This is a genomic window from Glaciimonas sp. GG7 (genome assembly GCF_052976905.1).
The window spans coordinates 1-57,671 of sequence record NZ_JBRIIQ010000012.1 but is presented as its reverse complement, the minus strand read 5'-3'; the positions used below and the strand labels follow the sequence as shown (position 1 = coordinate 57,671).

Here is a 57,671-nt window from a genome sequence, read left to right as displayed (position 1 = left end):
GCTACGCAATATTATTGAGCATGCCACATTAGAAAAAGTAGCCTGTGTGGCGACTCCCAAGCAATTGGCAGCATTGCGCAAACTGGTCGATGAGGAGCGTGTTGCCCATACCAGCGGCGACCGCCCGCGCTGGATACGGTTATCTGCCCAATTCCATCTTGAGTTGGCCGCACTGACTGATAACGTTTTATTGGTAGAGACGCTACGCAAACTGGTCTCACGCACGACCTTGCTGATCGCAAAGATAGACGCACCTGGTCAAAACGCCTGTTCTTTCGATGAGCATGAAAGCGTCTTGCTGGCGCTGGAAAATGGCGACGCAGCGTTGGCGCAATCTCAAATGGCACGTCATTTACATAATTGTGAAGAGCGGGTGCAGCCGGAACCGGCTGCACATTTCGATTTGCGGGCGGCATTGGGAAAGCCGGTTTAATGCCGCCTTGGATCTTTAATTAACCGTAAAGTTAATCGAAGCACTGGCTTGTCGACCCATGTAGCTGTCCAAGTACACCGTAGCGATATAAAAGCCAGGTTTGGTCGGAGAAAATGCCCAGTTTTGATTCTTGGTTTCCTCACCCGAATAGACGATATGGCCTATGCTGTCAAAAATAGTCCACGTAAATGTCGAGCGAGTTTCATCGACCCAAGGCATGTTTGTCTTTGCTTTTAACCAGACTTTTTCCCCCGCTACAGGGTTCTTGGTGATGAGCTCTGGCCGCATATCGGGTTCGCGTAATGTGACCTTGACGGATGCGGTACCTGGTCTCTTGAAATGCCCACTTTTATCTGTGACGCGCAACTCAAACGTGAACCTATCATTGATCAGGCCTGCCGGAATATTGACGCGGGTAGTGAGGCTGTCGGGAGCTGATAGTTTGAGTTGCGGAGAGCCGCTGGTTTGCCGCCATTGATAGGAGAAATCGCCGTCGCCTTCAACCTTGCCGCTAAGGCCGATTGAAAAATTGATGTTAGTGCCGCTCAGCGGATAGACATCCTGACCGGCATCTACTTTCGGTGCTTGCTGTTCCCCATCTTCGTCAGATAAAGAAACCTGGTGCAAACGCATGTCTGATCCGACCGCTAATAACTGATTGTTTGTTACTACGGGCATCATACTGATTGGCAGAATGTGATCTGAAGTTTGTCCAGAGCGGTATTTTTCCAGACCTGTTTTCGCATCCAGTATGAATATCTGACTTTCATAAGCGTTGCTTAAACCGTGGTTCGGACCTATCCAGTCGTAGCGGTGGTCAACTACCGTGCGTGACAGCATCAGATCACCACTTTTTAGCAATATAGGGGCAAAGTTATTCTTAAATCTGCGCTCGGCAGAACCTTTGTAATGCCCATTTTTAATTTCATTAATAGATAACGCCGTATATTTCCAAAGTAGCTTTCGCGACTGTAGATCGTAGGCGAAAAAGGCATTATGGTAGGCGTCGGTATGCATCAAATTGGGCACTTTTTTGTTGGTGTCGTACGCCCAAAAATACACAACATTATCGATTAATGTCATCTGCGAGAGTATTGGCATCACGTTGTGCCCCATCATAGAATGAAAATCAGACCATTCATCGACCAAACCATTCGAGTCTGAATATACCTTTGGTTTTTGCCACGGGTTGGTCGGACTGAGCCGATAAAACCTGATATCAACCCGATCTTTGCCGTGTGGGTTGAATGGCGCAATAGAGATGAATTTGTTGTCGTCGGTACGCACCAGGTCGGCTGGTCTGAGGGTCAGTTCGACATCCCACAGCGGTTTAATTTTTCCAGATTCGGCGTCTTTGACTGCATCTTTCCCCATAGGAAATGCATACAGAATGCCGTCTCGATCCCACGCATTATTGGGCAATCTTTTCCAAAACATGGCGTAGAGAATTTTATGTTTGGCGTCAACGATGACTTTTTGCGGATAGAGGTCGTCCGGTAGTTCTGTGCTGAGTTTTTCAGTGGTATCCCCGACCTGGCGGATGATAGAAAACCGCTTCGCCTGGCCAATGGATTCTTGCTCGAACACATGCAGCATCCCGTCAAGCGCACGCGGAAAAGCCATACGGTAAAGGGATGGCGCATCGGGATTGTGATACTCCCACTTAGCATGCGGATGCATTAATGTCGTCTTTGAATCGATCGCAAAGACATCGTGTGCTGATGAAATAAAAAAGACGGTGTCATCCGCATCTTCGGCTAAGACTGCCGGAAATAAAGGCTGATTGCCAAACACGCCCTGCGCCGGGCCGCCTTCTTTAAAGGTCCATTTTGGCTTTAGCGATGCATGATCTTTGTCGGCAATCTCGAAAGCTGTCAAGGCACCTTCGCGATCGCGATAAAAAAGCATGCCATCACGAACAGGGGATGACTGATCGCGTCGATCAAAATATGCATAACCGCTTTTGACATCTTCCAGAACGACGGAATGTAACGGGCCAATTGACGACAACGGGGTGGGGGAGGATGTGCCGGCAAAACCTGATACGGTCAAGCACATCAGGCTAGCGGCAAGGATGAGCCTTTTGGGAGAAAACATGGTGATATTCAAGCAATGTCCAATCAATTTAAAAATGTGTATTTGTTCTTACAGAGTGAGAAAAATATCGCTCCGAGCGACGTATATTCCCGTTTATTTGGTAAACGAAAATAAGGCCGGAGCGTAATGTAATGGAAATGACTATTTTTAACTTCCAAGAAATATCCAATTCCGGGTCATGTTTTTTAGTGAGGATTGACGCAAAATCATCCGAACGAAGTTGCGCCCTCTAGCCGCGCCAGACGTTGATCAGGGTATGCGCCGTGAGCTATTGAAAAATGAAACAACGGGAGTATTCGAAATGCGGTCGCATTGCTTGCGCAGGCAAGCGTTTATGCGCTCTTTGAAGACGTATAAACAGCGTAAATGGAGGATGGAAGATTTCTTAAGATGACGCGATTTCAGCCTACTATTGCGTGACAAGAGCGGCACGCTTGGTATCAGGCGTACCGCTCTTGTCGCGTTCAGAACAGTTATTTCGCTCTGATTAATCCAGACCAACTAGCTTGACGGCCCATATAGCTACGCAACACTACGTTGACTATGTATGAACCGGGAGTGGATGGAAAAAAATCCCACGATTGATCATTGGTTTTCTCACCGGAATCAACAACGTTGCCGGACATATCGGTTATTTCCCATACAAATGTCGAACGGTTTTCATTTTTCCAGGGCATGTTCGTCATTGCTTTGAGAGATATTTTTTCCCCTGCAGTAGCTTGCTCTGTCACTAACCAGACATTCGGTGCGCGCAGCGTGACGGTGACATTCGCAGCTCCTGGTTTCTTGAAATATCCACTTTTATCCGTGGCGTGCAATTCAAACGTAAAGTTATCTTCGATCAGGCCTGCCGGAATATTGACGCGGGTATTGAGACTATCGGGAGCGGTCAGTTTGAGTTTTTGATTGCCGCTGATTTGTCGCCATTCATAGGAGAAGTCGCCGGATTCTTTTATCTTGCCGCTGAGTCCGATTGAAAAATTGATGTTAGTGCCGCTCAACGGATGCACGTCATGACCGGCATTAACTGTCGGTGCTTCGCCATTGGCACCGATTAAAGTAGCCTGGCGCAGACGCATGTCGCTGCCGACCGCTAACAACTGATCATTGGACACCGTCGGCATCATACTGATCGGTAGTTCGTCGTCCGAAGTCTGGCTAAGTCGGTTTTTTTCCTGACCGGTTTTTGCGTCCAGTATGAATACCTGGCTTTCATAAGCGTTGGTCAAATCGGCAGACACCGGATTGAAATCTTTACGGGGATCAACCACCGTACGTGCCAGCATCAAATCACCATTTTTTAGAATTACCGGGGCAAAGTTGTTTGTGGATATCCGCTCTGATGCGCCCTTGTAATTTCCCTCCATAATTGTATTAATTGACGACGCAGAATATTTCCAGCGGACCTCACGTGTATTGAGATCGTAGGCGTAAAACGCGTTATGGTAATGATTCGTGCTAAATCCAGCTGGCACCTTCTTCTTGGAGTCGGACGCCCAAAAATATGCAATGTTATTGATTAGGGTCATTTGGGAGAAGTCTGCCGATACGCGGATATCTTGCAGGCCAGGATTCACACTTTGCCACTGGCACTTTAAAAAATTTCCGGATAATACGACCGGTTTTTGCGCCGGGTTGGTCGGGCTTAACGGGCAAAACTGTGTAAATAGACGATCCTGAGAGGCGTCTTTAAAAGATGACATAAAAGTGAACGCGTTGTTATCGCTACGAACCATGTCGGTTGCGTTCCCGGAGAGAGAAACAACCCACAACGGTTTGATTTTTCCATCGACGGCGGCTTTGACTGCACTGTCTCCCATCGGAAACGCAAACAGACGCGCATGTGGATTCCACTCTAATTCTGATTCTCTTTTCCATAACAAGGCGTAAAGAATTTTATTCCTGGCATCAACGATGACTTTTTGTGGATAGTGCTTCTCCGGTATGTCTGCGCCCAGTTTTTCGGTGGTGTCGCCGACCTTGCGGATGATGGCAAAACGATTGACGCGGCTAATATCTTCTTGCTCAAAGATATGCAGCATGCCGTCGAGTGCACGCGGATAAGACATGCGATATAGCGTTGCAGCATCTGGATTGTGGTATTCCCACTTGGCTTCCGGATGCATTAAGGTGGTCTTTGGATCAAGCGCAAAAACGTCATGCGTTGTTCCAATAAAAAATACCGTGTCATCGGTATCGGTATCTTCAGCGAACACTGCCGGAAACAAAGGCTGCGTTCTGGGATTGCCCTGGTCTCCCTCGCCTTTTTTGAATGTCCATTTGGGACGTAACGATTCCTGATTTGCACCATCTTTATCCGTCACATCATAGGCCGTCAGGCCGCCTTCAACATCGCGGTAAAAAAGCATGCCATTACGTATGAAGGATGACTGATCGTTGCGATCAAAATAGGGATAGCCACTTTTGACATCTTCCAATACCACTGAATGTAGTTGGTTGAGTGGCGCCGAGTTTGGTGTTTGTGTACTGGCAAAACCTGATGCCGATAAACACATCAGGCTGGTGGTAAGAACAACTTTTTTAGAGGAAAACATTGCGATGTCTATTCCATTTTAATTTGAGGTCTGCGCAATTTCTGAGCAGACGAAAAAAACCTTATTTCACACATGGAAATAAGAACGGACGGCAATGTAATGCAGATAAAATCTGCAGGCCTTAAGGATGCGCTCAAATTCTGAGCACTCAACTTAACGTAAAGAACGGTGTGCAGTGCTAAAAAAAGGCCCGCGTTTGGGGCCTGAGCACGCATTAACTATCGCATTTCACCTACTGTAGTGAGTTCCAAAACCAGTTCCCGCATCAGATCAGCGACATCAATTCCCTCCCTACGCGCTCGGCTCATTGCCGCCGCCTGGCCCGCCCACAAAGAGAGAAATTCCGGGCGACCAGCCTTTTTCGCCGCTAGCCTGATTTCTGCCGTCAACGCGTTCTGCACCGGATACAGCGGTATTTGATCTTCATACGGTGCCATGCGCTGCATAAATGCGTTGACGATGCCGCGTGCGGCGCGACCGGAGAACGCCTTGGTCGTTCTGGTCGATGTATCGGATGCCTGACGTATTTTTGTTTTCCAAGTAGGGTCAATAATCGACTCCGCGCAAGGCAGGAAGGCTGTGCCCATTTGTACGGCCTGAGCGCCCAGCATGAGTGCGGCCGCAATGCCGCGCCCGTCCATGATCCCGCCGGCGGCAATCACTGGCAGCTTAACGTTGTCGACAATCTGCGGCACTAAGGCCATGGTGCCGATCATGCTGCTGTCGAAGCTGCCGATGAAGGTTCCGCGATGTCCGCCCGCCTCGGCTCCTTGAGCGCAAATAATATCGGCACCGTTGTTTTCCCATGCCTGCGCTTCAGCGACATTCGTCGCCGTTCCGATGACCAGACTTCCGGCGCGGTGTAAGCGCTCGATTGCGCTGGCATCGAGCAAGCCAAAGGTAAAACTGACAACTGGCACCTTCAGTTGGATCAGCATCGCTAACTGTGCTTCAAGGTCTTCACAATATTTGTCAAGCGGCGCAGCAGGCGCAAGCCCCAACTCTGCCCGAAACGGATTGAGCAAGACAAAAGCACGTTCGAGCTCTTGCTCAGTAGGATGAGGAGTGTCGAGCACAAACAGATTGACGTTGAATGGCCCGGCTGTCTGCGAGCGGATTGACGCCACCGCAGCTTCAATCCCCAGCGGCCCCAGAGATGACGCCGCCAGAGAGCCTAATCCGCCAGCATTCGTGACCGCCGCAGCCATCTCCGGCGTTCCTGCGCCAAGCATAGGTCCCAAGATGATCGGTTGAGCGATACCTAGCTTACACATCAAGTGCGTCGGCAATATTTTCGGCATGCATGTTCCTTATAAAGTTTGAATAGATGAATGACTGCACGCTTATCGACGTGGTACCCCATGACGCCATTCGCCCCAGTGCAACACGATGTCCTGCACCAGCGGATTACCTGCGCGGTATAGATTCTCTGTCGCTGGCGCAAAGCCGCCCTGATCCGCATAGTTGAGCAGATTGTCGGCACTGGTCTGGCCCTGATACGGCCGATCAAAGTCCGACCCGGTGCGCAACGCCGCCACGCGGTTCAAATCCACCCGCTTTGCGCCAGAGGCACGCTTCAATGCCTCGAAGGTAGCGTTGTCTTCTTGCGCCGTCATGCAATAGACGCCCTTGTCATCGGTCAGTATCTTGGTCCATTGACGCATGCGCTCACCAAGCAGCGTACCCGACCACCATGTATTGCCGGACGCAATATCGCACTGGACGACCGACGGCGGCTGGTTCGCTGGCGCATAGGTAAACTTCGCCCGCGCGCTCTGCGCTTGTGTGCTATCGGCCAGCGCAACGTGACGCGATAGTGCAAACGCGGTATCGGCCAGTGTCGCATTGAGCGCAAAGACTTCGTTGCGATAGTCGAGCGGTGGCTTCTCAGTCGGACTCTTGGTATTGATGCCGAGATAGCCGGTTTTCCATTCGGCTGGCATTTCACGCGCATCGAGCTCCCACTGAAGCCCGGAATCGACCAGATACTTTGCCCACGCCGCCGAACCGACAGTACCGCGAATAGGATCGACGCCTGCAATCCCCGCAATCAAAAAATACGTATGACGCAGATCGAAACGCGATGAGAACGTCAACGCCATGATCGACGCTGACGCATTTGCGTAGCCCATACCGGTGGTGATGACGCAGACATCCTGTTTGTTGCAGTGGACATCGGAATAGTCGGGCGACAGACCCGGCACCGCAATAGCTTGCCACGGACCGAGGCGGTCTAGCCAAGGCTTTGCTTCCGGCCCGAACATTGAAACAATCATTACTTTGACCGGGCGAGCCTGTGTATCGGTTAGTGCAAGTGTGTCGCTGCCGTGCGCGATGGACTGGGTAGTCGTGACGGCAGCAAGCGAGAACAGAACTGCGGGAAAGATAGAGCGTGTCAGCATGAGTCTTCCTTATGGAGGGTGCGGTTGATGAGAACTGGTCAGCGATGATCAGACACGGTTTCAGCCGGGGTGGGAAGTGTCGTTACGGTTACGGTAACAACTAGCGCGCTTTGCGCAAAGCTCTTTTTAGCTGAACGTAGTTTGTGATGGTTGGAGGACATCGATTGTTACCTCTTTCAAACCGCATCAGAGACCGTTTCGCAGCGATAATCAACGCTGTTATCACCCTTTATTAAGATGGCCTATGTCCTCGACCCGCGTGACGTTATTGACTCTGTTAGCCATGCTGGCGTTTGCCGGCAATTCAGTATTGTGTCGCCTTGCTTTGCGGCAGACATCCATCGACGCCGCCAGCTTCACGGCGATACGCTTATTGTCGGGTGCGCTGATGTTGGTCTTGCTGGTGTATTTTGGCCGTCGCGCCGCAGCCCGGAGTGTGACCAGACGCGCTGATCCTTTCGTCCTTGGCGGTAACTGGCTATCAGCGTGTGCGTTGTTTATCTACGCCGCCGGATTTTCGTTTGCTTACGTGACTTTGCCCGCAGGAACCGGGGCCTTGCTACTGTTTGGTGCGGTACAGGCAACCATGCTGCTGGCGGGATTCTGGTCCGGGGAGCGGCTCAGTGTGCGTCAGGGGAGCGGTCTGTTACTGGCGCTTGGCGGACTCGTCGCCATCATGTTGCCCGGCGTATCAGCGCCGCCGCTGCAAGGCGCATTGCTGATGCTGGCCGCCGGTATGGCCTGGGGCCTGTATTCATTGCGCGGGCGCGGTGTTGCCGATGCAACCAACGCTACCAATGCCACGGCAGGCAATTTTTTGCGGGCTGCACCCTTGGCGGTGGTACTCAGCGTTGTTCTGCTAGCGCACCAAAAACTGGACGGCATGGGCGTACTTTACGCAGTGCTATCGGGGGCGATCACGTCCGGAATCGGTTACGCGATTTGGTACACCGCCCTGCGTGGATTGACCGCAACCCGCGCCGCTTCGGTGCAATTAAGCGTGCCCGTGATCGCTGCACTGGCTGGTGTGGTGTTCTTGCATGAGGCCATTACGTTGCGGCTGCTGGTGGCTTCGGTGGCGATTCTGGGCGGGATTGCATTAGTGGTGCTGGACCGACGGCTTGGTTAGTCTCCTAAATCAATTGTCATGATGCAGCTCACGTTGGTTGGCGCGACGTAGTCGGCCATGATCAATGCGCGTGCGCGATCTTGCGCCGCGTCTGCCAACCGTTGTGTCACAAACCGAATCGAAGCGTGGTCAAGCGCCGCAAAGGGCTCGTCAAGCAGCGTCACCTTGGCACCCGAGGCAAAAGCCGCCGCCATCCAGACTTTGCGTTTCGATCCGGTCGAGAGCATATAAATAAACTTATCCAGATGCGGTCCCAGCGCTAAGCCGTTTATCAGCTCGGCTAATACCTTGTCATCCCATTGCGGATAGCGCAGATGCAGCGATTTGAAGTAATCAACCACGCTGATCTGATCCAAGACTTCCGAGCGCGGATCGGTCCAGAATATCTGCTGCCGGTAAGCGATTGGATCATCGTCTAAACGGACATCGCCTATCTGTAGTTGTCCTTGCGCCGCTGATAATTCTCCCGCCAGCAAACGCAGCAGGGTGGTCTTGCCGCTGCCGTCGCCGCCGCCGATGAATGTGACTCCGGGTGGGATGCTTGCGGACCAGTTGTTAAATAGTATGCGTTGCGGGTGACTGAAATAGAGAGCGTCGACTTGAAGCAGCGTTGGCGTGGGGGTGACAAGACGTTCGATGGGAGGACTCACTTTTATGTTGGAAATAGAGGTTCAAGTGCCACAAGTATAGGGGGGGGCAAAACTACATGCCTATATTCGTCTGATTTGCATGAAACCTCATTGGAACGTGGATGATGGCAACGTTCTTTTAGGGGGATGGTTTTCTTGCCGAAAGTGCCACTTTTCCACGATACGACAATTCAATTCCACATTATGATATGCGCGCGTCGTAAAAATCAGAAAATTCTTATCTATTTTTGAGAGAACTACTCCACAAAGCAAAAATAAATATGTAAGTCATTGAAAATAAACAGATTAATTTATGTCCTATGTCTTATATAAGACATAGGACATATGCAAAAAAGCGGCTATTATTCTTACATGCAGTTTTGCTTCTGCTCCAGCGCCTCTTCATTGCCAGGGGGAAAGCAGCACACCCGATACCGAATCATTGTTCTTCATTTTGCTTTTAATCTTGCTTTATTACCGAGGATATACTCATGTCACAATATCAAGACGATATCAACGCCATTGCCGGTCTGAAAGACAAACAAGGTAGTGCCTGGAACGCCATCAATCCTGAATCCGCTGCACGCATGCGCGCCCAGAATAAATTCAAAACAGGTCTCGATATCGCCAAATACACCGCCAAAATCATGCGCGATGACATGGCGAACTACGACGCTGACTCGTCCAAGTACACCCAGTCTTTGGGTTGCTGGCACGGTTTTATCGGTCAACAGAAGATGATTTCGATCAAGAAACACTTCAACAGCACCGACCGTCGTTACCTCTACCTCTCCGGCTGGATGGTCGCCGCCTTGCGCTCAGAGTTCGGCCCGTTGCCAGACCAGTCTATGCACGAGAAGACAGCTGTTGCCGACCTGATCAAAGAACTTTATACATTTTTACGTCAAGCCGATGCACGTGAGCTGGGCGGTTTATTCCGCCAGTTAGACGCCGCAAAAGACGCTGACAAGCCAGCGATCCAGGACAAAATTGACAACCACATCACCCACGTAGTACCCATCATTGCCGATATCGATGCCGGTTTCGGTAACGCGGAAGCGACTTACCTGATGGCCAAGCAAATGATTGAAGCCGGTGCATGCTGCATCCAGATCGAAAATCAGGTTTCCGATGAAAAGCAGTGCGGCCATCAAGACGGTAAAGTCACCGTCCCGCACGAAGATTTCTTAGCCAAAATCCGCGCAGTACGTTACGCCTTCCTGGAACTCGGCATCGACGACGGCGTCATCGTCTCGCGCACAGACTCATTAGGCGCAGGCCTGACCAAGCAAATCGCAGTCACCCGTGAGCCGGGCGATTTGGGCGATCAATACAATTCCTTCCTCGATGTTGAAGAAGTCTCGACCGAATCGATGAGCAACGGTGACGTTGTCATCAAACGCGACGGCAAGCTGCTGCGTCCTAAGCGTTTGCCGAGCAACTTGTTCCAGTTCCGCGCCGATACTGGCGAAGAACGTTGCGTATTGGATTGCATTACCTCCCTACAAAACGGTGCCGATTTACTCTGGATCGAAACAGAGAAACCACATATCGCCCAGATCGGCGGCATGGTCAGCGCGATTCGTAAAGTCATTCCAAATGCCAAGCTGGTCTACAACAACAGCCCGTCATTCAACTGGACCCTGAACTTCCGCCAGCAAATTTTCGACATCATGAAAGGCGAAGGCAAAGACGTTTCTGCTTACGACCGCGCAGCCCTCATGAGTGTTGAGTACGACGCAACGGAACTGGCAATTGCCGCCGACGAAAAAATCCGCACTTTCCAGGCGGATTCTGCCCGCGAAGCCGGTATTTTCCATCACCTCATCACGCTGCCGACGTATCACACTGCCGCGTTGTCGACTGACAATCTGGCGAAAGACTACTTCGGTGACCAAGGGATGTTGGGTTATGTTGCCGGCGTTCAGCGCAAGGAAATCCGTCAGGGTGTCGCTTGTGTGAAGCATCAGAACATGGCTGGGTCGGATATTGGTGATGATCACAAAGATTACTTCAGTGGCGATGCTGCGCTGAAGGCGTCTGGTAAAGACAATACGATGAACCAGTTCTGATTGTTGGTTTGTTGTGTGGAAAAAGCTCGCTTCGGCGGGCTTTTTTTGTGTGCGGGGTGGGTGTGCGGTTGAGTGGGGCGGAATAAAACGTTAGAGTCAGCCCAAGAAAAATGTTTGAGCTGAGCAGTGCTACTTGTTGCGGTGGCACGCTACGAGGGCAAGACTATCTGGCTGACACAAAAGTTGATGGCTGAATTGTTTGTCGTGGATATCCGCACCGTCAGGGAGCATACGAAGAATATTTTTATCAGTGGAGAGTTAAGCGAAGAATCAGTTATCCGGAAATTCCGGAGTACTGTTGCCGACGGCAAAAAATACCTGACCCAGTTCTACAGTCTCGACGCCATCATTTCGGTAGGTTATCGGGTAAATTCTGTCCGTGCCACCGAGTTCCGCCAATTACAACGAATCAGTTCACTGATTTATTGTGTGAAACAGATCGCAGACGGCCTCGATAGCCTGTTGGCTTCAAACATCGGCGGCAGTTATTCGGAAAAGCCGAACAACTGCCGCTTCGACCAGTTCCCTATCCGCAAACATGTTTTTGATATGCTCGCTGATTGTCGCTTTTGTCTCATCAAACAGCTCTGTCAACTGCTTTTGGCCCAGTTATAGTAAGAGGACGCTTCGATTTTTATATTTATCAGAGTTCCTGTTGGTTTTCTATTAGCGCCCGCTCGCGTTGAATTTCGCGTTGAAGCGTTTCTTCGCTGGGCAGGGTGAATTGATATTTGGCTGCAAACAGTTGCTGGCTGTCGCTCAGGACAGAGTAACGTGCAACAGCGGCATTTTTTTCGGAGCAGAGGATCAGCCCGATGGTGGGATTGTCACCCTCCACCTTGTTATGCGCTTCGTACATGCGCACATAGCCATCCATCTGGCCAATGTCTTGATGCGTAAGTTCGCCGATTTTCAGGTCGATTAGTACAAAGCACTTGAGCAGGTAATTATAGAAAACAAGATCGACGTAAAAGTCCTTGTCATCAAAACGCAAACGCTTTTGTCGTGCAACAAAAGAAAATCCACGCCCCAATTCCAATAAAAAGTGTTGCAACTTGTCGATGATGGCTTGTTCGAGCTGGTTTTCGTATAGTTGCGGCATCTGTGGCAAATCAAGAAACTCCAATACATAGGGGTCTTTGAGCATGTCTAGCGGGGTAATTTCAGGCGTGATTTTACGACCGCCTGCGAGCAAGGCGGCTTTGTCGGTGCTTGCCAAAAGGCGCTCGTAAAATAAGCTGCCAATTTGTCGCTCCAGCTCGCGCCGCGACCAGTTTGACTGTGCCGCTTCAGTTTCGTAAAACTGGCGGGCGGTACGATTCTCTACCCGCATCAGAGCGCGATAATGCGACCAACTCAGATTGGGATGAAAATCTGGCAGCAATTCGCTACCCGCCGGGTAGCTTTTTTCATTTGTAGCAACGGAGGCCACCGATTGGCTACCCGATGGGTCGCCAATCGCGCCAATCTGGTCGGTGTACGTCAGATAGAACTGACGGAAATTTTTCAGATTGGCAGCGGAAAATCCTGGACCATATTGTTCAGTGAGACGTATCGCCAAATCGGTAATGACAGTATTGCCGTATTGCGCCCGCGCTTCGCCTCCTTGTAACATCTGCACGATTTCACGCCCTATCAACCAGTACGTGGTGACCGTTTCATGGTTGACGACGCGTAAGACTCGCTCGCGTGCCGACTCCAGAATGTGAGCGACGCGGTCAAACAGCGAGTTTATTTCGCGGCTCTCTGCAGGTAATAGTGGTGATGATTTTTTCATAAACGTTGCCTTGAGGCAGTTAATTTAGCTTTCGCACGTGCCAGTTTCAGATTTAAATCATGATTTTGGTCACTAAATAATATAAAGATTACATCTTTTTTTAACTGCTATATCCTTAGTGCCATACAAATAACCGGTCAAATCGGCATCAAAATGGAAAAAATGTATTCGGGAAAGGCAGTGGCAAGGGCTGGGGAAAAATTAGTTGATGAAGAATTAATTAAAAGAACGGAGGAATATTCTGCGGCTATGGATGTTTTGTCATATTGGCGTTTCAGTCATGAGAAGCCACTTGATGTTGCATTCAATATGCTTCAGAAGATTACGAATGGAATAGATAAGTCTGCGATTTTTGCTAAACGGCTAAAGCGTTATGTATCTATCGTGTCGAAGCTTCGTCGTTTCGATCAGATGAAGTTAAAAAACATGCAAGATATTGGTGGTTGTCGGGCTATTGTTAAAAATGAAAAAAAACTTCGGCAAATCGTCAAGGAGCTGAGGAAGCAATCTTCATTCAAGAATTCAGAGGGAAAAATTAGAGCTAAAGACTATATCAAGTATCCGAAAGAAGACGGTTATCGTGGATACCATTTAATCGGACAATTTTCCGATGGCTACAGTGATAAGAGGAGCATTGAATTTCAGGTTAGAACTGTTCTTCAACATGATTGGGCGACGACTCTTGAAATTGTGGATTTATTTACAGGACAAGCGCTTAAGTCAAATCGAGGTGAAGCCGATTGGAAAAATTTTTTCCGCCATGTCAGTAAGCAATTTTCTATCATGGAAGGGATTCATCTCTTTGATGCGTTAGATGATCATAAAAAATTTGTAACTTATCAAGAACTCGTTTTTCAGAGACCGGATTTAATTGAGTCTTGCAGGGATGCTCAAAAATTTTGCAAGAATCTTGGTGTCGTTAATACCCTTCAAGCCTATGCTCAGTCGTTAAAAGTGATAGACGATAGGCTAAATGAGATGCCAATTAATGGCTATGCATTGATCGAAGTTGATACACCAAAAAAACAGGTGAGCTCTACATTGTTCAGCGATGATATGAATGCGGAAGCAGAGGAACGCTATACCAAAGCAGAGAAAGCAGCAGCCACATCTAAGGGTTTAGTTATCGCGCTTGTCTCAACTACAGCGGTTGGTGGATTAAAAGAGGCATATCCCAACTATTTTGCAGATTCAACAGAGTTTGTTAAATACTTACTTTTTATAACCAACGTAGTTCTTCCGAAGTCAACGGCCGAGTCGTGGCTAAATTTTTGGAAATTATTTGACCATCCTAAATAATAAAAGTTATGTCGCTTTTATTTGAAACTGACTCAATGATGAGGGTTGGCCAGCAGTATCCAAATACTGGCACCAACGACCTTCAAGCATCATCACCGGACTCGGTTTGCATGATCGCCAATACGTTTTTCTTTCCTCCTCACTCCACCGTCACCGACTTAGCCAAATTCCTCGGCTTATCCACATCCGTCCCCCTTACCAACGCCGTGTGATACGCCAGCAATTGCAGCGGAACCACATGCAGAATCGGTGACAGCAAACCATAGTTTTCCGGCAACCTAATCACATGCACCCCTTCGCTGGAGTTAATGCGTGAGTCGGCGTCGGCGAAGACGTATAACTCGCCGCCGCGGGCGCGGACTTCTTGCATGTTGGATTTGAGTTTTTCGATCAGGGTGTCGTTGGGGGCGACTGTGACGACTGGCATTTCTTCGGTGACGAGGGCTAGCGGGCCGTGTTTTAGTTCTCCGGCGGCGTAGGCTTCGGCGTGGATGTAGGTGATTTCTTTGAGTTTTAGTGCGCCTTCGAGGGCGATCGGGTAGTGGATGCCGCGGCCCAGGAAGAGGGCGTTTTCTTTGCGGGCGAAGGCTTCTGCCCATGCGACGATGTGGGGTTCTAGCGCCAGTACGCTTTGGAGGGATGCGGGGAGGTGGCGCAGCGCTTTGAGGTGGGTTTGTTCTTGTTCTTCGCTGAGGCGGCCTTTGGCTTGGGCGAGCGCTAGCGTGAGCAGGAACAGGCCGACCAATTGGGTGGTGAAGGCTTTGGTGGAGGCGACGCCGACTTCGACCCCGGCGCGGGTGATGTAGGCCAGCGCGCATTCGCGCACCATGGCGCTGCTGGCGACGTTGCAGATGGTGAGGGTGTGCAGCATGCCGAGGGCGCGGGCGTGCTTGAGGGCGGCTAGCGTGTCGGCGGTTTCGCCGCTTTGGGTGATGGTGACGACTAAGGTGTTGGGGTTGGCGACACTGTCGCGGTAGCGGTATTCGCTGGCGATTTCGACGTTGACCGGGATTTTGGCGACTGATTCGATCCAGTATTTGGCGGTGAGACCCGCGTAGTAGCTGGTGCCGCAGGCGAGGATCAGGACGGAGTCGACTTGTTTGAAAATGCCGAAGGCGTTGTCGCCGAATAGCTCGGGCATGATGGCGGTGACGCCTTCTAGCGTGTCGGAGATGGCGCGCGGTTGCTCAAAAATTTCTTTTTGCATGTAGTGCTGGTAGGGGCCGAGTTCGACCGCGCTGCTGAACGCGTGGACGGTTTTGACTTCGCGCTCGACCGGTTTGCCGTCAACATCGACGATCCAGACACGTTGGAGTTGTAGATCAACGACGTCGCCTTCTTCCAAATAAATAATCTGATCGGTGGTGCCGGCGATCGCCATGGCGTCGGAGGCGACGAAGTTTTGGCCTTCTCCCACACCGACGATTAATGGTGAGCCTTGGCGGGCGGCGACGACGCGGTGCGGTTCGTTGACGCAGAAGACGGCGATGGCGTAAGCGCCAGTGAGGCGTTTGACGGCTTGCTGGACCGTTTCGAATAAGTCGCCGGTGTACATTTTATCGACCAGATGGGCGATGACTTCGGTGTCGGTCTGGCTTTCGAAGACGTAACCGGCGGCTTGCAATTCTGCGCGCAGCTCGTCGTGATTTTCGATGATGCCGTTGTGGACTAGCGCGATGCGGTCCCGGGAAAAATGCGGGTGGGCGTTGTGCGTGGCCGGTGCGCCGTGGGTGGCCCAGCGAGTGTGGGCGATGCCGGTGTAGCCTGCTAATGCTGATTTTTCGATTTGGCTTTCGAGGTCGGCTACGCGCGAGGTGCTGCGTGAGCGTTGTAATTTGCCATCAACGTGGAGCGCGACGCCGCAGGAGTCATAGCCGCGGTATTCGAGGCGCTTGAGGCCTTCTAGCAAGATGGGGGTGACATTATGTTGGGCAACAGCGCCGACGATTCCGCACATGAGAGGCCTTTTATAGAAGTGAGTAGATTGGATAAGTGCTTATCTTATGCTGAAGATGATGAAATAAATGATCTAAATTATTTAAAATTTGACGTATTATTTCTTAGTAATTTATTGATGAAATATTTATTTAAATATTTCTATAATTTGTTTATTTATTTCACTACGATGATGAATATTATTCTTGATGGACTGGATCGACGGATTTTGAACGCGTTGCAAACCGATGCTGCACGGACTAATCAAGAGTTGGCGGCGCACGTCCATGCGTCTGCGCCGACATGTTTGCGGCGAGTCAAGCGCCTGACCGATCTGGGCGTGATTGTGCGGCAGGTGGCGATTGTGGCCCCGGAAAAGGTGGGGGTCGGATTGACGGCGGTTGTTGAAGTGACGCTGGACTTGCAGGGCGATGAGCATCAACTGGCGTTTGAGGCGTTGGTGGCGAAGGTGGTCGGGGTGTTGCAATGCTATCGGGTCTCGCCGGGGCCAGATTTTGTGTTGGTGGTGCAGGTGGTGGATATGTCGGCGTATCACGCATTGGCGCACCAGTTGTTTGCAGCGCAGAAGAATGTGCGCAACGTGAAGGCGTATTTTTCGATACTGCGGAGCAAGTTTGAAACCAGTATTGCTGTGTGATTTCAACGCTTGTCCGCCTTGCTCATAATTTATTTTTTTATCTTTACCGGGCGCTGCCAGCCTTCTATCGTCATTTGTTTGCTGCGCGAGACGGTGAGTTGTCCGGCGGGGGCATTTCTGACCAATGTAGTGCCTGCGCCGATAGTCGCGCCTTTGCCGACGGTGACCGGGGCGATGAGTTGCGTGTCGCTGCCGATAAAGGCGTCGTCTTCAATCACGGTGCGCGATTTGTTGACGCCGTCGTAGTTGCAGGTAATCGTGCCTGCGCCGATGTTGACGCGCGCGCCTATGGTGGCGTCGCCGATGTAGGCTAAATGGTTGGCTTTACTGCCTGCGGCAATCTGGGTGTTTTTGACTTCGACGAAGTTGCCGATATGGACGTTTTCGTTGAGTGTGGTGCCGGGGCGCAGCCTGGCGTAGGGGCCGATTTGCGAGGCGGTGCCGACGGTGGCTTGTTCGATGTGGCAGAACGGTTTGATGGTGGCGCGGTTACCGATGTGGGCGTTGATGATGACGCAGTGGGCGCTGATGGTGACGCCATCGTCCAGTGTGACGTTGCCTTCGAATACGCAGCCGACATCGATGGTGACATCGCGTCCACAAGTCAGCGTGCCGCGTACATCTAGCCGTGCCGGGTCGAGTAGCGTCACGCCTTGCTCTAGCAGGCGATTGGCGATGCTGCGTTGATGCACGCGTTCTAGTTCGGCTAGTTGGACTTTGCTGTTGACGCCTAAGGTTTCCCAGATGGCGTCGGGCTGGGCTGAGACGACGGGCGTGCCGGCGGCGACGGCGCTGGCGACGATGTCGGTCAAATAATATTCGCCTTGGGCATTGTCGTTGGATAAATTCGCCAGCCATAGTTTTAGCTGGGCGGTGGGCGCGACCATGATGCCGGTGTTGCATTCGGTGATGGCGCGTTCGGCCGGGGTGGCGTCTTTTTGTTCGACGATGCGGACAATATTGCCATCTTCTCGAACAATGCGGCCATAACCAGTGGGGTCGTCCAGTTGCACGGTCAGGATAGCGAGTTTGTCTTTACCGGCGGCGCTGACGAGGCGTTGCAGCGATGTGCTGGAAGTGAGCGGGACATCGCCGTATAACACCAGCGTCGGGACGGCGTCATTAAGTTGTGGGATGGCTTGCGTGACGGCGTGGCCGGTGCCGAGTTGTGGTTCTTGTTTGGCGAAGACGACGTCACTGGCACTGAATTGATTGAGGACTGCGTCGCCGCCGTGGCCGTAAATGATGCATAAGCGGGTCGGTGACAAGCTGCGGGCTGTGTCGATGACGTGGCCGAGTAGCGGTTTTCCGGCGAGTGGGTGGAGGACTTTGGGCAGTGCAGATTGCATGCGTTTGCCCATTCCGGCGGCGAGGATAACGACATTCATAGAGGAGCTTTGCTTAACAAGAGGTGAAAAATTTTAGCATGCGGGTTGTCTGCGGATAGACGCTGTGACGCGCTGTTACCAAATAGATACAGCGGTTTTTGGCGATCTTGGCGACTGGGCTATCTCCGAGGATTTTGTCCTGTTTAAACGAAAACTTCCCATCGAAAGCATGTCGCTGTCAGATTTGGCTGTGAGGTTTCCGTTTCAAGTTTCCGCTTCAGGTTTCATTAATAACGGTACTCGTCGGACCATTTTTTTTGACAGCGGAGATCGCAATGTCGCGTGCACCAGTGGTGGTGTACATCAGACTGTGACCGATAACCTGGTGGTTTGCTGCGATCAAATTGAAGTAAAACTTGCCGTTGGCGGCTTGATTGCGGCTGTAATGGCTATCTTGCACGCTGTTGGTCTGGACCGAGGCGATGGCATTTTTAGCCGATGCCTTTGCTGCGTAAGTTTCACTGGTTAATACCGTGTCGCCGTTGGCAGCGGTCAAAACAAAATAAAACTGTCCGTCGCTGTCCTTTTTGAGGGTATAGGAAGCGGGCATATATTTCTTCTCCGATGGTCATGAGAGAGGAATGACGGAAATTATCTCTATATGCTGAGACTAAGACAATTGACCGTAAACCCTCAAGGCAAATAAGCGAGACCAACACCTGTAGGGCGAGTGCAACAATCGCTGAAACGGGAAAAATGTTAGTAGACAGACTCTGATTATATCGCTGGCTGGAACATTTGATTGAAAATTTGCAAGGGTTTTGTATACCGTAATTAACCGTTTAAGAGCAATTAAAACGGTTAATTACGACGTGCAGCTTTCATGGTATTCAGCGCTTGCAGATTTAGTCCACAGATTGCAAAGGAATAATCCCCGATATGGTGTCAGTCGGCACGGCGCAAGGTTCGTCGTCAAAGGCGATGTCGCCGTTGGGGTCGGCGATGCCGGTGGCTTTGAGGCCGACGAAGTCGAACAGGTTGCGATCCATCAAATGCGATGGCGCTGCCGTTGCGAGTGAGGCGAAGATGTTGTCGACCCGGCCCGGATGTTTTTTCTCCCAGTCGCGCAGCATGCCTTTGATTTGTTTGCGTTGCAGGTTTTCCTGACTGCCGCATAAATCGCAAGGGATGATGGGGAACTGTTTGACTTCGGCGTAACGGCTGAGGTCGGCTTCTTTGACGTAGGCTAAAGGACGAATGACGATTTGCTTGCCATCGTCCGATTGCAATTTGGCGGGCATGCTTTTTAACTTGCCGCCGAAGAACATGTTGAGGAAGAAAGTTTCCATGATGTCATCGCGATGATGACCCAGGGCAACTTTGGTCGCGCCCAGTTCTGTGGCGACCCGATACAGAATGCCGCGGCGCAGGCGTGAGCAGAGCGAGCAGGTGGTTTTGCCTTCGGGGATGACGCGCTTGACGATGCTATAGGTGTCCTGATTTTCGATATGGAAAGCTACGCCGAGTTTGGTCAGGTATTCCGGCAGGATATGCGCTGGGAAATTCGGCTGCTTTTGGTCGAGATTGACGGCGATGATGTCGAAATTGATCGGCGCGCGCTGGCGCAGCGTGATCAAAATATCCAGTAACGCGTAGCTGTCTTTGCCGCCTGATACACAGACCATGATTTTGTCGCCGTCTTCAATCATGTTGAAGTCGCCGATGGCCTGGCCGACTTGACGGCACAAACGCTTGTGGAGTTTGTTGTTTTCGTGGGCGATTTTTTCGACTTGTTTCGGGCTTGGCGCTGCGGCGTCCGGGCTAGCCGGGTTTGCTGGCAGCGTCAGATCAAGCAAGTCAGGGTCGAAAAACGATTTTAGTACGGATGTCATGCTGGCTCCGGCGGTGTTGATGTTGGTGTGTTGCTAAAAGGTTTGATGCGGAATACTTCAACCCCCACTGAGTCGCAATCGTTATAGGCATCCGGTTTTTCGGTAATCACGCGCACGGCGCGGACTTTGGGGTGGGCCAGTAAGGCGCTGGCGAGGTCGTCGCAGAGGGTTTCTTGCAGATGAATATGGCCTTGCTCCATGCGTCTGGCAACCGTGTTGCGCATGAAATCGTAGTCAACCACTTCCTCTAATTGATCGTGACTTGGGGTGGAGAGTGCCAGCGGGATGAACAAGTCAACGCTGATCAAGGCCCGTTGTTCGCCCTTTTTCTCAAATTCAAAGACGCCGATATTAATCTGGACTTCGTAGTTGCGCAGAAACAGGCGGCGGCAGTCGCTAAGGTCGGGATGAATGAGTGCAGATGTCATGGTGTCGGTCAGTCAGAGTAAGGGGATGGCAGCGAAGGTGCTTAAAGGGATTTCCAGGAGCGGGCGCGCAGATGTTGGCCGTTATCCATCAATAAAGTGGTGCCTGTCATCGCCGATGAGTTGGCAATAAAACAGACGCTGGCGGCAAGGTCATCGGCGCTGGTGGCAGCGCTTAGTGCCGGAGACGTACAGTCTGGTGCGGCCTGTGTCAGATCAAAGGCGGGGGCTATGCCGACCACGCGCAGGCGCGGGGCAAACGCCAAGGCCAGCAATTGCGTGGCGCTGTGCAGCGCGGCTTTCGATAATGTGTAGGATAAAAAATCCGGCTCCGGACTGAATAACTTTTGATCCAGCAGATTGATCACCACCGCTTGTTTGCCAACCGGCGTGGCGGCGTGCAAAGCTTGTGTGAGCAGCATCGGGGCCGTGAGGTTGCGGCGCATGTGCAGCTCGATCTGCATGGCTGAAAAATCAGCGGCGCTGTCTTCTGCAACGAATGCGGCGTTATTGACTATGCAGGACAAGCCGCCGAGGGCTGCGATGACGCGTGACACCAAGGCTTTGGTTTCGGTTTCATCGTCGAGATTGGCGCAGATGGCGAGAGCGCGGCGGCCGGTAGCTTCACATTCGTTGACTAAGGCCTGCGCGGCGATGGATATGTCGGCACCTTGATAATGCAGCGCGAGATCCCAGCCTTCTGCGGCCAAGGCGCGTGCAATGATGCAACCGAGGGGGCTGGCGGCGTCGGTGACTAATGCGATCAATGCGACTTTGGCTGCTGTGCTTGTTTTAGCAGCAGATGAGGGATGAATAGGGGATGAACTCATAAACTTGGCATTCGTTGTGGTACGATTTTTTTGTTGCGATTGTCAGGATGACTAACTATATCGGCGCATTCTTTGAAAAATAACGTCGAAGTGACGATGACGTTGTTATCGCAGCGCCGATATCTCCTACAATATCGGCCATGCAACTGCAACTACCTACCGCTTCTGTCGAAGCGCAGCACGCCTCGGGCCTGCTGCACCAACTCATCGCCGCCGAGATTGGCCAGCATCATGGCTGGATTTCGTTCGCGCATTATATGGATTTGGTGCTGTACGCGCCGAATCTCGGTTATTACAGCGGCGGCGCGGCAAAATTGGGTAAAGACGGTGATTTTACAACCGCGCCTGAGATTACGCCGCTTTTTGGCGCAACTCTCGCCCAATTGGCAACAGAGTTGATTGCTGCGCCAGATGCGCCATTGGCGGCGCAAATATTGGAGTTTGGTGCCGGAACCGGGCAATTGGCCTTTGACATCCTGACCGAATTGCAGGCCAGCGGGCATGCTGTGGATGCCTATTACATCGTCGAACTGTCGGCGGAATTGCGCGCCCGGCAGGAACAAAAGCTGCGTGGGTTTGCGCAAGTGCAATGGTTGGATCGTTTGCCGACGGCTTTTTCGGGCGTGGTGTTCGGCAATGAAGTGCTCGATGCGATGCCGGTTGAGTTGGTGGTGCGGGGCGAGTCTGGCTGGTTACAGCGCGGTGTAGGGTTAGGCGCTGAATCACAGTTTGTCTATATTGATCGACCGGCAGACCCGACGCTGGTGATGCAAATTCCCGACGCGGAGGCACTGAGCGTGGGTTATCTGACCGAGGTGCACCCGGTGGCGATTGGATTCATGCATTCGTTGGCGGCAATGCTGACGGCGGGTTCGGGCGGTGTTGCGGTGCTGGTGGACTATGGTTTTCCGGCCTCGGAATATTATTTAGGTCAGCGCGATCAGGGAACATTGATGTGCCACTATCGTCATCATGCCCATCCCGATCCATTTTATTGGCCGGGTTTGCAGGATGTGACGGCGCATGTGGATTTTACGGCGATGGCGATGGCGGCGGTGAATGGCGGGCTCGATGTACTGGGATACACCTGTCAGGCGGCCTTTTTGCTGGATGCGGGGATTGCCGAGTTGCTGCTGCGGACCTCGCCAGAAAACGCATTGGCATATTTGCCGCAAGCTAATGCCATGCAGAAACTCATATCCCCGGCGGAGATGGGGGAGTTGTTCAAGGTGTTGGTGGTCGGAAAAGAGGCGACGTTGCCGACCCGTTTTGCCCGTAATGATCGTTGTCATCGGCTTTAATGGGCTTGATGCCAATGTAGTATCTTTCCCATCGTCATCCTGGCCGGGACTGCAACTGAAGGAACACAATGATACGTTGGGTTTTGGTGATTTTTCTTGCCATTATTATTTTCTCAAGTGCCTTGCCGTGGCTGGAAAAGCTGGGCATCGGGCGCTTGCCGGGTGACTTCCGCTTTAAATTGTTTGGTCGGATGTTTTCGTTGCCGTTTGCCTCGACGATATTGATTTCCACAGTGGTGTTTTTGCTAGCAAGATTTTTGTAGCGCGCTAAAGTTGCCGGTGATCACGTAACGTCGCATTTTGGTCGTCGTCCATGTCTTTTTGAATGGCATCGCCCCAACCATCGGTCCCATCCTCATCGCGCAACATCCGATCATGCGCAAACATTTCTGCCAATTCTTCCCGCGCTTGCTTTGCCAGCGACACCATTTGCTGCTGATCTTTGTGATGCGGATAGATGTCGTGGACGGTTTGCAGGTTGTGTGCACGAAATTTCATCGCGGCACAACGCGCCTGATAGGCACCAAAGCCGAGTTGTCGTAAGGCTTGCCGACCAAGCTGCAAGGCTGAGTCAAAGGTTTCGCGCTCAATGACCGTCACGCCCAAATCCATTAAATCGTAGTAGTGCGTAATATTGCGTGCGCGTGCCGCAATGGTGAGTAACGGATAAGCATGCCGTACAGCTGCGATGAGTCGCAAACTGCCAGCGGTGTCGTCAATGGCGACGATGAGCAAGCGCGCTTTGGCTACGCCAGCGGTGCGTAATAAATCGATGCGGGTGGCGTCGCCATAAAACACTTTGAAGCCATATTTGCGCAGCATATCAATCTGATCAGGGTCGTGATCGAGGATGGTCAGGCCGATTTTGTTGGCATGCAGCAGGCGTCCGATAATCTGGCCGAAGCGCCCAAAGCCGGCGATGATCACCGGATTTTCATTGTCGTCAATGACGTCATCGGGACGTTGGTGTGCGGCGAAGCGGGGGGCGATTATCTTGTCGTAAAAAATCAATAGTAAGGGCGTAGCCACCATCGATAGCGCAACGACGACGACTAATATGGAAGAGGTCTCTGGCTTCAAGACCTGCGCGGTGGCGGCTGCGCCAAAAACGACGAAGGCAAACTCACCGCCTTGCGATAACAGGACGGCAAACAAAAATTGTTGCGCGCGGGGAATCTTAAATAATTTGCTCAGCGCGTAGAGCACGCACATTTTGATGAGCAAAAAACCGCCGACCAATCCCAGTATTAACCACGGATTGGCCAAAAACACACCGAAGTCGACCGACATACCGACGGCGATAAAAAACAGGCCCAGCAATAAACCTTTAAACGGCTCCAGATCGGTTTCCAGTGCGTGGCGATATTCCGAATCGGCCAGCAGCACGCCAGCTAAAAATGCGCCTAACGCCATCGACATGCCTACCCATTCCATCAGTAAACCAGTGGTAATGACCAGCAGCAGGGCAAAGGCGGTAAAAATCTCACGCAGGCCGGTTTTGGCGATCATGCGGATCAATGGCCGGACCAGAAAACGGCCACCGAAAATCAGGGTGACGATGACGGCGACGGTTTTGCCAGCGTCGAGCCAGCCTGCGCCGCTGCCATGTATTGCTGCCACGCCGAGCAACGGCACAATCGCAATCATGGGAATGGCGGCGATATCCTGAAATAACAGGATCGAAAAGCTTGCCGAACCGGCTGGCGTTGTGGTCAGTTTGCGTTCGGCCAAGGTTGCCAAAACGATCGCGGTGGATGACAGGGACATCCCGAGCGCCGCGATGAGGGCGATTTTCCAATCAACGCCAAAACCGATGGCAGTGCAGGATAGTGCCAGCGTGACGAGGCCGACCTGGGCGCTACCCCAGCCGAAAATCGAGCGCCTTAATGACCACAGGCGTTTTGGCTCCAGCTCTAGCCCGATCAAAAATAGGAGGAGGACGACGCCGAATTCAGAAAAATGCAAAATAACTTCGACGCCATCGATGAGCCGCAGCCCCCAAGGGCCGATAGCCATTCCGGCTAACAGGTAGCCCAGCACTGCGCCTAGTCCTAACCGTTTGGCAATAGGGACCGCTGCGACGGCTGCTGCCAGATAAATTAATGCGTTTAATAACAGGCTTTTTTCCATTGCTTATTTTGCTTTTTCTTGTTTTTGCGTGGGGTTTAGACGCTGATCGCTGCTGTTGCGTCCAATTCAGGCCAGTCTGGATAGCAGGCGAGTCGGTCGCGGTACAGCGCCAGGTGCGCTGAGAGCGTGGCTTCGTCGACCTGATGCGCGCCATGCAAAATATGCGGCGGCAGCCAGCGCATGCCGCACAGTTCCGCCGTTTGTCGGAACGGCGGCAGGAAGGCGGAAAACGGCCAGCGATGCAGTCCGTTTTCTTGATACGCATCCTCGCTGGCACCTGTGGTGGCGACTAGCCAGTAATCTTTGCCGCGTAAGGCATCGCCACCCGGCCCGAAGGCCCAGCCTTGGGTCAGGACCGTATCGGTCCACTGCTTGAGCAGCGCGGGCATGCTGTACCACTGAATCGGATGTTGAAATACGACCAGATCGGCCGCCGAGAGCAAGGCTTGTTCGTGGCGCACGTTGATATGAAAATCGGGATACGTCTCGTATAGGTCATGTAGGTGCACGTTAGCGAGCATGTTTGCGGATTGGGCAAGTTGGCGATTGACGCGAGACCGATGCGGTGCGGGGTGCGCATACAGGATCAGGATAGTTGGCGCGGTACTCATGGCTGTTTCTTGCGTAGTGGTGGGCTGAATTGGTATTTTGCTCATTTGTACATATTTCTACAAATGAAAATATGACTGGGATTGGATGTGAATACTAAGTGAACAAACCAAGCCTATACTTTGGCAAGAATTTTTTATTCATTCTCATTGGATAAGTTTAGCCAGTATAACCAGCGGATTGCGTGAAATTGCGCGGGAATGTGAGATTGGGTAAGTGTTGGGGTGTAACTTCACGATGATGCGTAAAATCTGTGGCTACGGAAAGTTCTACTGTGGCAAGTCTGCCGATATTCCTTTTTAAATTTTCGACATCATGACCGATATAAAAAAAACCGATTCAATTTCTACTCCCCTTGTCAGTTCAGATGCTGCCCCAGCACTTGAGTCTGGGCCTGTGACGCTACCGGTTGATCCGCCGTCACCACCAACGCCTCCAACGCAATCAACAAAATCACCTGAGCAACCTGCTTTTTATACCGGTTTAAGCGCGCTCGGGGCAAAGTCGGGCGAGGAGGCGCCATGGTCTCAGACCTGGAAGCTGCTCGTTGCACGTTTCAAGGCCATCTCGGATAAGGCTGGTCGCCGGATGATGCAAAGGACGCTGAAAATCGGCGTCTCAGCACGTATTTTTCATCCCGAAGAGGGTGCAAAAGGACTACGCGGGCGCACGTTGCAATATCTGGAGGAATCGATTGCGCAATGGGTGATGTCGCGTGATGTTCTCGTCTTCATGATCCCGACGGTGAATACAAACGGCCTGGTTCACCCGAGCAGTATCCGCTTGCGTGACTATGCCAAGCATTTAGACGGTCTTGTTTTGCAGGGTGGTGCCGATGTGTCGCCGCAAAGCTATGCAGAAGCAGCAACCCGCCCGGAGTGGGGCGGTGACCGCGTGCGCGACATGTATGAGCTTGAGTTGCTGCATGAGTTTATAGAGGCGGGTAAGCCGGTGTTGGGTATTTGCAGAGGCTGTCAATTAATTAATGTCGCCTTGGGTGGCACGTTGTATCAAGACATCGCAACGGATGTGCCGAGCTCCATCGTCCACGTCAATGACGAATACGATCGGCTGCACCACGCGATTCAGTTTCCGCCGGGATCCTCACTGGCTGGATTGTTTGGGTCGCATAGCGATACGCGCAAAGAATGGGTGGTCAATTCTATTCATCACCAGGCGGTGAAAGATCTGGGGCGCGATCTTTCGGTTGAGGCAGTGTCAGGCGTTGATAATATTACTGAGGCAATTCGCTATCGGAAGGCACCGTTTGTCATGGGTTTGCAATGGCATCCGGAGTTTCATCGTGCCGGAGGGCCGGAGTTACTCGATTGCACACCGATTTTAGATGGTTTTTTACGGGCCGCGCGTGAGACGCGTTTTTAAAAAGGCAGTTGGCAGGATTTGTAAAATATCTTAAATTTATTTCGCGCTAGCGGTTGTTTATTTGAAAATCATCGTTGTATAATGTCCGGCTTGGTTTTAGCTGCGTCTTTGTTCGATAAACTGGATTTTCAGAATATTCAATAATAGTAGTTAATAATGGTTGACAAGCGAAAAGTCTTTCAATATAGTCTTGGGTTCCGTGCGGAGGGGTGGTCGAGTGGTTAATGGCAGCAGACTGTAAATCTGCCCTCTTGCGAGTACGCTGGTTCGAATCCAGCCCCCTCCACCAGTTTCGGAATTAGTGCAGTAAATGTAGCGGATGAAAAAACAACTCGCGGGTGTAGCTCAATGGTAGAGCAGAAGCCTTCCAAGCTTACGACGAGGGTTCGATTCCCTTCACCCGCTCCAGTTTAGTTGTACATGAGTTGCAAGAGAAGTTGTCAGTTTATAAGTTGAACGTGTTGCTGGCATTAACGGCACACGCGCAATATAGCCCTTGTAGCTCAGTGGTAGAGCACTCCCTTGGTAAGGGAGAGGCCACGTGTTCGATCCACGTCAAGGGCACCAGGTATAGAGCCATTCACAGTGCCCGGTTCGTGTAGTGTAGCGCTGTATTAGTCAGTCGGTAGTACTCAATGTAATGCAATCGGGCTCGTGCCTGAACATTCTCATCAAATCTTTAGGAGTTCCAAGATGGCAAAAAGTAAATTTGAGCGGACCAAGCCGCACGTGAATGTGGGCACGATTGGCCACGTTGATCATGGTAAGACAACCTTGACAGCAGCGATCTCAAAAGTGTTGACGTTGAAGTTTGGTGGCGATTTGCGCGACTTCAATACAATTGATTCAGCCCCGGAAGAAAAGGCGCGCGGTATTACGATTAATACATCGCACGTAGAGTACGAAACACAAAACCGTCACTATGCACACGTTGACTGCCCAGGCCATGCTGATTATGTGAAAAACATGATTACTGGCGCGGCGCAAATGGATGGTGCGATTCTGGTGTGTTCGGCGGCAGACGGTCCTATGCCACAAACGCGTGAGCACATTTTGTTGGCGCGTCAAGTTGGTGTTCCGTACATCATTGTGTACCTGAACAAATGCGACATGGTCGACGATGCAGAGCTGCTTGAGCTGGTTGAAATGGAAGTGCGTGAGTTATTGGTCAAGTATGAATTCCCAGGCGACGACCTGCCAATTATCCAAGGTTCAGCTAAGCTGGCATTGGAAGGCGACAAAGGTCCATTGGGTGAAGAGTCGATTATGAAGTTGGCCGATGCATTGGACAGCTATATTCCTACGCCAGAGCGTGCTGTTGATGGTGCGTTCTTGTTGCCGGTGGAAGATGTGTTCTCGATTTCAGGCCGCGGTACAGTTGTGACCGGTCGTATTGAGCGCGGCATTGTCAAAGTGGGCGAAGAACTGGAAATCATCGGCATCCGCGACACACAAAAGACGACATGTACTGGCGTTGAAATGTTCCGTAAGTTGCTGGATCAAGGTATGGCTGGTGATAACGTTGGTATTCTGTTGCGCGGTACTAAGCGTGAAGATGTTGAACGTGGTCAAGTATTGGCTAAGCCGGGTTCGATCAAGCCGCATAAGCATTTCACTGGCGAGATCTATGTGTTGTCGAAAGATGAAGGCGGTCGTCATACTCCATTCTTCAACAACTACCGTCCACAGTTTTACTTCCGTACAACGGATGTGACTGGCTCGATCGAGTTGCCAGAAGGTAAAGAAATGGTGATGCCGGGCGATAACGTTTCGATTACCGTGATGTTAATCAACCCAATCGCGATGGAAGAAGGCCTACGCTTCGCTATCCGTGAAGGTGGTCGTACGGTTGGTGCTGGTGTTGTTGCTAAGATATTGGCTGATAAATAAATAAAAATATGCGCCACAAATTTGGATTTATCCGTTTTGTGGCGCTAATGTTTTGCAAGATCGCTGTAAAGAAATAATTAAGAAAAAAGTGTTCTTTGAGTTAAATAAGCCAAGTAACTCAATGAAGTGTTAAGCGTTAGGGGTGTAGCTCAATTGGCAGAGCGCCGGTCTCCAAAACCGGAGGTTGGGGGTTCGATGCCCTCCGCCCCTGCCACCAATTCAGGTGTAGGGTACTGAAAGTATAAATCCACGTATGTCTAACCACCCAGTCCAAACTGTCAGCCCATCCGGCGACAAACTCAAAGTTGTATTGGCAGTATTAGCTGTCGTTGCCGGCATAGTCGGCTTTTACTTTTTGTCTGATAAGTCAAGCGTAATACGTGCAAGTGTTTTAGTTGCTGGCTTGCTTCTGGCGATTGCGCTAGCATGGAGCTCTACTCAAGGCCGTGAATTTCTAAGTTTTGCCAAAGAAGCAATACGCGAAACTAAAAAAGTAGTCTGGCCTACTCGCAAAGAGGCAATGCAAATTACAGGGATCGTTTTTGTCTTTGTACTAGTCATGGCAATTTTCTTGTGGGGGACTGATAAGCTCCTTGAAGTTTTACTGTACGACGTGATTTTGGGTTGGAAATAATAATGACTGAAAGCACAAAAGACGACGCACAAGCAACGCCGGTAGAAGTTACGACACCGGCGTCTGCGCCTATGGGCAAGAAGCGCTGGTATGTTGTGCATGCTTATTCTGGTATGGAAAAAAGTGTGATGCGCGCTTTGATTGAGCGTGCTGAGCGTGCGGGTATGCAGGAGCAATTTGGTCAGATCCTGGTTCCTACCGAAGAAGTGATTGAAGTCAAGAATGGCCAGAAGTCAGTAACTGAACGTCGTTTCTTCCCAGGCTATGTTTTGGTTGAAATGGAAATGACTGATGAGACATGGCATCTGGTAAAGAATACAAATAAAGTAACCGGTTTTATTGGCGGTAAGTCGAACAAACCAACACCTATTCCGCAGCATGAAGTTGATAAAATCATGCAACAAATGCAAGACGGTGTAGAGAAGCCTCGTCCGAAAGTGTTGTACGAAGTGGGTGAGTTGGTTCGTATAAAGGATGGTCCTTTTACTGATTTCAACGGTAATGTCGAAGAAGTCAACTATGAAAAATCACGCGTGCGCGTGACGGTAACTATATTCGGTCGTGCTACACCAGTTGAGCTGGAGTTTGGGCAAGTCGAAAAAGTCTAATTTTTAGACAAGCACAAATCAAACAAAAGAATTTGCAGTGATGTGCCCAGCGGAGCGCAGTAAATTCGAAGAATATACAAATTCGCTGTTTTGTTATTAGTAAGAGAGGAGCCCAATTAGTTCAGATAACTGAGCGAACAGGCGCTAACACTCAATCAACGTAGGAGCCATCATGGCAAAGAAAATCATTGGTTTTATCAAGCTGCAAGTTCCAGCTGGTAAAGCAAACCCATCCCCTCCGATTGGTCCAGCACTGGGTCAGCGCGGCCTAAACATTATGGAGTTCTGTAAAGCGTTTAACGCGCAGACCCAAGGTGTTGAGCCAGGTCTGCCAATTCCAGTCGTGATCACTGCTTTTGCAGACAAGTCTTTTACATTCGTGATGAAGACTCCTCCTGCAACTATTTTGATCAAAAAAGCTGCTGGTATTACCAAAGGTTCGGCTAAGCCGCATACCGATAAAGTTGGTTCAATCACCCGCCAACAAGCAGAAGATATCGCTACACAGAAGAAACCAGATTTGACTGGTGCTAATCTGGAAGCTGCCGTGCGTACCATCGCCGGCTCTGCTCGTTCAATGGGCATCACGGTAGAGGGACTGTAATGGCTAAGTTAACAAAACGCGTAAAAGCGATGAAAGCAAAGATTGATCGTACTAAGGCTTATCCATTTGATAACGCTATTGTACTCATCAAAGAATGCGCAACTGCTAAGTTCAATGAGTCAATCGACGTATCCGTTCAATTGGGCGTTGATGCGAAGAAATCGGATCAAGTTGTTCGTGGTTCTGTTGTATTGCCAGCCGGTACAGGTAAGAGCGTGCGTGTAGCCGTTTTTGCATCTGGCGAAAAAGCTGAGCAAGCAAAAGCAGCTGGTGCTGATGTTGTCGGTATGGAAGATCTGGCCGAGCAAATCAAGGCTGGTAATATGCCTTTCGATATCGTTATCGCTTCGCCTGACACTATGCGTATTGTGGGTACTCTGGGTCAAATTCTTGGACCACGTGGTTTGATGCCTAACCCGAAAGTTGGTACTGTCACTCCTGACGTTGCTACTGCGGTCAAAAATGCAAAAGCCGGTCAAGTGCAATATCGTACTGACAAAGGCGGTATTATTCACGCCACTATCGGTCGTAAATCATTTACTGATGCGCAATTGAAATCGAATTTGTTAGCACTTATCGAGGCATTGAGCAAAGCTAAGCCAACAACTAGCAAAGGTGTTTACCTGCGTAAGGTATCGCTGTCGTCAACGATGGGTGCTGGTATCCGCGTTGAGCAAGCTAGTTTGGTTGCCTGATAAAGGAATAAAGTCCTGATATCACTTTGAGTGAACTTTGTGCTCCGGAGTTAGATATCAGGCGAATCTTTGGGCTGGATTGGCATAAGAAATATGGCAATCCAGACAATCAAAGACCGTTGGGCTGAGTGCATGAAGGTGGTGCGCAAAGTTAAATTCCAAACGAGAAATACATATCGATTGGTACCCAACGCAGATGGTGTACCCGAACAAGTTTTGTAGTCTCAACACTGTTGCGTTAATAGCGTGCTAGTACTGAACTCCTAACTTCGGACGCCGTGTTCGAACCGATGTGAGGTGAGTAACCAATTATGGTTATGTCGTTGCCGAGCATCATTTATGGAGGTTGATCTTGAGTCTCAATCTGAATGACAAAAAGGCCGTTGTAGCTGAAGTTTCTGCAAAAGTGAAAGCTGCGCAGACTATCGTACTGGCCGAATACCGTGGCATCCAGGTTGGTCACTTGACGCAACTGCGCGCCAATGCGCGTACCCAAGGTGTGTACCTGCGTGTATTGAAAAATACATTAGCTCGTCGCGCTGTTGAAGGTACCGCTTTTGCTGAACTCGCTAAAGAAATGACTGGTCCGTTGATCTATTCGATCTCGGTTGATGCCGTTGCTGCTGCTAAAGTCCTTGCTGACTTTGCAAAAACCAACGACAAACTAGTCGTCAAGGCGGGTAACTACGCTGGCAAGTCGCTTGATAAAGCGGCTGTTGTAGCGTTGGCAAATATTCCAAGTCGTGAGGTTCTGCTGGCCCAAGTTGTGGGCATGTTGCAAACACCGATCTCTGGATTTGTGCGTGCTTTAGCTGCTTTGGCAGCCAAAAAAGAAGCCGAAACCGTTGTCGCTACTGAAGTTGTGGCCGATATCGAAGTCACTGCTTAATTAAAAGCTGTGTTTTGGCGCTTTTTTAGCGTTAGTACCAATTAGATGTAGTTATTAATAAATTTAGGAGTTTTAAATGGCATTTGACAAAGACGCATTCCTGGAAGCAGTTGATGGTATGACTGTTTTGGAATTGAACGACCTGGTTAAGGCATTCGAAGAGAAATTTGGCGTATCGGCTGCAGCTGTTGCTGTTGCTGGTGGTGGTGCTGCTGCTGTTGTTGCTGAAGAGCAAACTGAATTCACAGTTATTTTGACTGAATTTGGCGCGAACAAAGTTGGCGTAATTAAAGCTGTTCGTGAAATCACTGGTCTGGGCTTGAAAGAAGCTAAAGATCTGGTTGACGGTGCACCGAAGCCAGTTAAAGAAGCGGTTTCTAAAGCAGACGCTGAAGCAGCACAGAAGAAATTGGTTGAAGCTGGCGCTAAAGCTGAAATCAAGTAATTTTGATTTCACAATGCGTTACCGTTATGGTGACGCAGGAGTCAAAGTGCAGAATCCCTCGTAAGTGGGGATTCGGCTTTGGCTCCTTTGTCGTTTTCGATTTTATTGTACTGAGTCTTGATTGCGCGTCCTAGTTGACTCTCGACCAGGTTATAGCGTTCCTTTTGCAGCCAAGCTCGAAGGGCTGAGACTTGAGGTTTCGTAGCTGTTGGGTTTTATGGTTTGTTAGAGTAACTAGCTAGAAAATTTGGTTAGTTGCCAGACACAGCTGCATTACTTATCGAATCCTGAATTCTCTATCCTTCCTGTCACTCACGGAGTGTCCATGCATTACTCATTTACTGAGAAAAAACGCATTCGTAAATCTTTTGCGAAACGTGCGAATGTTCATCAAGTTCCGTTCCTGCTGGCGACCCAGCTCGAGTCTTATTTGGGCTTTTTACAAGCAGACAAAGTACCGTCTCAACGTAAAAATGAAGGTTTGCAATCTGCCTTCTCGTCCATTTTTCCTATCGTTTCGCACAATGGTTTTGCGCGTCTCGAATTCCTGTCGTATGTCCTCGGTGACCCACCGTTCGATGTTAAGGAATGTCAACAACGTGGATTGACTTTTGCGTCGCCTCTGCGTGCCAAGGTACGTTTGGTTATTCTTGATAAAGAATCGCCAACTAAGCCAGTTGTTAAAGAAATGAAAGAGCAAGAAGTCTATATGGGCGAATTGCCTTTGATGACGACGACTGGCTCGTTCGTGATCAATGGCACCGAGCGCGTTATTGTGTCTCAGTTACATCGCTCACCAGGGGTGTTCTTTGAGCATGATCGTGGCAAAACCCACTCGTCCGGTAAACTTCTGTTTTCGGCACGGATAATTCCGTACCGTGGCTCATGGCTCGATTTTGAATTTGACCCGAAAGACATCCTGTTCTTCCGCGTCGATCGTCGCCGTAAGATGCCAGTCACGATTTTACTCAAAGCTATCGGTATGTCGATCGAGCAGATTCTGGCTAACTTCTTCGTATTCGATAATTTCGCTCTGCGTAACGAAGGCGCGGACATGGAGTTTGTTGCTGAGCGTCTGCGCGGTGAAGTTGCGCGTTTCGATATCACTGACAAATCGGGTAATGCGCTCGTTGCCAAAGACAAGCGGATCAACTCTAAGCATGTACGTGACATCGAAGCGGCGGGTATCAAGCATATCTCGGTACCAGAAGACTATCTGTTGGGCCGAGTATTGGCGCGTAATATTGTCGATGAAGACACTGGCGAAGTAGTTGCCAATGCGAACGATGAGTTGACAGAAGAGTTGATGGCCAAGTTGCGTGAAGCAGATATCACTGCCATCCAAACGCTGTACACCAATGATTTGGATCAAGGCGGATACATCTCGCAAACTCTGCGTAGTGATGACACCAATGATCAGATGGCGGCTAAGGTTGCGATTTATCGCATGATGCGTCCTGGTGAGCCACCAACTGAAGATTCAGTTGAGGCGCTGTTCAACGGCCTGTTCTACAACGAAGATCGTTATGATCTGTCGGCTGTCGGTCGTATGAAATTTAATCGTCGTATCGGTCGCGATGAGCTGACCGGGGCGATGACACTGTCTAACGAAGACGTTTTAGCGGTTATCAAGATTCTGGTTGAGTTGCGCAATGGTCGCGGCGAAGTCGATGACATTGATCACTTGGGTAATCGTCGTGTACGTTGCGTCGGCGAACTGGCCGAAAATCAATTCCGTGCTGGTCTGGTACGTGTTGAGCGCGCGGTCAAGGAACGTCTGGGCCAAGCTGAAGCCGATAATCTGATGCCGCACGATCTGATTAACTCCAAGCCGATTTCTGCAGCAATTCGTGAGTTCTTTGGTTCGTCACAGCTGTCGCAGTTTATGGATCAAACCAATCCGTTGTCTGAAATTACCCACAAGCGCCGTATTTCGGCACTTGGACCCGGTGGTTTGACACGTGAACGCGCTGGTTTTGAAGTCCGTGACGTGCATCCGACTCACTATGGTCGTGTTTGCCCGATTGAGACACCGGAAGGTCCAAACATTGGACTGATCAACTCGTTGGCATTGTATGCGCGCCTCAATGAGTACGGCTTTCTCGAAACGCCATACCGAAAGGTTGTCGATAGCAAGATCACTGAACAAGTCGACTTCTTGTCTGCGATTGAAGAAGGTCGTTACATCATCGCTCAGGCGAATGCGACCATCGACAAATCCGGTAAATTGTCAGATGAGTTGGTTTCTGCGCGTGAAGCGGGTGAAACGATCCTAGTATCACCGGAACGTGTTCAGTACATGGATGTGGCAACTGGTCAGGTTGTCTCAGTAGCGGCATCGTTGATTCCGTTCCTCGAACATGATGATGCGAACCGTGCATTGATGGGTGCGAACATGCAACGTCAAGCAGTTCCTTGCTTGCGTCCCGAGACGGCATTGGTCGGTACGGGTATTGAGCGTACGGTTGCGATTGACTCCGGCACGACTGTACAGGCATTGCGCGGCGGTATCGTTGATTATGTTGATGCTGGTCGTGTGGTGATTCGCGTCAACGATGAAGAAGCGTTGGCCGGCGAAGTCGGTGTTGATATTTACAACCTGATTAAGTACACGCGTTCGAACCAGAACACCAATATCAATCAACGTCCAATCGTTGAAGTCGGTGATCGCGTCGCTAAGCTTGACGTCATTGCTGACGGTGCATCGACCGACTTGGGCGAATTGGCTCTGGGTCAGAACATGCTAGTGGCGTTTATGCCATGGAACGGTTACAACTTCGAAGATTCGATTCTGATCTCCGAAAAAGTCGTTGCCGATGACCGTTACACCTCGATTCATATTGAAGAGTTGTCGGTTGTTGCTCGCGACACTAAGTTGGGTGCTGAAGAAATTACACGTGATATTTCGAACCTGGCTGAGAATCAGTTAGCGCGTCTGGATGAGGCCGGTATCGTTTATATCGGTGCAGAAGTTGAAGCTGGCGATACATTGGTTGGTAAAGTGACTCCTAAGGGCGAAACCCAACTGACACCAGAAGAAAAACTGCTGCGTGCGATTTTTGGTGAGAAAGCCTCTGACGTTAAAGATACTTCGCTACGCGTGCCATCGGGCATGGTCGGTACAGTAATTGATGTGCAAGTGTTTACGCGCGAAGGTATTGTGCGCGACAAACGTGCGCAGCAAATTATCGATGACGAGTTAAAGCGTTATCGTCTCGACCTGAACGATCAGTTACGGATTGTTGAAGGAGATGCTTTCGAACGTCTGGAGCGGATGTTGATCGGTAAGGTCGTCAATGGCGGTCCGAAGAAACTGGCTAAGGGTAGCAAATTGACCAAGGAATACTTGGCCGATCTGGATAAATACCACTGGTTTGATATTCGTCCTTCAGATGATCCGACTGCAATTGCGTTGGAAGCAATCAAAGAGTCGATCGCTGAAAAGCGTCATCAATTCGATTTAGCGTTTGAAGAAAAACGTAAGAAGCTGACTCAAGGCGATGAGCTGCAGCCTGGCGTGCAAAAAATGGTCAAGGTTTATCTGGCTGTGAAGCGTCGTTTGCAACCTGGCGATAAGATGGCTGGTCGTCATGGTAATAAAGGTGTGGTTTCACGCATTCTGCCGATTGAAGACATGCCACACATGGCTGATGGTACGCCGGCTGATATCGTATTGAACCCGCTGGGCGTTCCATCACGGATGAACATCGGTCAGGTTCTGGAAGTCCATTTGGGTTGGGCTGCTAAGGGTCTGGGTCTGCGTATCGGCGAAATGCTGAAGGCGCACACCAAGATTGCTGAGTTGCGTCAGTTCCTCAACACGATTTATAACGAATCGGGCAAGGTTGAAGATCTGGACAGCATGAGCGACGATGAAATCACGCGCTTGGCGACTAACCTGAAAAAAGGTGTGACATTTGCGACCCCGGTATTTGATGGCGCAAATGAGGGCGAAATCAACCGCATGCTAAATCTGGCTTATCCAGATGCGATTGCCAAGCAGCTTGGTATGACGCCATCGAAGAACCAGGTCACGATGTACGACGGTCGTACTGGCGAAGCGTTTGAGCGTAGCGTCACGGTTGGCTATATGCATTACCTGAAATTGCACCATCTGGTCGACGACAAGATGCATGCACGTTCCACTGGTCCGTACTCGCTGGTTACTCAGCAACCATTGGGTGGTAAAGCGCAATTCGGTGGACAGCGCTTCGGTGAGATGGAAGTATGGGCACTGGAAGCGTACGGCGCATCGTATGTGTTGCAGGAAATGCTGACAGTTAAATCGGATGACGTGAATGGTCGTACCAAAGTCTATGAAAACCTGGTTAAAGGTGATCATGTGATTGAAGCGGGCATGCCGGAATCTTTCAACGTACTGTTGAAAGAGATCCGTTCGCTGGGTATTGATATGGATTTGGATCGCAATTAATGCGGGTTCATTTCTGATCCACTGTGGGACAGCGCTTATTTATAAACGTTGTCCCACAACCGATTCAGCTAGCAGCTAAAAGGTGGGTGAGAACTGTTGTGTCATTGGTGAATAATGCGCGCAATAGCCCACTGCACGAATACAAGAATTTAGTTTTTTCACGCCAACCTGGAGTGATACATGAAAGCACTGCTCGATTTATTCAAGCAAGTTCAGCAAAATGAACAATTCGACGCGATCAAAATTGGCCTCGCGTCGCCAGATAAAATCCGTTCATGGTCGTATGGCGAGGTCAAGAAGCCAGAGACTATCAACTATCGTACCTTCAAGCCTGAGCGCGATGGTTTGTTCTGCGCCAAGATTTTTGGCCCGATCAAAGATTATGAGTGCCTTTGCGGTAAGTACAAACGCCTGAAACATCGCGGTGTGATTTGCGAAAAGTGCGGCGTTGAAGTCACACTAGCAAAAGTTCGCCGTGAGCGTATGGGCCATATCGAGTTGGCCTCGCCAACTGCGCATATCTGGTTCCTGAAATCGCTGCCGTCGCGTTTGGGTATGGTCCTCGACATGACGTTACGGGATATCGAACGCGTTCTTTATTTTGAAGCCTACGTCATTACTGATCCAGGCATGACGCCGCTTAAGCGTTGCCAGATCATGTCGGAAGATGACTATGCTGCAAAGTACGAAGAATACGGTGATGACTTCACCGCATTCATGGGTGCCGAAGGCATTCGTGAACTGCTGCGCGCCATTGATATTGACCGTGAAGCTGAGACCTTGCGCCAAGACTTGAAAGATTCCAAGTCCGAAGCCAAGATCAAGAAATATTCCAAGCGTCTTAAAGTGTTGGAAGCGTTCCAGCGTTCGGGTATCAAGCCGGACTGGATGATCATGGAAGTGTTGCCAGTGCTGCCGCCAGAGTTGCGTCCGCTGGTTCCACTAGATGGTGGCCGTTTCGCTACTTCCGATCTGAACGATTTGTATCGTCGCGTCATCAACCGTAACAACCGTCTGAAGCGCCTGATGGAATTGCGCGCGCCTGAAATCATCACCCGTAACGAAAAGCGGATGTTGCAGGAAGCGGTTGACTCGTTGCTCGATAATGGTCGTCGCGGTAAAGCCATGACTGGTGCTAACAAGCGTCCGTTAAAGTCGTTGGCTGAGATGATCAAGGGTAAGGGCGGTCGTTTCCGTCAAAACTTGTTGGGTAAACGCGTCGATTATTCCGGTCGTTCGGTCATCGTAGTGGGTCCACAACTGAAATTGCATCAATGCGGTTTGCCGAAATTGATGGCTTTGGAATTGTTCAAGCCCTTCATTTTTAACAAGCTCGAAGTGATGGGTATTGCCAGCACCATCAAGGCAGCCAAGAAAGAAGTTGAAAATCAGACTTCAGTGGTGTGGGACATTCTGGAAGAAGTGATTCGTGAACATCCGGTCATGCTCAACCGTGCGCCTACATTGCACCGTTTGGGTATCCAGGCATTTGAGCCGGTCCTCATTGAAGGTAAAGCTATTCAGTTACATCCATTAGTCTGCGCTGCGTTTAACGCCGACTTTGACGGTGACCAAATGGCGGTTCACGTTCCACTGTCGATCGAAGCACAGATGGAAGCGCGTACGCTGATGCTGGCGTCGAACAATATCCTGTTCCCATCGAACGGCGAACCATCGATCGTTCCTTCGCAAGATATCGTGTTGGGTCTGTACTACGCTACTCGAGAACAGATCAACGGTAAAAACGAAGGCATGATGTTCCCGGATGTGTCGGAAGCTATCCGTGCCTATGACAACAAGGAAGTCGAACTGACAACCCGTGTCACTGTGCGGATTACTGAGTATCCGAAAGATCTGGTCACTGGCGAATTTGTTAAGACCGTTAAGCGCTACGAGACTACCGTTGGCCGCGCCATCCTCTCGGAAATTCTTCCGAAGGGTCTGCCGTTCACCGTATTGAATCGTGCGTTGAAGAAAAAAGAAATTTCGAAACTGATCAACACGTCATTCCGTAAATGCGGTTTGCGTGCGACGGTTGTTTTTGCTGATCAATTGATGCAGTCCGGGTTCCGTTTGGCGACTCGCGCCGGTATCTCGATTTGCGTTGATGACATGCTGGTACCGCCGCAAAAGGTCACTCTGATTGCTGCTGCTGAACAAGAAGTCAAACAGATCGAACAGCAATATTCGTCCGGTCTGGTAACTGCCGGCGAGCGTTATAACAAAGTGGTCGATATCTGGGGCAAGGCCGGTGATGATGTCGGCAAGGCTATGATGGAGCAGCTCAAAGTCGAAGACGTGGTCCGCCGCGACGGGACTAAGGGTACGCAGGAATCGTTCAACGCTATTTACATGATGGCCGACTCCGGTGCGCGTGGTTCTGCGGCTCAGATTCGTCAGTTGGCTGGTATGCGTGGTCTGATGGCGAAACCGGATGGTTCGATTATCGAAACGCCGATTACCGCGAATTTCCGCGAAGGTCTGAACGTTTTGCAGTACTTTATTTCCACCCATGGTGCACGTAAAGGTCTGGCAGATACTGCGTTGAAGACAGCTAACTCAGGTTACTTGACGCGTCGTTTGGTTGACGTTACCCAGGATTTGGTTGTTATCGAAGACGATTGCGGCACATCTAACGGTGCGGTGATGAAGGCGATGGTTGAGGGCGGTGAAGTCATCGAAGCTTTGCGTGATCGTATTCTGGGCCGGGTTGCTGCTAACGATATCGTTAATCCTGAAACGCAAAGCACATTGTACGAAGCCGGTACATTGCTTGATGAAGATGCGGTTGAAGAAATCGAACGTCTGGGTATCGACGAAGTTAAGGTTCGTACACCGCTGACTTGTGACACACGCTATGGCCTGTGCGCACAATGTTACGGTCGCGATCTTGGACGTGGATCTCTGGTTAATGCTGGTGAGGCAGTCGGCGTTATTGCCGCGCAGTCGATCGGTGAACCGGGAACACAGTTGACCATGCGTACCTTCCATATCGGTGGTGCGGCGTCGCGTGCAGCAGTGGCATCAAGCGTTGAGGCAAAATCTAACGGTGTTGTGCGCTTTACAGCAACTATGCGTTACGTCACCAACGGTAAAGGCGAGTTGATCGTCATTTCCCGTTCAGGCGAAGTGCTGATTACCGATGACCACGGTCGTGAGCGTGAGCGTCATAAAGTGCCATACGGTGCAACGATGATCGTCAACGATGGTATGACAATCAAAGCTGGCGCAACATTGGCAACATGGGATCCGCTGACTCGTCCAATCATTACTGAGTACACCGGTACTGTGAAGTTCGAGAACGTTGAAGAGGGTTCAACTGTTGCCCGTCAGATCGATGAAGTAACCGGTCTTTCAACATTGGTTGTTATCGACGCTAAGCGTCGCGGCTCTGTGACCAAAACGGTTCGTCCTCAGGTCAAACTGTTGAACGAACAAGATCAGGAAGTCAAAATTTCCGGCACTGAACACGCTGTGACGATTGGTTTCCAGGTTGGTGCGTTGATTACCGTTAAAGACGGTCAGCAAGTGCACGTTGGTGAAGTCTTGGCGCGTATCCCGACTGAATCGCAAAAAACACGTGACATCACCGGTGGTCTGCCGCGTGTTGCTGAGTTGTTTGAAGCGCGTTCGCCGAAAGATGCGGGTATGTTGGCTGAAGTTACAGGTACTGTTGCTTTTGGTAAGGAAACCAAAGGTAAGCAACGTCTGGAAATCACCGACATGGACGGCAATAAGCACGAGTTCCTCATTACCAAGGACAAGCAAGTGCTGGTGCATGATGGTCAGGTAGTTAATAAAGGTGAAATGATTGTCGACGGCCCAGCCGACCCGCAAGACATTCTGCGGTTATTGGGTATCGAAGCATTGGCGCGCTACATTGTTGACGAAGTTCAGGACGTATATCGTCTGCAAGGCGTGAAAATCAATGACAAGCACATTGAAGTGATCGTTCGTCAGATGCTACGTCGGGTACAAATCGTTGATGCTGGCGATGCGAACTACATCACTGGTGAGCAGGTTGAGCGCTCGGAGTTGTTGGACGAAAACGACCGTGTGATTGCTGCAAACAAGATTCCTGCAACCTACGAAAACGTGCTGCTAGGTATCACCAAGGCCTCGTTGTCGACTGACTCGTTCATCTCTGCAGCATCGTTCCAGGAGACCACGCGTGTCCTTACTGAAGCCGCAATTATGGGTAAACGTGATGGTCTGCGTGGTCTGAAGGAAAACGTCATCGTTGGTCGCCTGATTCCAGCGGGCACAGGCTTGGCCTTCCACCGTGCTCGTAAGGAAAAAGATTCTTGGGAAGCAGAGGAGCGAACCGCGTTGCTGCAATCTGAGCAACAGGCGCGTAATCTCCAGGTCGAAGCTGAAGTACATGCAGCAGAAACATTAGGAACGACTACTGACGGCGAAGCTTAATACGTCAGGGGCGACATAAAAACGGCACCAGGAAAAATTCCTGGTGCCGTTTTTTTATATTGATTGATTAATTATCTTTAACAATAAATGAATATATACACATGCTGTTATTCAGTAAGCGTCCGACGCAACCGTCTTGACTCAATCATTTTTTCTCAACGGCAGCAATTCATCAATACGTGAGTAAGGCCAAGTCGGCAGTTTTTCAAGCGTCTCTTTAAGCCATGCATAAGGTTCAATACCATTGAGTTTGGCGGTGGCGAGTAAGCTTTGAATAGCCGCTGCACGTTTTCCGGCGCGTTCGGAACCTGTAAAGAGCCAGTTCTTGCGATTAGGTAAAATTTTACCTAATCGCAATTATCCTCAGTTCGCAATTATGTAAAGTTGCCGTTTCGATTTTCTGAATTACCTTGCGGATACTCGCGCCTGTGAGACTCATCGCCTGTCCGAACTTGACATAAAAATCGTGGTTTCCTGTAGGTTCTACAACCGTCAGGAGTACACCATGTCAGAAGAATCTGAGGATTTCCTGGTGGCGAGCCTTGTTCGCCGCAACTGGTTAGTCGATGGCTTACTGAGTCCGCTTATTAGCCCTTACGTTCATTATTTGCGCGCGCAGGGCTATGCCGATAACAGTATTCGAGCGTACCTGAAGGCGATCGCCCATTTTGCCTATTGGGGAGGACTGGAAAGCGTTGACTTGTCGGACATCAATGCGCCATTGATTAATCGGTTTCTCCATGCGCATCTACCTGTCTGCGTTTGCCCGGCTCCGCGTCCCTGCCATGTGAGCAATATTCGTCCGGCACTCAAGCATTTAGTCATCGTATTGCGGCAGCAAGGTTATCCCTGCAAGGCCCGGCCACGTTTAACGCCAGCGTCGCACGAACTCACGAAATGTCGACAATATCTTTTAGCGATCTGTGGTTTTGCAGAACCAACGACTGTTCACTATCGACTCAAACATATCAGCGACTTTCTGGAGCGCCAATTCGGAGCGGGTACTGTGGATATCAGTTGCGTGACTGCGTCGGATATCGACGGGTGCGTAATGGATTACGCCAAACGTTGGCGGCCTGCGTCGCTCGCCGTGATCCGCGCCAGTCTCAAGAGTTACCTCAAATTCCGAGCATTGGAAGGGGATGAAACTCGGCATTTGATAGCGGCACTACCCGTTCTCGCCGACTGGTCGCACACTACGCTTCCCAAGGCGTTGAGTGAGGTGCAACTGACGGCCTTTATGCAAACATTCGACCTGAGTAAGCCGATTGGTCAACGGGATTACGCCATCGCCCGATGTCTGATTGATCTTGGATTACGGGGTTGTGAAGTCGCCAGTCTGACGATCGAATCGGTGGACTGGCGAAACGCAATACTAACGATTGCTAACAGTAAAGGTCGACGTATTCTGCAGTTGCCATTGCCGTAGCAAACTGGTGAAGCCATTGCTCGTTACTTGCGCCATGGACGCCCGACCACTGCCAGCCGCGTCCTGTTTGTGCATCACAAAGCGCCCGTTGGCACTGCGCTGCATGTCGCCGGCATCCGTACCACCATGCGATGTGCATTTGAGCGCTGCGGCTTGGGTGAACAATTTTGCAATACCCATGTATTGCGTCATACCGTTGCCGTCCGGCTTCAACGCTGCGGCGCATCGTTGAAAGACATCTGATGTACTCGGGCACCGAAGTTTAGAATCAACGATGCGTTATGCGCGGGTTGACTTAGAGCGTCTGCGCGCAGTTTCATTGCCTTGGCCTGGGAGTCGGCCATGAAAGCGCCCCTATCCTGGAGCAAACGGATAGAAGACTATCTCCTCTATCGACGTAGCCTTGGCTTTGAACTGAAGAATGAGGCTGGCATCCTAAAGCAGTTTGCCACATTCGCCGGTACGGGAAGCCGATGACGCGTGCCAATGTAGCGCAGCGAATTGCTTTAGCGGTATGCCGGGCGGAAAGTCAATGTCCTCAATTGCACGGCCGTCACATAACACCGTATTCATTTCGGCATTCGGTTGCGCTACATCTTCTGCAATCCGGTGTCGACATTACCGTGATTGCTTTATGGCTAGGGCATGAAAGTCCCATCACCACGCATGGCTATATCGCACTTGACATGGAAATGAAGCAACGTACGTTGAAGGCGCTCAATCCACCGACCACTAAAAAGGCCAGATATCATCCGTCGGATGCCTTGTTGAAATTCCTCGAAGGGCTATGAAATTATGTCAAGCGATGTACACCAACTTCTCAGGAAGTTCACATCTCATAGAAATGCCCGAGCGCCACCAGTCTGGGTTTCGGCCTGATCAAATCAATGGCTATTTTGATTTCGGCAGATTACTTTACATAATTGCGAACTGAGGATAATTTTTTCCAATGGCGATGGGACGAATCACATTTTCAACCGAGTTATTATCCATCGGCAGATCGCCACTTTGGGCGTAACGGGACAATGCGGGCCAGCGTCTTAAGCTGTAGTCGATCGCTTTGGCCAGACCACTGCCGTCGGTGGTAGCGATACGTATGCTCATTAGCCAGGTATGCATGGCTTCGAGTTTTGGCAGCGCTTGTGCTTGCCAATATTATTGACGTGCTGCGGTATCCCATTCTTTCGCCACACTTTCGATCGCGTACAGTTCAGCGATGCAATGCAAGGCTTGCTGTGCAATCGGGTGTCCATTGGCGACATGCAGCTCAAAGAATTTTCGGCGTGCGTGGGCCAGGCATGCCAATTCGACGATGCCGGTTTTGAATAAGGATTTATAGCCCGCATAATCATCGACCATCAAATGGCCGCGCCAACCTTGTAAAAAGTCTTGCGCATGCGTACCACTTCTTCCAGTTTGATAATCGAAGATGACGATGGGCGGATCGCCTTCCAGATTGTTTGCGATACGCCCATAGATAGGCGCGTTTGGTTTTGCCTTTGCCCGGATCGAGTTGTTGTACCGGCGTTTCGTCGGCGTGCAAGATGGTGCGTTGGCGCAGTCGCTCTGCCAGGCGATCGACAAACGGTTGTAACGCGACGCCGTTGCGACCGACCCAGTCGGCTAATGTGGAACTGGTAATCGGGACGCCGTAGCGGTGGCTGATTTGCGCGATGCGGTAGAGCGGGAGGTGGTCTACAAATTTTTGCACCATCACCCAGGCATGCAAACCTGCTGCCGCTAAGCCACCGTCGATGATGGCCGCAGGAATGGCGGCTGCGGTGACCGTTTCGCACATACGGCAGGTATATTGAGAGCGGATATGGCGATTCACAAAAAAGCGCGCTGGTTCGACATAGAGTTGTTCAGTGATCTTCGCCGATTTTGACCAACGTTTTACCGCAAGCACCGCACGTGCAACTGTCCGGCTCGTGGCGATATTCTACGCGCGGCAAATATGCTGGCAGCGCTTGTCGCCCTGCATGGCCGCGAGTTTTTGGCGCAACGGTTGTGCCATCAACGGATGCCGCAAGCTGTGCTAATTCAGTTTGTATGGCCGATAAATCTATGCGCTGTGTTTCATCAAACAGATCCTGTTGCGCCACCATAAATACTTCACTGGTACTGGCGAAGCGCATGCGTTTGTGGTGCGCCAGTTCTAAGGTTAAGGCGGCGATTTTGGTGTCTTTACACAGCATTTCTGCACTGTGCCGAATCACCTTGTCAGCATCTTGTTGACCCTGCACCAAAGCCTGCGATAGCCGCGACAAGAGTGCTGGGTCGAGGTTGGGTTGGGCAAGTTCGGTGATGAAATCCATACTGATATTTTACGGGCAACAGGCGCATCATCACTAGCATTGAGGCGACTAATTTGACTCTTTTTGCCCATCATTTACACCGACTAATGTGCTGGTGCGGCACGCGCTAAACGTTGCCAGTCCACCCCAGAATTTAACCACTGCCATTGTGCCTCGGTCAGCACGACATGCGACGCATCGGCACGCGGCCAGACGAAGCTGCCTTGATGCAAACGACGTTGGCATAACCAGACGCCAGTGCCATCCCAGATCAGTAATTTCAGACGTGTACCGCGCCGATTACACAACGCATACGCCGTGCCATCGCACGGTGTTTTACCCAGCGCAGTTTGTACTTGCAGCGACAAACCATCGATGCCACGGCGCATGTCGATCAGCTCTACGATGCACCAGACAGCATCTGGATGCATCATGCGATGGCCTTGAGCAAGCTGGCTAACCAGGCTACAGCGAGTTCTTGGGGTAACGAACATTGCCAACCATTGGGATGCGATAACGTGATGGCGGCACTTCTGATGGTCGGCGCTGCTGCTACTACTACTGCTTGAGGTGCTTTGATCAGTACCGGTACTATTGTCAAGCGCGTTGGAACAGGCTGTTTAGCTGCTTTGTGATAACGCGTCACCCAACCGTGAAACGTGGTGGCATTGAGCCCTTGTTGCGTACTATATTTTGCTTGCGACAGACCATTTAGTTGCCATGCCTTCACATGACCATCACAGGTTTCGCGACTTTCCCATCGATCACTTCGTTGCATGTTATTTCTCCTCTGATGTGAAAATCAGGAGCATGCACTTGGGGTTTTACTTTTAACAGGTGGAGACGTCGGATGCTTAGTGCGGCTGCAAAGCCGGTGAAAGATAGTTGATGAAAGTTCAATACGGAGAAGAAATGGCGAATCACTCTGACCCCGAGTCATGCGGTATGTATCGCGAGGTGCCTATCGAAGCGTTGACAGGGGAAACCGACAGGCCAGCCATTGAGCCGCGAAATCAGAACTCTGGGATGCCGACGCTGTTAAGCGAAGCGGAAGGCAATATGGTGCATAGCGATAATCGCAAGTTGTGCGCTGATCCCACGCGGTCGCAGACCTTGAGTATGTCGGGAAGTCTTTCACACGGAAGCAGCGAGATCTCATCGGTGTCCGGCGCAGTATGGCCGGACAGGGCTGGAAAGGTCAATGACCGTAACCCAGCTATTGACGCCGATGAGAAGTCGGATACGCCCATAGTACCGAAGAAGTTGCCGAACAATGGGGTCAACCCAGCGGAGGCAATGGAGGGAAGGGGTGTAACCAAAGGGAGCGCCAACGAATCTCCCGCGTCACGGACTCTGCGCCGGGATAAACACGCGTCGATGGGACTTGAAGGTGTACGTGAAACAGCGCGACGCAATCGTAAGTGTCATTTCACAGCACTGTTGCACCACGTCACACCGTCACTGCTAGTGGAGAGTTTTTATGCTCTGCGCAAGTAAGCGGCGGCAGGCGTGGACGGTGTGACGTGGTACGACTATGAGGAGCAACTTTATGGACGAGTGCATGAACTGCATCGAGAAATACAAATCGGTATTTATCGTGCACAGCCATCCAGACGGGTGCACATTCCGAAAGCGGACGGCAAGTTGCGTGCGCTGGGGATTGCTGCTTTGGAAGACAAGATTGTGCAACAGGCAGTAGCAACAGTACTGAACGCAATTTACGAGCAAGACTTCCTCGGCTTCTCATATGGATTTCGGCAAGGGCGTGGTCAACATGACGCGCTTGATGCGTTATCGGAAGCAATCGAAAGTCGTAAGATCAACTGGATCCTGGACGCAGATATACGTGCATTCTTTGATGAAATTGATCATGACTGGATGCTGCAATTTCTGGCGCACAGGATAGCTGATCAACGGGTTATACGATTGATTCGAAAATGGCTAAAGGTAGGGGTGATTGAGGATGGGCCTCGCGTTGCATCTACGCGAGGCACGCCACAAGGTGCAGTAATATCGCCATTACTAGCGAATATTTATTTGCACTATGCCCTTGATCTGTGGGCGCATCAATGGCGCAAGCGACAAGCTGCCGGTGATGTCATCCTTGTGCGCTATGCAGATGACAGTGTGATGGGGTTTCAATATGAAGATGTGGCAAGGCGATTTCTAGCAGAGATGCGGGAACGCCTTACCAAGTTTAAATTGGCTCTCCATCCCGACAAAACGCGGTTAATCCGATTTGGACGATACGCGGTACAACAGTGTCGAGAACGTGGAATACGAAAGCCGGAAACATTCGACTTTCTAGGTTTTACACACTGCTGTGGTCAACATAAACGCGGTTTTATGATTGTCAGGTTGACGATTAAGAAACGGATGCGTGCAACATTGGCAGCTATTCGAGCAACATTGATGCGACGACGACACGAACCGATGCCAGTAGTAGGTCGATGGTTAAAGCGCGTGATAAAAGGTTACTTTAACTATCATGCGGTACCGGGAAATCTACGTCGTTTAGATGGCTTTCGAAGCGAAGTTTGTCGCGCATGGCGACATGCTCTGTTACCAAGAAGTCAGCGACATAATCTACCGTGGGATCGGTTTAATCGTTTGACCAGAAAATACTTACCACCTTGTCGAGTAGCACATCCATTTCCGTCAGAGCGATTTTACGTCAACACCTTTGGTAGGAGCCGTATGCGGTAATGCTGCAAGTACGGATCTGTGCGGGGGGCGGCTGGTAACAGCCGTCCCTACCGCGACCGCTATTCATAATATAGGTGATCTTAATCCGTCAATTGACTCAATGGTTTTCCATTGTCTTTCACTTCCCGACAATCACCTTTAAAAGTTGAGTTGTCGTAATCACTCCAGCCATAACTATCGACATAGCGTTGATGCGGACGTAGTTTGCTGCTGAGAAAACTCTTCTCCAGATGTTCATCCGGATACCGTATATCCGACAAATCCAGCATTGAATGAAATACATTCTCGGTATTAATACGGGCTCGTTTATGGCGAATTAATTGTGCCACCTTCTCCGGATAGGTTATTTTGTATTCATCGGAATACCACATCAGGGCTGGAATATGAAATTCGAATTGCGTGTTGTGTCCATGAAAAGCAATTTTGCAGCTTCCATCGTATAAGGTTTCGCCGTGATCAGAAAAGTAGACCATGGCACTGAGTTGATGGGATGATTCCAGGCTATGAATGACGTGTTTTAAAAACCAATCAGTGTAGAGGACAGAATTATCGTAACTATTATTGAGTGCAATTTTGATGGCTAGATTGGTATACGCTGGATTGTTGATTCCCAATAATGATGGTTGCCATTTGTCAAAAGTTTGTGGGTAACGGTGGCTGTAGTTCCAATGACTGCCCAAGGTGTGAAGGACAATGAGTTTTTTTGAATGAGGATCAGTAATAGCTGCCTGTAGAGGGGCGAGTAGGGACTCATCAAAACTAGATGTATCTGTAAATCCACCAAGATTCAAGAATTGGGTCACATCTGCTTCATTAGCGAATACTGAAATTGGCGTATCGAATTTGCCAAAAGACATTTGATTAGAGATCCAGTAGGTTTTAAAGCCAGCTTCTTTATAGGCTGTAATAAATGACTTTTCAGAAAAACCAGCGCGTAGACTTTGTAGGATTGGTTTACGTGAAACCATGACAGGTACTGATAAACGGGTCGCGGCGACCCCCGTAAGTGCATCTGAAAAACTGACTAGGTTAGATTCTTGTTGTAGGAGCGGATTTGTATCGCGCGCATAGCCGTTTAAACTCCAGCGATCGGCACGGGACGACTCTCCAATGACCATAACGATAACTTGCGGGGTATTTTGATGGTTTGCTTGATGCGCTCCAAATGCAAAGTATTGATTTTTATGCTGTAACTTCTCGAGATAATTTCGTTCTTTGAAAAAATCGTAACCACGCAGAGCAAGACCGAATGGCCAGGTACGTGCAAAAAGTTCTGGTTGAAATGGAATTTCGGCCCAGCTAGGGAGCTTTCCGAGTTGATTTGGGAAGATGTTTGTGATCGTCTTGGATGCGATTGACGAGGCTGCCACGGAACGTGAGAACAATGGAGTGGAGGTGTCGCTTGTTAAGGCGGTAGCAGCCGATGTGTCTGGAAGGGTAGTTGTTTTTTTGTTCGTCCCCGTTGAATTAACTAATGTACTTGGTGGTGGTTGAATACCAATCTCCTGGCTGTATAGCCAGAGTCCGAGTGTCACTATTAATATCAGGCAACTTAGCCAGCGCAAATTGCCGCGCCAATCGAGATCGCGAGTGCGGCACGCGGCAAACCAGCTGAGCGCCCACCAAATAATAGTGGACACCAAAATGAAGGCAAATAACCAAATTTTATCGCCTAAAAATTCTATTGCTTCCTCCGGCGAAGTCTCTGCGATGATGCCGAGATGATGAGTAGAAATACCTTGCCCGTAAAATTTCCATAAATACAGTTCAGTAGGTAGGGCGATAAATGCTGGTAATAATAACCAATGAAAGTACGCAGGGCGTTTGAATATGGCCCAAATAGAGAACCACGCAATGAACTCCATACCAACAATTTGTGTGTGATGGGTAGTAATTTTCCCAAACAACAATGGCGCAAACGGAATCATTGAGAGAGTCAAATAGGTAATCAGTAAAAAGAGATTATGTCGACGCAGCAGATAAGGCATTGTTATCAAGAGAAATAGGGGAAATACATTATCCCGCAATGGTGCGAACTCCCCCATTTATCCATATGCGAATGTGGAAATGTTATCGCGCGCCTGTGGGTGAGCGTGTTGCAAATGGTGCACATGTATGGCCGTATCAGCCGGTTGACTTACCGGCTTCATGCCGATATACTCGCGGGTTCTCGATTCTAAGTTTTACTGGTATCGAACGGTCCTTGGTGTTTTATTTACTGTGGTTCGTTTTCACCTTTATCGCCAAATCGAACTGCGCGGGCTTTTCGTGCAAGTATCTGTCCAATCCCGGACAACCGATTTCGGGATTGTTGTTATTAACGTCGTAATTTTGTTGGATAAAAAACGATGCCAACCATCAATCAATTGATTCGCCAGCCACGTCGATCTGCTGTTGTTAAAAGCAAATCGCCAGCGCTGGAAAATAGCCCACAAAAACGCGGAGTATGTACCCGTGTTTATACGACAACTCCAAAGAAGCCAAACTCGGCTCTGCGTAAAGTTGCCAAAGTACGCTTGACTAACGGTTTCGAAGTTATTTCGTACATCGGTGGTGAAGGCCATAACCTGCAAGAGCATAGTGTCGTGTTGTTACGCGGCGGTCGTGTAAAAGATTTGCCGGGTGTGCGTTACCACATGGTTCGCGGTGCATTGGATACACAAGGCGTCAAGGATCGTAAGCAATCGCGTTCGAAGTACGGTACCAAGCGCGCTAAAGCTGCAAAGAAATAATTTTCGTCAGGCTCACGCCAGGCGAATAGGTGTCGGTCCCCAATGGGCCGAGTAAGTGGATAGCTATGATGGCTGTCCTCGAGGGTGAAAGAGCAAAGCTCTACACACTCAACTGAAGATTGAAAGGAATCGAAATGCCACGTCGTCGTGAAGTTCCCAAGCGGGACATATTGCCGGATCCTAAATTCGGAAACATTGATGTTGCGAAATTCGTCAACGTCTTAATGCTGTCCGGTAAAAAATCGGTAGCTGAAAATATTATTTACGGTGCTTTTGAGCATATCCAAACAAAATCCGGTAAAGATCCGCTGGAAGTGTTTGCATTGGCAATTGGTAACTGCAAGCCGTTGGTCGAAGTTAAATCGCGTCGCGTTGGTGGTGCAAACTACCAAGTGCCAGTCGAGGTTCGTCCTATTCGTCGTATGGCGTTGTCTATGCGTTGGTTGCGTGAAGCAGCTAACAAGCGTAGCGAAAAATCAATGCCGCAACGTCTTGGCGGTGAGTTGCTTGAAGCTGCAGAAGGTCGCGGCGGTGCAATGAAAAAACGCGATGAAGTACACCGTATGGCAGAAGCGAACAAGGCGTTCTCGCACTTCCGCTTCTAATAGACTGAGCGGCTGCTTCCCAAGAGGAATCAGCTGTTCGTATCTGAAATTTGTTCGAGCCGAGCGCATATTTTCATTGAAAAATAACGCTCGGTTTCGTGCATTAAAAGACTTAGGAATAAATCATGGCTCGCAAGACCCCCATTGAGCGCTATCGCAATATCGGTATTTCCGCTCACATTGACGCTGGTAAGACAACGACTACTGAACGTGTTTTGTTTTACACCGGTGTGAACCATAAGATTGGTGAAGTTCATGATGGCGCGGCCACCATGGACTGGATGGAGCAAGAGCAAGAGCGCGGTATCACGATTACTTCCGCCGCAACGACATGCTTCTGGAAGGGTATGGCGGGTAACTTCCCTCCGCACCACATCAACATCATTGATACTCCGGGTCACGTTGACTTTACGATTGAAGTTGAGCGTTCGATGCGCGTATTGGATGGTGCTTGCATGGTCTACTGTGCAGTCGGCGGCGTGCAGCCGCAATCTGAAACAGTATGGCGTCAAGCTAATAAGTACAAAGTTCCACGTTTGGCATTCGTCAATAAAATGGATCGTACTGGTGCCAACTTCTTCAAAGTGTACGATCAAATGCGCGCACGTTTGAAGGCAAATCCAGTGCCAATGCAAGTGCCTATCGGTGCTGAAGAGCATTTCGAAGGCGTGATCGATCTGGTCAAAATGAAGGCGATCTATTGGGATGATTCAACCCAGGGTATGAAGTTCGATTACCGCGAGATTCCTGAAAACCTGTTGGTCGAAGCCAAAAAATGGCGTGAAAACATGGTCGAAGCAGCTGCTGAAGCATCAGAAGAACTGATGAATAAGTATCTGGACGAAGGTGATTTGACAGAAGAAGAAATCAAAGCGGCGATTCGTCAACGTACTATAGCTAGTGAAATCGTGCCAATGATGTGCGGTACAGCCTTTAAAAATAAGGGTGTGCAGGCAATGTTGGATGGCGTGGTTGAATACTTGCCTTCGCCAGTGGATATTCCGCCAGTGCCAGGTATGGATGATGATGACGAGCCAGTAGTGAGAAAAGCTGAAGACACTGAAAAGTTCTCGGCCCTGGCATTTAAAATTGCTACTGATCCATTCGTTGGCCAGTTGTGCTTTATCCGATGCTATTCAGGTACGTTGAATTCGGGCGATACCGTTTATAACTCTGTTAAAGAGAAAAAAGAACGTATCGGCCGCATCGTTCAGATGCACGCAAATCAGCGCGAAGAAATTAAAGAAATGCTGGCAGGCGATATCGCTGCGGTCGTTGGATTGAAAGATACAACTACAGGCGATACATTGTGCGATCCGAGTGCGATTGTGGTTCTGGAGCGGATGATATTTCCTGAGCCGGTGATTTCGCAGGCAGTTGAGCCAAAGACTAAGCAAGATCAAGAAAAAATGGGCTTGGCACTGAATCGTTTGGCAGCAGAAGATCCATCATTCCGAGTAAAGACTGACGAAGAATCGGGTCAAACGATTATTGCCGGTATGGGCGAATTGCATCTGGATATTATTGTAGATCGCATGCGCCGTGAGTTTGGCGTCGAAGCGACTGTCGGTAAGCCACAAGTTGCGTATCGTGAAACGATCCGTAAAGTTTGCGAAGAAAGTGAAGGAAAATTCGTTAAGCAGTCTGGTGGCCGTGGACAATATGGTCACGTAGTACTGAAGATCGAGCCGCAAGCTCCTGGTAAAGGCTTTGAATTCATTGATGCAATTAAGGGTGGAACTGTTCCGCGCGAATACATTCCGGCAGTAGAAAAAGGTGTTCGTGCAACGCTAACTGCAGGTGTTTTGGCGGGTTATCCAGTTGTTGATGTCAAGGTTACGCTGTTCTTTGGTTCATACCATGATGTTGACTCGAATGAGAATGCGTTCCAAATGGCTGCTTCGATGGCGTTCAAAGACGGGTGTCGCAAGGCTAGCCCAGTCATTTTAGAGCCAATGATGGCTGTTGAAGTCGAAACGCCAGAAGATTATGCCGGTACAGTGATGGGTGATTTGTCATCTCGTCGCGGTATGGTCCAAGGGATGGATGAGATTGAGGGCGGTGGCGGCAAGATCATCAAGGCTGAAGTGCCATTGTCGGAGATGTTTGGTTACTCGACTTCGTTGCGTTCGGCTACTCAAGGTCGCGCAACATACTCGATGGAATTTAAACATTACTCCGAAGCGCCGAAAAATATTATCGACGCAATCGTGACATCGAAGACTAAGTAATACGGTCTAATGCCTACCTTGGAAGAGGTTGGTATTGGCCTTAAATAATTCTAGTATCTTATTAAATAATCGCTCTTTTGAAGGAATGATAAAATGGCAAAAAGTAAATTTGAGCGGACCAAGCCGCACGTGAATGTGGGCACGATTGGCCACGTTGATCATGGTAAGACAACCTTGACAGCAGCGATCTCAAAAGTGTTGACGTTGAAGTTTGGTGGCGATTTGCGCGACTTCAATACAATTGATTCAGCCCCGGAAGAAAAGGCGCGCGGTATTACGATTAATACATCGCACGTAGAGTACGAAACACAAAACCGTCACTATGCACACGTTGACTGCCCAGGCCATGCTGATTATGTGAAAAACATGATTACTGGCGCGGCGCAAATGGATGGTGCGATTCTGGTGTGTTCGGCGGCAGACGGTCCTATGCCACAAACGCGTGAGCACATTTTGTTGGCGCGTCAAGTTGGTGTTCCGTACATCATTGTGTACCTGAACAAATGCGACATGGTCGACGATGCAGAGCTGCTTGAGCTGGTTGAAATGGAAGTGCGTGAGTTATTGGTCAAGTATGAATTCCCAGGCGACGACCTGCCAATTATCCAAGGTTCAGCTAAGCTGGCATTGGAAGGCGACAAAGGTCCATTGGGTGAAGAGTCGATTATGAAGTTGGCCGATGCATTGGACAGCTATATTCCTACGCCAGAGCGTGCTGTTGATGGTGCGTTCTTGTTGCCGGTGGAAGATGTGTTCTCGATTTCAGGCCGCGGTACAGTTGTGACCGGTCGTATTGAGCGCGGCATTGTCAAAGTGGGCGAAGAACTGGAAATCATCGGCATCCGCGACACACAAAAGACGACATGTACTGGCGTTGAAATGTTCCGTAAGTTGCTGGATCAAGGTATGGCTGGTGATAACGTTGGTATTCTGTTGCGCGGTACTAAGCGTGAAGATGTTGAACGTGGTCAAGTATTGGCTAAGCCGGGTTCGATCAAGCCGCATAAGCATTTCACTGGCGAGATCTATGTGTTGTCGAAAGATGAAGGCGGTCGTCATACTCCATTCTTCAACAACTACCGTCCACAGTTTTACTTCCGTACAACGGATGTGACTGGCTCGATCGAGTTGCCAGAAGGTAAAGAAATGGTGATGCCGGGCGATAACGTTTCGATTACCGTGATGTTAATCAACCCAATCGCGATGGAAGAAGGCCTACGCTTCGCTATCCGTGAAGGTGGTCGTACGGTTGGTGCTGGTGTTGTTGCTAAGATATTGGCTGATAAATCATAAGGTGTGCTTATCCGGTTTCTTGCCGGATAAAATTGTATTTAAATATACCTTGGATGGCTATTCATTCAAGGGTCGTTCTTTAAAGGAAAATCATGTCTGCTCCAAATCAAAAAATCCGCATTCGCCTAAAAGCGTTTGACTATCGCCTGATCGACCAATCTGCGCAAGAAATCGTTGATACAGCAAAGCGCACTGGTGCTGTTGTTAAGGGTCCAGTACCTTTGCCAACACGCATTCAACGTTTTGACGTTTTGCGTTCGCCCCACGTCAATAAAACTTCGCGCGATCAATTCGAAATCCGCACGCATCAACGTTTGATGGATATCGTTGATCCTACAGATAAGACTGTCGATGCATTGATGAAGTTAGATTTGCCAGCTGGCGTTGATGTAGAAATTAAGTTGCAATAATTTTCTAAGACAACAATTGCAATGCAATTGTTGTAAAAACGTAGTCGGGAAAATTCACTGCATACCATGATCAACTTGGTGTTGCAAATAAATTTTATCCCGGATATACTTGCCGACTTCGGTGTGGTTGTGGATTCCACTTTCACACGTATTTAGTAGTACAACATCAGCCCCGCCCAATCGTAGGTGGGAATGGAGAAAACAATGAGCCTAGGCCTTGTTGGTCGCAAGGTTGGAATGATGCGCATCTTTACGGATGATGGGGAATCAATCCCTGTTACTGTAGTAGACGTATCGAACAATCGTGTGACTCAAATCAAAACGCCTGAAACAGACGGTTATACCGCTGTTCAAGTTGCATTCGGTCAGCGTCGCGCTTCACGCGTGAATAAAGCTGCAGCCGGTCACTATGCCAAAGCTGGTGTAGAAGCTGGTACCATCCTAAGAGAATTCCGTATCGATTCTGTTAAAGCCTCCGAATTAAAAGCTGGCGATGTAGTCGCAGCAAGCTTATTCGAAGTCGGTCAAAAGGTCGATGTGCAGGGTACTTCAATCGGTAAGGGTTACGCTGGTGTTATCAAGCGTTACAACTTCTCATCCGGTCGCGCTACCCACGGTAACTCCCGTTCACATAATGTTCCAGGTTCCATCGGTATGGCGCAGGATCCAGGTCGTGTTTTCCCTGGTAAGCGTATGACCGGTCACATGGGTGACGTTACTGTAACCACGCAAAATCTCGAAATCGCACGTGTTGACGCTGAGCGTCAACTGCTGATGGTTAAGGGTGCGGTTCCAGGTGCAAAGAACGGTCAAGTTGTCGTGATGCCTGCTGTTAAAGTCAAAGCAAAGAAGGGAGCCTAATTCATGGAACTCAAGCTCCTGAATGACCAAGGACAAGCTGCTTCGAATGTTGTTGCTCCGGATACTATTTTCGGTCGTGACTACAATGAGGCGCTCATTCACCAAGTCGTCGTCGCTTATCAGGCTAACGCTCGTAGCGGTAACCGTAAGCAAAAAGATCGTGAAGAAGTTCATCACACAACCAAGAAGCCATGGCGTCAAAAAGGTACCGGGCGTGCTCGTGCCGGTATGTCGTCATCACCTTTGTGGCGTGGCGGTGGTCGTATTTTCCCGAACTCACCTGATGAAAATTTTTCGCATAAAGTTAACAAGAAGATGTATCGCGCAGGTATCTGCTCGATTTTGTCTCAGTTAGCACGCGAAGGTCGTTTGTCGGTCGTCGAGAATTTTTCGGTAGAGGCTCCAAAGACTAAGCTGCTGTCGCAAAAGCTAAAAGAGATGGGTCTAGATTCTGTGTTGATCATTACTGACAACCTGGAAGAAAACCTGTTGTTGGCTGCGCGTAACTTGCCGGGTGTACTGGTATGTGAGCCACGTCATGCTGATCCAGTTTCTCTGGTTTTCTACAAGAAGATCTTGATCACCAAGTTGGCATTGGCCAAGATTGAGGAGATGCTGGCATGAACGCATTAGTTAAACATAGCGAAGAGCGCTTGATGAAAGTGCTGTTAGCTCCGGTAATTTCCGAAAAGGCAACGTTTGTTGCGGAAAAAAACGAGCAAGTCGTTTTCCGTATCGCACCAGACGCTACTAAATTAGAAGTTAAGGCTGCTGTCGAATTACTCTTCAAAGTGCAGGTTGAGTCGGTACAAGTTGCTAACCGTATCGGCAAGCAAAAGCGTTCCGGTAAATTCAATGGTCGTCGTAATCATACTCGTCGCGCATTCGTATGCTTGAAGCCGGGTCAAGAGATTAACTTCACCGAGGAGGCTAAATAATGGCACTCGTTAAAGTAAAACCAACCTCGCCAGGTCGCCGTGGAATGGTCAAGGTCGTTAATCCCGACCTGTACAAAGGCCGTCCATTTGCGGCTCTGATCGAGAAGAAATCGAAAACTGCTGGCCGTAATAATAACGGTCACATCACTACTCGCCACATTGGCGGTGGTCATAAGCAGCATTATCGCGTAATTGATTTTAAGCGGACCAAGGATGGTATTCCAGCGCGAGTGGAACGTATTGAATACGATCCTAACCGTACAGCGAATATTGCTTTGTTATGTTATGCAGATGGTGAGCGTCATTACATCATTGCAACTAAAGGCATGGCGGTAGGCGATCAAGTAATGAATGGTTCACAAGCAACGATCAAGTCTGGTAATTGCTTGCCAATTCGCAATATTCCAGTCGGTACTATTATTCATTGCGTAGAAATGCTTCCAGGTAAAGGCGCTCAAATGGCGCGTACAGCTGGTGCAGGCGTAGTGTTAATGGCGCGCGAAGGAATTTACGCTCAGGTTCGCCTGCGTTCCGGTGAAGTTCGACGTGTTCACATTGAATGTCGTGCAACGGTCGGTGAAGTCGGTAATGCTGAGCACAGTCTGCGATGATTGTTTTCGTCGCCGGGTTCGGTTTTAGAAATCGCAATTTGGCGCAGCATGT

Annotated in this window: 51 protein-coding genes, 4 tRNA genes and 3 pseudogenes (1 of these 58 running past the window's edge); 37 read left to right on the top strand and 21 right to left on the bottom strand. The window is 50.0% G+C overall.

Going from position 1 to position 57,671, the window contains the following annotated elements; all coding sequences use genetic code 11:
* Nucleotides 1-433, top strand: partial view of a GntR family transcriptional regulator gene (locus ACVBEF_RS05340; protein WP_447122906.1) — the 3' portion only. Its footprint begins 308 nt before the window's first position; the window shows 433 of its 741 coding nt (coding positions 309-741); the start codon falls outside the window, past its left edge; its stop codon occupies nt 431-433.
* A 15-nt stretch (nt 434-448) separates the two neighbouring features.
* Here ACVBEF_RS05340 and ACVBEF_RS05335 read toward each other — a convergent pair whose 3' ends face one another.
* The 4 genes from ACVBEF_RS05335 to ACVBEF_RS05320 form a co-directional block, all read right to left on the bottom strand.
* Nucleotides 449-2,530 (bottom strand): hypothetical protein, encoded by a 2,082-nt coding sequence (locus ACVBEF_RS05335; RefSeq protein ID WP_447122905.1) that lies wholly within the window; start codon nt 2,528-2,530, stop codon nt 449-451.
* 473 nt (nt 2,531-3,003) lie between these two features.
* Entirely contained in the window at nt 3,004-5,085 is a 2,082-nt protein-coding gene (locus ACVBEF_RS05330) for a hypothetical protein (RefSeq protein ID WP_447122904.1), read from the bottom strand.
* Nucleotides 5,086-5,303: 218 nt separating this feature from the next.
* Nucleotides 5,304-6,386: an NAD(P)H-dependent flavin oxidoreductase gene (locus ACVBEF_RS05325; protein ID WP_447122903.1), complete on the bottom strand. Its 1,083-nt coding sequence runs from the start codon at nt 6,384-6,386 to the stop codon at nt 5,304-5,306.
* A 42-nt stretch (nt 6,387-6,428) separates the two neighbouring features.
* Nucleotides 6,429-7,487, bottom strand: a complete 1,059-nt coding sequence (locus ACVBEF_RS05320) for a purine-nucleoside phosphorylase (RefSeq protein ID WP_447122902.1) — start codon at nt 7,485-7,487, stop codon at nt 6,429-6,431.
* 244 nt (nt 7,488-7,731) lie between these two features.
* On the opposite strand from ACVBEF_RS05320, the gene ACVBEF_RS05315 reads away from it, so the two are divergent.
* The gene (locus ACVBEF_RS05315) at nt 7,732-8,616 is read left to right on the top strand and encodes a DMT family transporter (RefSeq protein WP_447122901.1); all 885 of its coding nucleotides are present in this window, start codon (nt 7,732-7,734) and stop codon (nt 8,614-8,616) included.
* Here the strand turns inward: ACVBEF_RS05315 and ACVBEF_RS05310 are convergent.
* Nucleotides 8,613-9,266: an ABC transporter ATP-binding protein gene (locus ACVBEF_RS05310; protein WP_447122900.1), complete on the bottom strand. Its 654-nt coding sequence runs from the start codon at nt 9,264-9,266 to the stop codon at nt 8,613-8,615. The two genes, ACVBEF_RS05315 and ACVBEF_RS05310, sit on opposite strands and share 4 nt — an antisense overlap.
* Nucleotides 9,267-9,736: 470 nt before the next feature.
* Between ACVBEF_RS05310 and ACVBEF_RS05305 the strand changes: the two genes are divergently transcribed.
* On the top strand, nt 9,737-11,317 hold the full coding sequence (locus ACVBEF_RS05305; protein ID WP_447122899.1) for an isocitrate lyase: 1,581 nt from the start codon (nt 9,737-9,739) through the stop codon (nt 11,315-11,317).
* A gap of 126 nt (nt 11,318-11,443) precedes the next feature.
* A complete protein-coding gene (rhuM, locus tag ACVBEF_RS05300) occupies nt 11,444-11,932 on the top strand; it encodes a RhuM family protein (RefSeq protein ID WP_447122898.1) in 489 nt (162 codons plus the stop codon).
* Nucleotides 11,933-11,960: 28 nt separating this feature from the next.
* Here rhuM and ACVBEF_RS05295 read toward each other — a convergent pair whose 3' ends face one another.
* A complete protein-coding gene (locus ACVBEF_RS05295) occupies nt 11,961-13,094 on the bottom strand; it encodes a PDDEXK nuclease domain-containing protein (protein WP_447122897.1) in 1,134 nt (377 codons plus the stop codon).
* Nucleotides 13,095-13,247: 153 nt separating this feature from the next.
* Between ACVBEF_RS05295 and ACVBEF_RS05290 the strand changes: the two genes are divergently transcribed.
* The gene (locus ACVBEF_RS05290) at nt 13,248-14,393 is read left to right on the top strand and encodes a RelA/SpoT domain-containing protein (protein WP_447122896.1); all 1,146 of its coding nucleotides are present in this window, start codon (nt 13,248-13,250) and stop codon (nt 14,391-14,393) included.
* Between the two features lie 139 nt (nt 14,394-14,532).
* Here the strand turns inward: ACVBEF_RS05290 and glmS are convergent, their stop codons facing one another.
* Nucleotides 14,533-16,350, bottom strand: a complete 1,818-nt coding sequence (gene glmS, locus ACVBEF_RS05285) for a glutamine--fructose-6-phosphate transaminase (isomerizing) (protein WP_447122895.1) — start codon at nt 16,348-16,350, stop codon at nt 14,533-14,535.
* 171 nt (nt 16,351-16,521) lie between these two features.
* Between glmS and ACVBEF_RS05280 the strand changes: the two genes are divergently transcribed.
* Nucleotides 16,522-16,986 (top strand): Lrp/AsnC family transcriptional regulator, encoded by a 465-nt coding sequence (locus ACVBEF_RS05280; protein WP_447122894.1) that lies wholly within the window; start codon nt 16,522-16,524, stop codon nt 16,984-16,986.
* Nucleotides 16,987-17,015: 29 nt separating this feature from the next.
* On the opposite strand, the gene glmU is transcribed toward ACVBEF_RS05280, so the two are convergent.
* The 5 genes from glmU to ACVBEF_RS05255 form a co-directional block, all read right to left on the bottom strand.
* The gene (gene glmU / locus ACVBEF_RS05275) at nt 17,016-18,374 is read right to left on the bottom strand and encodes a bifunctional UDP-N-acetylglucosamine diphosphorylase/glucosamine-1-phosphate N-acetyltransferase GlmU (protein WP_447122893.1); all 1,359 of its coding nucleotides are present in this window, start codon (nt 18,372-18,374) and stop codon (nt 17,016-17,018) included.
* Between the two features lie 217 nt (nt 18,375-18,591).
* A complete protein-coding gene (locus tag ACVBEF_RS05270) occupies nt 18,592-18,924 on the bottom strand; it encodes a YegP family protein (RefSeq protein WP_447122892.1) in 333 nt (110 codons plus the stop codon).
* Nucleotides 18,925-19,219: 295 nt separating this feature from the next.
* Entirely contained in the window at nt 19,220-20,206 is a 987-nt protein-coding gene (gene ttcA, locus ACVBEF_RS05265; protein ID WP_447122891.1) for a tRNA 2-thiocytidine(32) synthetase TtcA, read from the bottom strand.
* Entirely contained in the window at nt 20,203-20,634 is a 432-nt protein-coding gene (locus tag ACVBEF_RS05260; protein WP_447122890.1) for a dihydroneopterin aldolase, read from the bottom strand. The genes ttcA and ACVBEF_RS05260 overlap by 4 nt, the downstream gene beginning before the upstream one ends.
* 41 nt (nt 20,635-20,675) lie before the next feature.
* Nucleotides 20,676-21,461 (bottom strand): SDR family NAD(P)-dependent oxidoreductase, encoded by a 786-nt coding sequence (locus tag ACVBEF_RS05255; protein WP_447122889.1) that lies wholly within the window; start codon nt 21,459-21,461, stop codon nt 20,676-20,678.
* 140 nt (nt 21,462-21,601) lie between these two features.
* Here ACVBEF_RS05255 and ACVBEF_RS05250 point away from each other — a divergent pair, with 140 nt between their 5' ends.
* Together ACVBEF_RS05250 and ACVBEF_RS05245 are read left to right on the top strand one after the other, a co-directional pair.
* Nucleotides 21,602-22,762 carry a class I SAM-dependent methyltransferase gene (locus tag ACVBEF_RS05250; RefSeq protein WP_447122888.1) on the top strand — a complete coding sequence of 387 codons (1,161 nt, stop codon included), beginning with the start codon at nt 21,602-21,604 and terminating at the stop codon, nt 22,760-22,762.
* Between the two features lie 68 nt (nt 22,763-22,830).
* The gene (locus ACVBEF_RS05245; protein WP_447122887.1) at nt 22,831-23,025 is read left to right on the top strand and encodes a DUF2905 domain-containing protein; all 195 of its coding nucleotides are present in this window, start codon (nt 22,831-22,833) and stop codon (nt 23,023-23,025) included.
* Nucleotides 23,026-23,029: 4 nt separating this feature from the next.
* Here ACVBEF_RS05245 and kefC read toward each other — a convergent pair whose 3' ends face one another.
* Together kefC and kefF are read right to left on the bottom strand one after the other, a co-directional pair.
* On the bottom strand, nt 23,030-24,892 hold the full coding sequence (gene kefC, locus ACVBEF_RS05240; protein ID WP_447122886.1) for a glutathione-regulated potassium-efflux system protein KefC: 1,863 nt from the start codon (nt 24,890-24,892) through the stop codon (nt 23,030-23,032).
* Between the two features lie 35 nt (nt 24,893-24,927).
* Nucleotides 24,928-25,548, bottom strand: a complete 621-nt coding sequence (kefF, locus tag ACVBEF_RS05235; RefSeq protein WP_447122885.1) for a glutathione-regulated potassium-efflux system oxidoreductase KefF — start codon at nt 25,546-25,548, stop codon at nt 24,928-24,930.
* Between the two features lie 268 nt (nt 25,549-25,816).
* Here kefF and ACVBEF_RS05230 point away from each other — a divergent pair, with 268 nt between their 5' ends.
* From ACVBEF_RS05230 to rpoC, 14 genes are all read left to right on the top strand, one after another.
* Nucleotides 25,817-26,884, top strand: a complete 1,068-nt coding sequence (locus tag ACVBEF_RS05230; RefSeq protein WP_447122884.1) for a gamma-glutamyl-gamma-aminobutyrate hydrolase family protein — start codon at nt 25,817-25,819, stop codon at nt 26,882-26,884.
* 203 nt (nt 26,885-27,087) lie between these two features.
* Nucleotides 27,088-27,173, top strand: a tRNA-Tyr gene (locus tag ACVBEF_RS05225).
* Nucleotides 27,174-27,218: 45 nt separating this feature from the next.
* Nucleotides 27,219-27,292, top strand: a tRNA-Gly gene (locus ACVBEF_RS05220).
* A gap of 84 nt (nt 27,293-27,376) precedes the next feature.
* A tRNA-Thr gene (locus tag ACVBEF_RS05215) sits at nt 27,377-27,451 on the top strand.
* 126 nt (nt 27,452-27,577) lie between these two features.
* Nucleotides 27,578-28,774, top strand: coding sequence for an elongation factor Tu (gene tuf, locus ACVBEF_RS05210; RefSeq protein WP_447122883.1), 1,197 nt, complete (start codon nt 27,578-27,580; stop codon nt 28,772-28,774).
* Nucleotides 28,775-28,912: 138 nt separating this feature from the next.
* Nucleotides 28,913-28,988 (top strand) — tRNA-Trp (locus tag ACVBEF_RS05205).
* 39 nt (nt 28,989-29,027) lie between these two features.
* The gene (gene secE, locus ACVBEF_RS05200) at nt 29,028-29,408 is read left to right on the top strand and encodes a preprotein translocase subunit SecE (RefSeq protein WP_447122882.1); all 381 of its coding nucleotides are present in this window, start codon (nt 29,028-29,030) and stop codon (nt 29,406-29,408) included.
* Between the two features lie 71 nt (nt 29,409-29,479).
* Nucleotides 29,480-30,016 carry a transcription termination/antitermination protein NusG gene (nusG, locus tag ACVBEF_RS05195; protein WP_447122915.1) on the top strand — a complete coding sequence of 179 codons (537 nt, stop codon included), beginning with the start codon at nt 29,480-29,482 and terminating at the stop codon, nt 30,014-30,016.
* Between the two features lie 172 nt (nt 30,017-30,188).
* On the top strand, nt 30,189-30,620 hold the full coding sequence (gene rplK / locus ACVBEF_RS05190; protein ID WP_447122881.1) for a 50S ribosomal protein L11: 432 nt from the start codon (nt 30,189-30,191) through the stop codon (nt 30,618-30,620).
* Nucleotides 30,620-31,315: a 50S ribosomal protein L1 gene (rplA, locus tag ACVBEF_RS05185; RefSeq protein ID WP_447122880.1), complete on the top strand. Its 696-nt coding sequence runs from the start codon at nt 30,620-30,622 to the stop codon at nt 31,313-31,315. The genes rplK and rplA overlap by 1 nt, the downstream gene beginning before the upstream one ends.
* 352 nt (nt 31,316-31,667) lie before the next feature.
* Complete coding sequence (rplJ, locus tag ACVBEF_RS05180; protein ID WP_447122879.1) at nt 31,668-32,204, top strand: 50S ribosomal protein L10; 537 nt, start codon at nt 31,668-31,670, stop codon at nt 32,202-32,204.
* A 76-nt stretch (nt 32,205-32,280) separates the two neighbouring features.
* Complete coding sequence (gene rplL, locus ACVBEF_RS05175; RefSeq protein WP_447122878.1) at nt 32,281-32,649, top strand: 50S ribosomal protein L7/L12; 369 nt, start codon at nt 32,281-32,283, stop codon at nt 32,647-32,649.
* Nucleotides 32,650-32,974: 325 nt separating this feature from the next.
* On the top strand, nt 32,975-37,081 hold the full coding sequence (rpoB, locus tag ACVBEF_RS05170) for a DNA-directed RNA polymerase subunit beta (protein ID WP_447122877.1): 4,107 nt from the start codon (nt 32,975-32,977) through the stop codon (nt 37,079-37,081).
* 180 nt (nt 37,082-37,261) lie between these two features.
* Nucleotides 37,262-41,506 carry a DNA-directed RNA polymerase subunit beta' gene (rpoC, locus tag ACVBEF_RS05165; RefSeq protein WP_447122876.1) on the top strand — a complete coding sequence of 1,415 codons (4,245 nt, stop codon included), beginning with the start codon at nt 37,262-37,264 and terminating at the stop codon, nt 41,504-41,506.
* 141 nt (nt 41,507-41,647) lie between these two features.
* Here the strand turns inward: rpoC and ACVBEF_RS05160 are convergent.
* A pseudogene (locus tag ACVBEF_RS05160) lies at nt 41,648-41,836 on the bottom strand (transposase domain-containing protein); the annotation flags it as partial.
* A 175-nt stretch (nt 41,837-42,011) separates the two neighbouring features.
* On the opposite strand from ACVBEF_RS05160, the gene ACVBEF_RS05155 reads away from it, so the two are divergent.
* From ACVBEF_RS05155 to ACVBEF_RS05140, 4 genes are all read left to right on the top strand, one after another.
* Nucleotides 42,012-42,935 carry a tyrosine-type recombinase/integrase gene (locus ACVBEF_RS05155; RefSeq protein WP_447122875.1) on the top strand — a complete coding sequence of 308 codons (924 nt, stop codon included), beginning with the start codon at nt 42,012-42,014 and terminating at the stop codon, nt 42,933-42,935.
* 27 nt (nt 42,936-42,962) lie between these two features.
* A complete protein-coding gene (locus tag ACVBEF_RS05150) occupies nt 42,963-43,178 on the top strand; it encodes a hypothetical protein (protein ID WP_447122874.1) in 216 nt (71 codons plus the stop codon).
* 99 nt (nt 43,179-43,277) lie between these two features.
* Nucleotides 43,278-43,412, top strand: coding sequence for a hypothetical protein (locus ACVBEF_RS05145; RefSeq protein ID WP_447122873.1), 135 nt, complete (start codon nt 43,278-43,280; stop codon nt 43,410-43,412).
* The gene (locus tag ACVBEF_RS05140; RefSeq protein WP_447122872.1) at nt 43,409-43,726 is read left to right on the top strand and encodes a tyrosine-type recombinase/integrase; all 318 of its coding nucleotides are present in this window, start codon (nt 43,409-43,411) and stop codon (nt 43,724-43,726) included. Before ACVBEF_RS05145 ends, ACVBEF_RS05140 begins: the two co-directional genes overlap by 4 nt.
* 124 nt (nt 43,727-43,850) lie before the next feature.
* Here ACVBEF_RS05140 and ACVBEF_RS05135 read toward each other — a convergent pair.
* From ACVBEF_RS05135 to tnpA, 5 genes and pseudogenes are all read right to left on the bottom strand, one after another.
* Nucleotides 43,851-44,366, bottom strand: a pseudogene (locus ACVBEF_RS05135) (IS66 family transposase).
* A complete protein-coding gene (locus ACVBEF_RS05130) occupies nt 44,284-44,844 on the bottom strand; it encodes an IS66 family transposase (RefSeq protein ID WP_447122871.1) in 561 nt (186 codons plus the stop codon). Before ACVBEF_RS05130 ends, ACVBEF_RS05135 begins: the two are co-directional and overlap by 83 nt.
* Nucleotides 44,801-45,253 (bottom strand): IS66 family transposase, encoded by a 453-nt coding sequence (locus tag ACVBEF_RS05125; RefSeq protein WP_447122870.1) that lies wholly within the window; start codon nt 45,251-45,253, stop codon nt 44,801-44,803. Before ACVBEF_RS05125 ends, ACVBEF_RS05130 begins: the two co-directional genes overlap by 44 nt.
* A gap of 83 nt (nt 45,254-45,336) precedes the next feature.
* On the bottom strand, nt 45,337-45,666 hold the full coding sequence (gene tnpB, locus ACVBEF_RS05120; RefSeq protein WP_447122869.1) for an IS66 family insertion sequence element accessory protein TnpB: 330 nt from the start codon (nt 45,664-45,666) through the stop codon (nt 45,337-45,339).
* Nucleotides 45,663-46,010: an IS66 family insertion sequence element accessory protein TnpA gene (gene tnpA / locus ACVBEF_RS05115; protein WP_447122868.1), complete on the bottom strand. Its 348-nt coding sequence runs from the start codon at nt 46,008-46,010 to the stop codon at nt 45,663-45,665. The genes tnpB and tnpA overlap by 4 nt, the downstream gene beginning before the upstream one ends.
* Before the next feature lie 134 nt (nt 46,011-46,144).
* Here tnpA and ACVBEF_RS05110 point away from each other — a divergent pair, with 134 nt between their 5' ends.
* Nucleotides 46,145-46,729, top strand: coding sequence for a hypothetical protein (locus ACVBEF_RS05110; RefSeq protein ID WP_447122867.1), 585 nt, complete (start codon nt 46,145-46,147; stop codon nt 46,727-46,729).
* Nucleotides 46,730-46,741: 12 nt separating this feature from the next.
* Entirely contained in the window at nt 46,742-47,938 is a 1,197-nt protein-coding gene (ltrA, locus tag ACVBEF_RS05105; protein ID WP_447122866.1) for a group II intron reverse transcriptase/maturase, read from the top strand.
* 80 nt (nt 47,939-48,018) lie between these two features.
* Here the strand turns inward: ltrA and ACVBEF_RS05100 are convergent, their stop codons facing one another.
* Entirely contained in the window at nt 48,019-49,866 is a 1,848-nt protein-coding gene (locus ACVBEF_RS05100; protein WP_447122865.1) for a phosphoethanolamine transferase, read from the bottom strand.
* 420 nt (nt 49,867-50,286) lie between these two features.
* On the opposite strand from ACVBEF_RS05100, the gene rpsL reads away from it, so the two are divergent.
* From rpsL to rplB, 9 genes and pseudogenes are all read left to right on the top strand, one after another.
* Nucleotides 50,287-50,670 carry a 30S ribosomal protein S12 gene (gene rpsL, locus ACVBEF_RS05095; protein ID WP_447122864.1) on the top strand — a complete coding sequence of 128 codons (384 nt, stop codon included), beginning with the start codon at nt 50,287-50,289 and terminating at the stop codon, nt 50,668-50,670.
* Nucleotides 50,671-50,804: 134 nt separating this feature from the next.
* Nucleotides 50,805-51,275 (top strand): 30S ribosomal protein S7, encoded by a 471-nt coding sequence (gene rpsG, locus ACVBEF_RS05090; protein WP_108441496.1) that lies wholly within the window; start codon nt 50,805-50,807, stop codon nt 51,273-51,275.
* A 125-nt stretch (nt 51,276-51,400) separates the two neighbouring features.
* A complete protein-coding gene (gene fusA, locus ACVBEF_RS05085) occupies nt 51,401-53,506 on the top strand; it encodes an elongation factor G (protein WP_447122863.1) in 2,106 nt (701 codons plus the stop codon).
* Nucleotides 53,507-53,599: 93 nt separating this feature from the next.
* The gene (gene tuf / locus ACVBEF_RS05080) at nt 53,600-54,799 is read left to right on the top strand and encodes an elongation factor Tu (protein ID WP_447122862.1); all 1,200 of its coding nucleotides are present in this window, start codon (nt 53,600-53,602) and stop codon (nt 54,797-54,799) included.
* Nucleotides 54,800-54,891: 92 nt separating this feature from the next.
* Complete coding sequence (gene rpsJ, locus ACVBEF_RS05075) at nt 54,892-55,209, top strand: 30S ribosomal protein S10 (protein WP_108441493.1); 318 nt, start codon at nt 54,892-54,894, stop codon at nt 55,207-55,209.
* A gap of 192 nt (nt 55,210-55,401) precedes the next feature.
* Nucleotides 55,402-56,070, top strand: a complete 669-nt coding sequence (gene rplC / locus ACVBEF_RS05070; RefSeq protein ID WP_447122861.1) for a 50S ribosomal protein L3 — start codon at nt 55,402-55,404, stop codon at nt 56,068-56,070.
* A 3-nt stretch (nt 56,071-56,073) separates the two neighbouring features.
* Nucleotides 56,074-56,694, top strand: a complete 621-nt coding sequence (gene rplD, locus ACVBEF_RS05065; protein ID WP_447122860.1) for a 50S ribosomal protein L4 — start codon at nt 56,074-56,076, stop codon at nt 56,692-56,694.
* Entirely contained in the window at nt 56,691-57,008 is a 318-nt protein-coding gene (gene rplW, locus ACVBEF_RS05060) for a 50S ribosomal protein L23 (protein ID WP_108441490.1), read from the top strand. The genes rplD and rplW overlap by 4 nt, the downstream gene beginning before the upstream one ends.
* Nucleotides 57,008-57,616, top strand: a pseudogene (gene rplB / locus ACVBEF_RS05055) (50S ribosomal protein L2); the annotation flags it as partial. The gene rplW and the pseudogene rplB, both read left to right, overlap by 1 nt.
* Nucleotides 57,617-57,671: the final 55 nt, after the last annotated feature.

Excerpts from the sequence above, each read along its gene's own strand:
- ACVBEF_RS05290 (WP_447122896.1), top strand. The coding sequence starts at position 13,248 with ATGGAAAAAATGTATTCGGGAAAGGCAGTGGCAAGGGCTGGGGAAAAA.
- rplW (WP_108441490.1), top strand. The coding sequence starts at position 56,691 with ATGAACGCATTAGTTAAACATAGCGAAGAGCGCTTGATGAAAGTGCTG.
- ACVBEF_RS05335 (WP_447122905.1), bottom strand. The coding sequence starts at position 2,530 with ATGTTTTCTCCCAAAAGGCTCATCCTTGCCGCTAGCCTGATGTGCTTG.
- rpoC (WP_447122876.1), top strand. The coding sequence starts at position 37,262 with ATGAAAGCACTGCTCGATTTATTCAAGCAAGTTCAGCAAAATGAACAA.
- ACVBEF_RS05100 (WP_447122865.1), bottom strand. The coding sequence starts at position 49,866 with ATGATTCCGTTTGCGCCATTGTTGTTTGGGAAAATTACTACCCATCAC.
- ACVBEF_RS05260 (WP_447122890.1), bottom strand. The coding sequence starts at position 20,634 with ATGACATCTGCACTCATTCATCCCGACCTTAGCGACTGCCGCCGCCTG.
- secE (WP_447122882.1), top strand. The coding sequence starts at position 29,028 with ATGTCTAACCACCCAGTCCAAACTGTCAGCCCATCCGGCGACAAACTC.
- ACVBEF_RS05245 (WP_447122887.1), top strand. The coding sequence starts at position 22,831 with ATGATACGTTGGGTTTTGGTGATTTTTCTTGCCATTATTATTTTCTCA.
- ACVBEF_RS05315 (WP_447122901.1), top strand. The coding sequence starts at position 7,732 with ATGTCCTCGACCCGCGTGACGTTATTGACTCTGTTAGCCATGCTGGCG.
- ACVBEF_RS05320 (WP_447122902.1), bottom strand. The coding sequence starts at position 7,487 with ATGCTGACACGCTCTATCTTTCCCGCAGTTCTGTTCTCGCTTGCTGCC.
- rplD (WP_447122860.1), top strand. The coding sequence starts at position 56,074 with ATGGAACTCAAGCTCCTGAATGACCAAGGACAAGCTGCTTCGAATGTT.
- ACVBEF_RS05125 (WP_447122870.1), bottom strand. The coding sequence starts at position 45,253 with ATGGATTTCATCACCGAACTTGCCCAACCCAACCTCGACCCAGCACTC.
- ACVBEF_RS05295 (WP_447122897.1), bottom strand. The coding sequence starts at position 13,094 with ATGAAAAAATCATCACCACTATTACCTGCAGAGAGCCGCGAAATAAAC.
- nusG (WP_447122915.1), top strand. The coding sequence starts at position 29,480 with ATGGGCAAGAAGCGCTGGTATGTTGTGCATGCTTATTCTGGTATGGAA.
- ACVBEF_RS05330 (WP_447122904.1), bottom strand. The coding sequence starts at position 5,085 with ATGTTTTCCTCTAAAAAAGTTGTTCTTACCACCAGCCTGATGTGTTTA.
- ACVBEF_RS05250 (WP_447122888.1), top strand. The coding sequence starts at position 21,602 with ATGCAACTGCAACTACCTACCGCTTCTGTCGAAGCGCAGCACGCCTCG.
- ttcA (WP_447122891.1), bottom strand. The coding sequence starts at position 20,206 with ATGACATCCGTACTAAAATCGTTTTTCGACCCTGACTTGCTTGATCTG.
- ACVBEF_RS05145 (WP_447122873.1), top strand. The coding sequence starts at position 43,278 with ATGAAAGCGCCCCTATCCTGGAGCAAACGGATAGAAGACTATCTCCTC.
- rplA (WP_447122880.1), top strand. The coding sequence starts at position 30,620 with ATGGCTAAGTTAACAAAACGCGTAAAAGCGATGAAAGCAAAGATTGAT.
- tuf (WP_447122862.1), top strand. The coding sequence starts at position 53,600 with ATGGCAAAAAGTAAATTTGAGCGGACCAAGCCGCACGTGAATGTGGGC.
- tnpB (WP_447122869.1), bottom strand. The coding sequence starts at position 45,666 with ATGATGCATCCAGATGCTGTCTGGTGCATCGTAGAGCTGATCGACATG.
- ACVBEF_RS05280 (WP_447122894.1), top strand. The coding sequence starts at position 16,522 with ATGAATATTATTCTTGATGGACTGGATCGACGGATTTTGAACGCGTTG.
- rpsJ (WP_108441493.1), top strand. The coding sequence starts at position 54,892 with ATGTCTGCTCCAAATCAAAAAATCCGCATTCGCCTAAAAGCGTTTGAC.
- kefF (WP_447122885.1), bottom strand. The coding sequence starts at position 25,548 with ATGAGCAAAATACCAATTCAGCCCACCACTACGCAAGAAACAGCCATG.
- rpoB (WP_447122877.1), top strand. The coding sequence starts at position 32,975 with ATGCATTACTCATTTACTGAGAAAAAACGCATTCGTAAATCTTTTGCG.
- rplC (WP_447122861.1), top strand. The coding sequence starts at position 55,402 with ATGGAGAAAACAATGAGCCTAGGCCTTGTTGGTCGCAAGGTTGGAATG.
- rplL (WP_447122878.1), top strand. The coding sequence starts at position 32,281 with ATGGCATTTGACAAAGACGCATTCCTGGAAGCAGTTGATGGTATGACT.
- fusA (WP_447122863.1), top strand. The coding sequence starts at position 51,401 with ATGGCTCGCAAGACCCCCATTGAGCGCTATCGCAATATCGGTATTTCC.
- glmS (WP_447122895.1), bottom strand. The coding sequence starts at position 16,350 with ATGTGCGGAATCGTCGGCGCTGTTGCCCAACATAATGTCACCCCCATC.
- ACVBEF_RS05110 (WP_447122867.1), top strand. The coding sequence starts at position 46,145 with ATGGCGAATCACTCTGACCCCGAGTCATGCGGTATGTATCGCGAGGTG.
- ACVBEF_RS05325 (WP_447122903.1), bottom strand. The coding sequence starts at position 6,386 with ATGCCGAAAATATTGCCGACGCACTTGATGTGTAAGCTAGGTATCGCT.
- ACVBEF_RS05140 (WP_447122872.1), top strand. The coding sequence starts at position 43,409 with ATGACGCGTGCCAATGTAGCGCAGCGAATTGCTTTAGCGGTATGCCGG.
- tuf (WP_447122883.1), top strand. The coding sequence starts at position 27,578 with ATGGCAAAAAGTAAATTTGAGCGGACCAAGCCGCACGTGAATGTGGGC.
- ACVBEF_RS05270 (WP_447122892.1), bottom strand. The coding sequence starts at position 18,924 with ATGCCCGCTTCCTATACCCTCAAAAAGGACAGCGACGGACAGTTTTAT.
- rplK (WP_447122881.1), top strand. The coding sequence starts at position 30,189 with ATGGCAAAGAAAATCATTGGTTTTATCAAGCTGCAAGTTCCAGCTGGT.
- rpsG (WP_108441496.1), top strand. The coding sequence starts at position 50,805 with ATGCCACGTCGTCGTGAAGTTCCCAAGCGGGACATATTGCCGGATCCT.
- ACVBEF_RS05230 (WP_447122884.1), top strand. The coding sequence starts at position 25,817 with ATGACCGATATAAAAAAAACCGATTCAATTTCTACTCCCCTTGTCAGT.
- ACVBEF_RS05305 (WP_447122899.1), top strand. The coding sequence starts at position 9,737 with ATGTCACAATATCAAGACGATATCAACGCCATTGCCGGTCTGAAAGAC.
- glmU (WP_447122893.1), bottom strand. The coding sequence starts at position 18,374 with ATGAATGTCGTTATCCTCGCCGCCGGAATGGGCAAACGCATGCAATCT.
- kefC (WP_447122886.1), bottom strand. The coding sequence starts at position 24,892 with ATGGAAAAAAGCCTGTTATTAAACGCATTAATTTATCTGGCAGCAGCC.
- ACVBEF_RS05255 (WP_447122889.1), bottom strand. The coding sequence starts at position 21,461 with ATGAGTTCATCCCCTATTCATCCCTCATCTGCTGCTAAAACAAGCACA.
- tnpA (WP_447122868.1), bottom strand. The coding sequence starts at position 46,010 with ATGCAACGAAGTGATCGATGGGAAAGTCGCGAAACCTGTGATGGTCAT.
- rpsL (WP_447122864.1), top strand. The coding sequence starts at position 50,287 with ATGCCAACCATCAATCAATTGATTCGCCAGCCACGTCGATCTGCTGTT.
- ACVBEF_RS05155 (WP_447122875.1), top strand. The coding sequence starts at position 42,012 with ATGTCAGAAGAATCTGAGGATTTCCTGGTGGCGAGCCTTGTTCGCCGC.